Origin of the sequence: Aestuariivivens sediminicola, assembly GCF_022662015.1 — a bacterium.
Taxonomy (GTDB): domain Bacteria; phylum Bacteroidota; class Bacteroidia; order Flavobacteriales; family Flavobacteriaceae; genus Aestuariivivens; species Aestuariivivens sediminicola.
In genome coordinates, this window is sequence record NZ_JAKMCM010000004.1 from 346,030 (window position 1) to 401,589 (window position 55,560).

The following is a 55,560-nucleotide window of genomic DNA, read 5'->3' on the forward strand; positions in this document are numbered from 1 at the left end:
AAGGGAAATAAAGACATATTAAAAGATAAGTATGGGCGAGCGCATAACTACCTGCGCATTTCACTGACTGAACGCTGTAATTTACGATGCACCTATTGTATGCCGGAAAATGGTGTTCAACTTACACCTAAAGGTCATTTAATGACTTATGAGGAAATATACGAAATTGCCAGATTATTTGTTGAACACGGTGTAACAAAAATTCGATTAACCGGTGGAGAACCGTTGATTAGAAAGGATATACCTGTTATCTTAGAAAAACTGGCAAGTTTACCCGTAGAGTTAACCATGACCTCCAATGGGATAACTATTGATCGATTTATTCCTGATTTAAAAAATAACGGGATTCATAAGCTCAATATTAGTTTAGATTCTTTAGACGCTGAAAAATTCAAAGAAATTACACGTCGGGACCAATTTGGTAAGGTTTATGACAACCTGTTGCTCCTGATAAAAGAAGGATTTAATGTAAAACTCAATGTTGTGCTCATTAAGGGTTTTAACGATAATGAAATAATTGATTTTATTAAACTAACCCAGAAACTTCCTCTTACGGTACGTTTTATAGAATTTATGCCTTTTGATGGAAATAAATGGGACATTACTAAAATGGTATCCTACAACGAAGTGATGCATCGTATCTATGAAACCTATGATAAAAATACCGTGTTGAGAATTCAGGACGCACCCAATGACACCTCCAAAAACTATCATATAAAGGGTTACCAAGGCACCTTTGCAATAATAAGTTCGGTGACCAATCCTTTTTGCGATACCTGCAACAGACTACGTCTTACAGCCAATGGCCAACTAAAAAATTGTCTTTTCTCCTCGACAGAGTCGGATTTGCTCACCTCGTATCGACAGGGAAAGCCTATTGAACCCATCATACAAAAAGCAGTTCAATCCAAATTTAGTATGCGTGGTGGCATGGATACCTTAGAAAAACTTAGAGATCCTAATTTACACAACAATAACCGCAGCATGATCTCTATTGGTGGTTAATACATACCAATTATTATGACAACGACAATTAAAGATGACTCTATTACAATTCTCCATTAATAGTTTGAATTCTAAATCATAAGCATTTTAATTCCGTATTTCGGTACCAATGCTTTTATGATTGATTACCCTTCACTGTCTAGCGCCCTTTCTATAAGGTCAGATCCTCTTGCAGAGAACCGGAGTTGCAATGCGGCCTCCTGCCCCTTCTGAGACATTTTACGCCACGTCTTCTGCAGAATATCAATAACTTTGCTATCCGGATGTTTTGAGGCGAACTCTTCAAAATAATATTCGAGGAATACCAAGCAAATAATATCTTCCAGACATTGGCTTTCCTCATCTTTTTTGATCCCTTTTTTACTGATTAAGAACCCTATTCGTTTTTTTAGATCCTCTTCGACACCTACCCTTTCTAAAATTTGATTCGTTAAATCAACATGCATTCTCTTCAACGCCTCACGCCACTTCAAATACCCTATACGATTCATTGGGTATTCATTTCTTGGAATTTTCCACCTGCACAGGTGTTGGGCTCGAGCTGAAATCTGTAATGCCTCAGAGGCCAATGGATTAAATTGTAACAGTTTTCGCGACATGCGTTCCGAATACAATAATTCTTTCGAATATTGAATACCATATACCTCATATGTATTCGGATCCTCTCCATTCATCTTGTCAATTAAGGCCAATGCCGATTCAAATTGTGTTGGTTTCATTCTTAATTATTTCTAAAGGGCAGCTTCTACGGTTACGATTATACTTTTGGATGCCGGTGTTTTAGCGGTGTGTGCAAAACTGTCTAAAGGAACCAAAACATTAGTTTCAGGGAAATAAGTAGCACAACACTTTTTTGGTATATCATAACCCACCACCTTAAAATTATTTGCTTCCCTGACGGTTCCTTTATAATGCGATTTTATATGGACTATTTGTTGTTCTGCAAGTTGTCGTTCCACCATATCCTCAGGATTCATAAATATAATGCGCCTTTCATTGAAAACACCACGATACCGATCATTAAGCCCGTATATGGTGGTATTGAATTGATCATGGCTACGTACTGTCATCATAATTAGTTCTCGAGCTCCGAGTTTCCAGTTTGGTAATTTGTTCAAGGTAAAATTTGCTTTGCCCGTTTTGGTATTAAATTGTCTTACTCGAGCACCATTGGGTAAATAAAACCCTGTAGGGTTATTTACACGATTATTATAATCCTCAAACCCTGATACCACAGCTTCGATATCATCGCGAACGAGATTGTAATTGTCTTTGTATTGTAACCAATTGATTTTAGTTCGTTCTCCGAAAGTAGCATGTGCTACACCGCATACCACAGCCACTTCACTCATCAATTTGTCCGAACAGGGTTCTAATATCCCTTTAGTGGACGAGACAATACCCATGGAATTTTCTACACTCTGTATTTGTTCCCCTGATTTTTGATAATCCTTTTCAGTTCGACCTAGACATGGTAAGATTAGGGCTTCCTTGCCTGTAACCAGATGTGAACGATTAAGTTTTGTACTCACATGCACCGTTAAATCGCAATTTCTAATTGCCTGTCCAGAATATAGGGTGTCCGGTACTGCGGAAATAAAATTACCTCCCAACCCAAAAAATACCTTCACTTTATTTTCATACATGGCCTTAATAGCGTCAATTACAGAATAGCCATGGTTGCGTGACGGTTTAAACCCGTATTTTGACTCAATTCTGTCCAGAAAAGCTTGAGGAGCGGCCTCCCAAATGCCTACTGTTCTATCACCCTGAACATTAGAGTGCCCTCTTACAGGACATGTTCCTGCACCCTCCTTCCCTATACTTCCTTTTAACAGCAACAGATTGACCAATTCTCTGATGTTGTCAACCGCATTTTCATGTTGTGTCAAGCCCATGGCCCAACAAATGATAATTTTATCATTATTCGTAATCAAATGAAATACGGCATCAAACACCTCTTTTGAAACCCCTGATTGTTTCAGACAATCATTAAAATTATATGTTTTTAAATCTGAAACAAAGGCATCATACCCGTACGTGTAGGTCTCAATAAAAGCCTTATCAAATACATTTCCAAGCCTTTCCTCTTCTTCTAAAAGCTTTAACAACAATGCTTTAATGAAGGCCACATCACCATTTATGGTTATGGGTACAAAAACATCCGCTATCGCCGATCCTCCGGTTACCATTTTCATAGGATTCTGCGGATTGGTAAACTTAAGGAGTCCTGCTTCTGGAAGCGGATTTATTGCTATTATCTTTCCACCATTTCTTTTACACTTTTCCAGTGCCGAAAGCATTCTAGGATGATTCGTGCCTGGATTTTGGCCAATAACCATAACCACTTCGGCTTTATAAAAATCTTCCAATGTAACCGACCCTTTACCAATACCTAATGTTTCATTAAGTGCCTTACCACTCGCCTCGTGACACATATTAGAACAATCGGGTAAATTCGAGGTTCCAAATTCACGTACGAACAACTGATATAAAAACGCCGCCTCATTTGTAGTCCTGCCCGAAGTATAAAATACAGCTTCATCAGGATTGTTCAGCCCGTTTAAATGTCTGGCTACTTTTTCAAATGCATCATTCCAAGAAATCGGCTTATAATGCTTGGTTCCCTTTTCTAAAAACAATGGTTCAGCCAGACGGCCTGATTTTCCAAGTTTAAAATCGGACCAGTCTGCCAATTCATTAACTGAATATTTCGAAAAAAATTGATGCCCTATCGTTTTATTTTGAGCTTCCTCGGCAATGGCCTTGATGCCATTTTCACAATACTCTCCAAATACTGATCGTTCATCGTCCGGATCTGGCCAGGCACAACCAGGACAGTCAAATCCGCCTTTTTGATTTATTTTAAAAGAAAGTTTCAATGCTTTACTCCAATTCATATACCGCTGTGCATGGTTCAAAGCAGACGTAATTCCTTTTAAACCTGCACTATTAGTCGCCGGAGGTTTTGTTTTTAAATTCGAGAATACTTCCGGTGTTAAAAACTTTTTATTCTGGAGTTTACTCATATGGACTAACTATATCAATCAAATATCGCATTTTTTAGAGATAATTACATTTTCAATTTCATCAATTTTCAACATCAAAAGCAAAATTAGTTTACCTTAGACTAGAATTTCAGAAGGCATAAAATGAAAAAAAAAATTACCTTAAAAGACATTGCAACTACTTTTAACGTCTCGATTGCTACTGTTTCAAAAGCGCTTAATGATAGTTATGACATTAGTACTGCAACCAAACAAAAGATTCAAGATTATGCCAAGAAACATCAGTACAAACCCAATGTAACTGCACTTAATTTACTCAACAAAAAAACAAAAACCATAGGCGTAATCATTCCCAACATAATGAATAGCTTCTTCGCAAAAGCATTTGTGGGCATTGAAAATATGGCTTCTCAAAATGGGTATCATCTGGTCTCATGTATTTCAAATGAATCCTACGAAAAAGAGGTTAAGACTATCGATCTTTTAAAATACGGTGATTTAGACGGCCTCATTATTTCTCTGGCGGAGGAAACTCAGGTCAAGCAAAATTTTACACATCTTCAAAATACCATCAATGAGGGGATCCCAATCGTCATGTTTGATCGGGTCACTGATCGTATTGCTTGTGATAAAATCGTAGTTAATGATCTGGAAAGCGCCTATGCTGCAACGAGCCATTTATTAAAATCCGGTTGCCAACGTGTGGCCTTGATTTCCGTAATTGACAATTTAAGCGTTGGAAAATTACGGGTTGAAGGCTATAAGAAGGCCATTGCCGATTATAACATGCCTGTTGAGGAACATCTTATTGTCCGTATCGGGAATCATGAAGACTTCGATGCGATATTAAAAATAACGCTTTCTGATGAAGCCATTGATGGTCTCATCTGTTTGGAAGAGAATGCCGCTGTAAATGCTTTAAGAATTGTAAAACAGATGGGTTATAATATCCCGGAAGATATGTCTATAATTTGCTTCACAAACGGTAAACTTTTACAACACCTAAGCCCTTCTATATCAGCCATCAGTCAACATGGAAAGCATATCGGAGAGACCGCAGTAAAAATACTTATTGATCGCATTGAGAACTCAAGCCAGGACAAACCCTTTATGACTAAGATGGTTAAAACCAGTTTGATCCCAAGAGAAAGCACGAGACCTATTCAATTAAAATAGATCGGCCTACCCGGTAAAATAGGTTAGAACTGATACGACAACGAGGACTAGCAATACAGATAATAAAACGTCTATCTTGTCAAAACTGTCCTTACTGGCTTGCTTTTGCTCTTTAGAAAGGGTGCCAAAGGCCAATCCTTTAATAGCTTCGTAATTAGGTGCCTGTGAAACCAGGCTGACTACAGAACAAATAATAATTGAAAATATAAACATAAAAATAGCCATATGGGCAAAATTAATCGCAGCAAAAGCATAGGCTATACCGTGTAAGCTATCTATATTTATTTCTGCCGTAATTCGCAATGCCGCTACCAACAATCCTGCTATTAAAGTTACTATGGCTCCTTTTGCATTTACACGTCTCCAAACAATTCCAAGTACAAATACCGCAGCTATAGGCGGTGCTATGTATGATTGTACACTTTGCAGGTATTTGTAAAGCGTACCGCCCCCAATTTTTTCCATTATAGGAATCCATATAATACCCAAAAATACCACAATTGCTGTTGCTATTTGTCCGATTCTTACCAGGCGTTTTTCCGTCATTTGAGGTCGCAACTTTTTGTAAATATCAATGGTGAAAATGGTTGAACAAGAATTGAACACAGAAGCCAGGGAACTCATAAGTGCCGCCATTAGACCACCTGCTACCAAGCCTTTTAAGCCTACGGGAAGCAATGCTTTGACCATTACAGGAAACACCTGATCTGCCCGTTCATAGGATAAAACCCCTTTCTGCGACAAGGCAAAGGCAATAATACCAGGTATTAAAAATATAAATATGGGCAATATTTTTAGATAAGCTCCAAAAATAGCTCCTCTTCTGCCAATTTTTATATTATTGGCCGCCAATGTCCGCTGTACAATATACTGATCTGTACACCAGTACCACACTCCAACGACAGTACCTCCAAAAAGTAATCCTGTCCAGGGAAAATCAGGATCACTCATGGGACGCCACATATTAAAATGTTCAGATCCCACGGTACTTCTCAATTCAGCCCAGCCTCCTACTTCTTGTAATCCCAGATAGGTTATGATTACGGATCCTGCAATCAGGATAATGGTTTGCAATGTTTCGGTGTAAATAACAGCTTTCATCCCACCGATGATGGTATAGATACCAGTAAATACGACTATGCCTATAGCACCATACCAAAATGGAATTCCAAGTAATTCAGAGACCACAATACCACCCGCGTAAATGGTTACCGATACCTTTGTGACAACATAACCTGCAAGGGAAAAAACAGATAAAAACCAACGCGATCGGGCATCGAAGCGTTTTTCAAGAAATTCAGGCATAGTGAAGGCACCACTTCTAATATAGAATGGCAAAAACAACCATCCAAGAAGTAATACGATCCATGCATGCAGTTCGTAATGTGCCATTGGCATTCCAGATTCCGCTCCAGTGCCAGCTAAACCAACAACATGCTCTGAGCCAATATTCGAGGCAAAAATTGAGGCTCCAATAACAAACCAACCCACATTTCTACCAGCCAAAAAATAATCTTCGGTATTCCTGTTTTTTTGTAAAATAACCCAAACGGCCACTACCATTAAGGCTAAGAAATAACACCCCAAGACCACCCAGTCCAAGCCTTCCAATACTGAATTCATCTCATTATATGTATTGATTTATAATATTTTCAAATAATTCCTGTTTGCCACTTATTAATGGTAATTCGCCATTTTCATGCGCTATATTGTACAAATCTGAAAGAGAGAGTTTGCCTTCTTCAAAAGCTTTACCATTTCCGGAATCGAATGAACGGTAGCGTTCTTTTCTTAACTTATTATACGGAGAAGAAGTTATAATTTTATCGGCTGTCAATAAGGCACGTGCAAAGGTGTCTGCTCCACCGATATGAGCATGAAAAACATCATCAATATCAGTAGAGTTCCTTCTAATTTTCGCATCAAAGTTTACGCCTCCCCCCTGCAATCCGCCTGCTTTAAGAAATACGAGCATGGCCTCGGTCGTCTCCAGTATATTATTCGGAAACTGATCGGTATCCCATCCATTTTGGTAATCTCCCCTATTGGCATCTATACTTCCAAGCATTCCGGCCTTGGCTGCCACTTCCAATTCATGTTGGAAGGTATGCTGTGCCAATGTCGCGTGATTCACTTCTATATTTATTTTAAAATCCTTTTCTAATCCATATTCTTTTAAGAAACCAATGGCTGTTGCTGTATCAAAATCGTATTGATGCTTCGATGGTTCCATTGGTTTTGGTTCGATAAAAAAGGTCCCCTCAAAGCCTTGGCTTCGGGCATAATCTTTAGCAATAGTGAGAAATTGTGCCATGTGATCTAATTCACGACCCATATCGGTGTTCAATAAACTCATATAACCTTCACGTCCTCCCCAGAATACATAATTTTCGCCCTTTAACTTAATGGTCGCATCTAAGGCTAATTTTATCTGACCACCGGCCCTGGCAAGTACATTAAACTCAGGATTTGTTGCTGCTCCATTCATGTAACGCGGGTTGGAAAAGCAATTGGCTGTTCCCCAAAGCAACTTAATTCCTGAGGCTTGCTGTTTCACTTTAATATAATCGGTAATTATATCCAATCGCTTTTCTGACTCTGAAAACGTGGGTGCTTCTGCAATTAAATCGTAGTCGTGAAAACAGAAATAGTCAAACCCCATTTTACTTATAAATTCAAATGCTGCATCAGCCTTGTCTTTGGCTGCTTGTATCGGGTCTGGAGATGCATCCCATTCAAAAGTCTGAGTCCCCGGGCCAAAAGGATCGGCTCCCTGACCGCAGAACGTATGCCAATAGGCAATGGCAAATTTAAAATGTTCCCGCATGGTTTTCCCTGCAACAACCTGATCGGGATTGTAATATTTAAAAGCCAATGGATTATCGGATTCCTTTCCTTCATATTTTATCTGACCTATTCCTTTATAATATTCTCTTTCGCCTATTATCACCATAATATTGATAGATTTTAGTTATATTTTATTTAATATCAGTGTTAGTTCATTTTTCCATTTTTCATAGGCTTGTAAGTAAGACCCCTTGGCTTTAAAGGGTGTGTACGTCATGACATGGTCGTTCTCCATGATAGCTCTTCCAAAACCGTCAAAATCGCTTTTATACAAGCCCGCTGCTCGTGCCGCACCTATTGCACCCGTTGTGCTGTAAATTTCAATTTCCTGATCAATTAGAGTGGCTACCGTATGTGCAAATATGCCAGATTGGAATAAATTATCATTGCCAGCACGAATCACCCTTGGTTGTAAACCATCCGACCTCAATATTTCCATACCATATACAAATGAAAACGCGATGCCCTCCAATGCAGCTCTACACAAATGCCCTTTATGATGAATGTTCAAATTTAAGTTAACGATTCTCGTCCCTATTTCTTGGTTATTCAACATGCGCTCCGCCCCATTGCCAAAAGGAATAAGACAAACACCATCCGAACCAACAGGTATTTCTGAAGCCAAATTATTCATTTCTTCATACGAGTTAACAGCTAAATTGTTTAATAACCAGCGGTATTGAATACCTGCTCCATTGATACACAATAACTTACCAATTCGTGTTCTGCTGTCAGCGTCATAATTAACATGTGCAAAATTATTGACGCGTTCACTCTCTTTAACCGATAAGGTATCGGTTACTGCATAGAACACTCCCGAAGTGCCTCCTGTAGCAGCCACTTCACCCGGATTTAATACATTGAGGGAGAGCGCATTGTTTGGTTGGTCCCCTGCTCTGTAATATATGGGTGTTCCCGCCGCAATTCCACTTTCTGCCTCACCTTTTTTGTCGACTACAGACTGCAATCCAAAGGTTGGCACGATTTCCGGTATTAAAGCCTCATTAATACCATAATACTCCAGCAAGAACTGAGCTATATGCTTAGCCTTAAAGTTCCAAAAAATCCCTTCAGATAGACCTGATATTGTCGTATTAATGGTATTTGATAATTTATAAGCAATATAGTCACCGGGTAGCATGAACTTATGAATCTTCTCATAGGTTTCTGGCTCGTTATCTTTAACCCATTTTAATTTTGAAGCCGTGAAATTTGCCGGAGAATTTAACAATTGTGATACACATTTTCCTTTGCCTATTTCTTCGAATGCCCGGTTCCCAATTGATACGGACCGGCTATCGCACCAAATGATACTTTTTCTGAGGGGTTGTCCATTTTTATCGACTATGACCAGTCCATGCATTTGGTATGATATGCCTATACCACTGATTTGAAATGGAGAAATATTATTTTCATGTTTTAACCTTTTTATGGCTCGACAACAGTATTTCCACCAATCGTCAGGATTTTGTTCTGCCCAACCATTTTTTGGGGCATACATTCCCATTTCCTGCTCGGGCTCCTGGACAACAGCTAAACACTTTCCACTACTAATTTGGACCAATGCCGCCTTTATGCTGGAGCTACCGATATCTAATCCTAAATAATACAAGATGAAATTGATTTCTTCAAAATTAGCAAGAGTTAGGCCATATTCAATTGTTTAAAATGAATTGAAGTGAATCAATAAAAATCAACGCGCCTAATAAGTTACGCAACTATCTTTTTATCAGCTATTTACATTCAGTCAGTGCCTACTTAAAGGTTTTCGTAATTTTCCTTATTTTAAAGATTATCTCATTCAAAAAAAAGTGAATGTAAAGCTTTATAATCCTCCATTGTATCTAAATCTGTATTATTGAATTCAGGCTTTAAATACCATATGTCATGTTCATTTTTTGATATTAGTGTTTTTGCACCAAAATCAGAATTTAACCGTATTAGCTGTTTGAGATATGAAGCACTGAAAAGTACGGGGACACCATATTGGAATTTTTGATAGGATGTCGCAATGATCGGATGCTTAACCGATGAATAAGTAGAAATCATTTCATTCAGATATTCCCAATTTACAAGAGGTTGGTCTGCCAAGGTAATCAAAATACCATCCGGAAGTGTCGCCTTTCCCATTATATACCTAGATGCGAAGGCTATGGACTCCCCTAATCCTGAATGCCAATTCATATTGTTTAAAATAGTAACTGGAAAATGCTTAATTTTTTGATGTATAACATTAAAATTAGACCCTAACACAACGATGACTTCCATGGCCTCTGTTTTTAAGGCCTGAGTAATCACATGTACTATCAGGGTGTCCTTTCCCCAGGCTAGTAATTGTTTTGGGGTACCCATTCTTTTCGATGCACCCGCAGCCAGAATAACAAGAACTACATTTGATGTTTTATCTGTCACAACTATAGCCCGGTATTATGAATTTTACCCGTCTTTTTACTTAAGGAAATAGGTTTTTGCTGACGTGTAAACGCTAAAATCTCTGCAACAACTGATATGGCAATTTCCTCCGGGGTTTCAGATCCGATATTTAATCCGGCCGGACCGTGGATACATTCCAAAAAGGCATCATCAATTTCGGGACAATATTCAATAAACTGGTTTAATAAATCTTCCCTTCTTTTTGAAGGGCCTAAGAGGCCTATATAAGCTGGTTTAGTGTTTTTGAGTGCTACCAAATATCGCAAATCCTTGGCAAAATTATGTGTCATTAGCACAATTGCCGTTTGATTGTCTATTCCTTTAAAAGCAACCGTTTCGGGTGTCGTACTCACAAACGCAAAGGCCCCATTAAAATTTTCAATAGATTTTTGCTCTTTGGCACTGGCTATTATGGTAACTTCCCATCCTGCCAGTGCTCCAAAACTGCAAAATTTGACAGCATCGTGTTCTGCACCAACTATAACCAGTTTAAACGGCGGGGCCATAGATTGTTTAAATATGGGATGCGGATTAGCTTCATAACTGAAGGCAGGTGTGGAAATAGAAAATAAATTCTTTTCAATTTTTACAAAGGATCCTAGACCATTCGGCTGGCTTTCCTCCTTTTCATAGAAAGAATGAATTTCAAAAGGGGTTCGCTCTTTTAAACATCTAAAAAATTCTTCAAAAAAACCTTCTTCAGGATGGAACAATTCCAATAAAATATAAAGAACACCTTCACAACCGAGTCTATATCGCCCATCATAGGTCATTATCTTTGACACCCCGGTATCAAAAACAGTTTGTGCCTGCAAGCGTACTTCTTTCTCCACACATCCACCACTTACTGCACCTACCATGTCTCCATTCTCCAAAATAAGCATTCGTACACCGGGTCTGCGATAAGATGAACCATCCAGGGCTACTACTGATGCTAAAACCGATTTACTACCTTTCTGTTTTGTAAGAAGGGCCTTTTCAACTATATTCTTGAATTCGTGCGTCATGGGTTAACCCTTCTATCCAACCACTTTTTCCAACTGTAAATTATTCATAAATGGTTGCTTATAGAGGCGTTGTCCGGTAGCTTGATATATTGCATTGGCAAGAGCTCCAACTGCGGGTGGCAATCCCGGCTCACCCAATCCGGTCGGATCGATGGTACTATCGATAAAAAAGACTTCGATCTCCTCAGGTGCCTGAGCATGCCGTATCAACTGATAACGATCGAAATTCGTTTCAACAGGGGCACCACCCTCGAAAGTCAACTGACTATATAAGGCATGACCGATTCCATCGATAACCCCACCCTGAATCATATTTTTAGCAGCATCCGGATTAACCACGATTCCACAGTCTACGGCACACCATACTTTTTTTACCTTAGGCTTACCATTGTCCAATACCACATCCATAACTTCCGCTACATAAGACGAATGGCAAAAATAAGCTGCTACCCCACGATAAATGCCAGGTGTAGTCTCACCCCAGTTAGACTTCTCCTTAACTAATTTCAAAACCCCAGCATAACGTTCCGGATCGTAGTCATTGTTTTCTCCAACCGGATTATTCATCGCTCGGTCAAAGAGTTCCAAACGAAAATCGATTGGGTCTTTTCCGGCTAGTTCAGCAACCTCGTCTAAAAAAGCCTGTTCAGCTCCTGCTGTAAAATGTGATCTTGGAGCTCTCCACGCGCCCGTGGTAACATTAGTTTTGGCATCAATTTTCTGAGCAGCGTAATTTTCAACTGTACCTGCTGGAAAACGATTAGGAAATACAGGACCTTCAGGTAATCCAGCTCCTTTTACACTAAATGCTATCAAATTATTATTCTCATCAAGTCCTGCTTTATACACCGACTGATAGGCCGGTCTGTAGGTTCCTTGTGTCATATCGTCTTCCCTGCTGTATATCAATTTTACAGGTCCTCCAATTTTTTTCGAAATAGCGGCTGCTTCCACACCAAAATGCACATACAGTCTTCTACCGAATCCTCCACCGATACGGGTCATGTTCACCGTAATATCTTCAACCGGTAAGTCCAATAATTTTGAAACAGAATCTTCAAGAGCTTTCGGTGTCTGCGTTGGACCTATAAGTTCGGCACTAGTTTCTGTGACATTTGCAAAGAAGTTCATTGGTTCCATGCAATTATGTGGCAGGAAAGGGGAACTATAGGTACGTTCTATTACTTTAACTGCTTTCGAGAAAGCCATATCCGGGTCGCCGTCTATTCTTTTTGCTCCCGCCTCACCGGATACTAAAGCCTCTGCTAAGGCATCGGCATGGCCATCCGAATTTTCAGGTTCAGAAACCACCTCCCAATTTGCTTTTAAAGCCTTTTTCGCTTTCATTAACTGCCATGTTGACTTGCCAACAATAGCGATAAGTTCAAAAAATCCTTTTTCATCAGACCAACTCTTGTCCGTAACTGAAGTATCGATAATAAAAGCGTCTGTTATTCCCGGCATATTTTTTATTTCCTCTTCATTAAAGTCGGTAACCTTCATTCCAAAAGCCGGTGGGTGTTGTATCATCGCCAGCTGCATACCCTCCTTTTTGAAGTCCAATCCATAAACAGGTTTGCCGGTTACAATTTTCAACCCATCCACATTTTTTTTACTTGTTCCTATCAATTGGAAATCGGTAATATCTTTTAACTCTATTTCTTCAGGCACTTCGATGCCTACAGCCTTCGAAGCAATCTCACCATAGGAAATGGTACGTTCTCCATTAATCTCCTTAATAATTCCTTTTTCAACCTCTAAATCAGAAACTGCAACGCCCCATTCTTTGGCTGCTGCCTCCAATAACATTCTTCTGCCTGTTGCACCAGCCATGCGTAATGCATTCCAACTCAACTTTATTGAGAGGCTGCCTCCCGCAAACTGATTTTGGTAAAATCCAGTATTTAAAGGTGCCTGCTCGACCACTACATTGTCCCAATCAACATCCAATTCCTCAGCGACAATCATTGGCATAGAGGTCCTTACATTCTGTCCTATCTCAGGATTTGGTGAATAGATCGTCACCATTCCTGTATCCCCTATTTTTATATATCCATTTATTTCAAACCATTCATTGGGAATGGCAACTTTTTCCTTTATTTTTTTATCTGACGTACACCCGGTGAACCAACTAAATCCTATGAGCATACCACCGCCAGCAGCTGCAGAAATCTTCAAAAATGAGCGACGATTATAGCGTGTCTTTATCTTTGTCATGATGTTTTGATTTAAAGTTTAGATGCAGTTTTAATCGCCTCTTTTATTCTTACGTAAGTCCCACATCTACAGATGTTTCCGCTCATGGCCGCATCGATATCCTCATCGGACGGTTCCGGATTGTTTTTTAATAAGGCCGCTGCACTCATTATTTGTCCAGTTTGACAATAGCCGCATTGTGCCACATCATGTTCAAGCCATGCCTGTTGCACCGGATGATCACCTGTTTCAGAAAGGCCTTCAATAGTGGTTATTTTCATTCCTTCAGCCTGCGATACCTGAAGCAAACAGCTCCTGATCGCATTTCCGTTTACATGGATCGTACAGGTTCCGCATTGACCAATGCCGCAACCATATTTTGTACCCATTAAATCCAGATGATCCCTCAGCACCCACATCAAAGGAGTGTCCGCATTTGCTTCGACAGAATGTGTCTTATCATTAATTTTTAAGTTGAAAATAGGCATAGTTATAAGTTTTATTAAATTTATGAAAAAAACACAAGACGGATGTATCTTTTAAGGGATAATTTGTTATTCACATTATTACAGAACTTAGGCTGCATTTATTATAAAGAAAAATGTTATGAGAAAATCGAAAGTCATAGGGCTTATTCTCGGGCCATTACTCTATAGTTTAATACGGGTATTTTTTCTTCCTGAAGGCTTAACAGATGAAGCCAATGGTGTACTTGCTTCCACTTCGTGGATTGCAATTTGGTGGATAACTGAGGCGATCCCAATTGCGGTTACGGCCTTACTTCCCATTATTTTATTTCCGCTGTCCGGAAGTTTGGAAATTGGTGCTACAACTGCATCATTCGGGCATAAATATGTCTTTTTGTATCTCGGTGGATTTATTATAGCACTCACTATTGAAAAATGGAACTTGCACAAGCGCATCGCCCTTAATATAATTAATGTTATAGGGTCAAATATTCAAAACATCATTCTTGGTTTTATGGTAGCCACGGCATTTCTTTCCATGTGGATTTCAAATACGGCAACCTCAGTAATGATGCTACCTATTGGCATTGCCATTGTAAAGCAATTAAAGGACAATCCGAAAACCAGAGTTGATGAAAATTTAATATTTGGGAAAGCGCTAATGCTCGCGATTGCTTATAGCGCGTCTATAGGTGGTATATCGACTTTAATTGGCACCCCTCCCAATTTAGTTCTAGCCGGCGTGATTTCTGAAATTTATGGCTATGAAATTACATTCTCACAGTGGTTTGTATTTGGTTTTCCCATATCCCTAATTTTACTTTTTATTTGTTGGAAGTATTTGACTTCCTTTGCCTTTAGCTTTAAACAAAAAGAGTTTCCCGGGGGTAAAGCAGAAATAAAAAGGTTGTTAAAGGGCCTTGGAAAGATGACCTATGAGGAAAAAGCAGTTTCAATAGTATTCGCCACAACAGCGTTTTGTTGGATAACACGTTCCTTAATTCTTCAAAAACTAATACCAGGCCTGGATGACACCATCATAGCCATCCTTTTCGCTGTTCTTTTGTTTCTTATTCCATCCAAAACAAAACATAAAAAATTAATTTCGTGGAAGGATACCCGAGATTTACCCTGGGGTATTATTTTATTATTCGGTGGTGGAATGGCTTTAGCAAAAGGTTTTGAAACCAGTGGTCTGGCTTTATGGATAGGGTCACAAATGACATCACTGATTGACTTAACTACATTGGTAATAATATTACTTTTAATTGCATCAGTAAATTTCCTAACAGAAATAACATCCAATTTGGCTACGACAGCCATGTTATTACCTGTTTTGGCACCACTGGCACTGACCATTGACATTCATCCCTTTATTCTAATGGTCGGTGCCGCTGTTGCTGCGTCTTGCGCTTTTATGCTTCCTGTAGCAACACCTCCAAATGCCGTTGTTTTTGGTTCCGGTTATTTACGTATCCCTGATATGGTAATAAAAGGTTTTATCATGAATTTGATCTCTATACTCATTTTAACCATTTTCGTTTTCTTTTTGTTACCGGAGCTATGGGATATAACAATTGAGGGGTTTCCAGAAGCTTTTAAAAAGGAGTCTTTAACTGAATAAATTCGAGTGCTCTCTTTTCATTATAATAGAAATTCTTTCTGTAAATAAAACCTGAATGTCCTCCATATTTCGTCATTTCAAGATACAAATGCATATTGTTTTTTGCCTCTTTTACCGGATAACACTCCGGGGACAGGAATGAGTCATTTAAAGCATTGATGATTAATGCCGGGATTTTAATATAAGGTAGAAATTGTAAACAACTGCTCTTTTCATAATAATCAAGAGCATCCTTAAAACCATGTGCCCTGGCCGTATAAACATCATCAAAGTCTTTCAAGGTTTTTATACGATTCATCTCCTGTAAGCTTAAAGCTTGAGGAAATTGACGTCGTTTTTCCTTCAGCCGCTTTAAAAGATCCATTAAAAATCGGTCATGAAATAATTTATTCTTTATCTTATGAAGTTCCTGGCACGATCCCCATAAACTGCACGGGACTGAAACGGCAATACCTGCTTTTACTTGTGGCCACAGTTCGCGACCTTCGCCTAAATATTTTAAAATAACATTAGCGCCCAGACTAATGCCTTTCAAATATATTGCTTCATATTTTTTAACAACAATGGCATGCCTGATAACTTCATCTAAATCCGCTGTGGATCCTGAATGATAGCTGTAATACTTTAAATTTTGCTCACCGCTACAACCCCTGAAATTGACACAAAGTGCATCCACCCCATTTTCATTAAACAATTTGGCCGGACCTGTAATGTAAGGCCGTTGACCATGGCCTTCAAGCCCATGGAGTAGGATTATCAATTTTTTGGTTTCTGTTTGAGAATAGCTCCAGTCTAAATCCAAAAAATCACCGTCAGAAAGTGTAATTCGTTCACGTTCCTGATCCAGTTTTACCTTTCTTATGAGTCCTGAATATACTGTTGAAACAAATCCATTTTTAAAATAAAACGGAGGATTGTAGTTGGGTTCTATTAACGGCATTTGAATTGATCAGATCTTAATATATTTTAACAGCATGGGTTTGGAACCTTCAATCTACTTCGAGTGACGTAAACTTAAATTTATTTCCATCAAATAGGCCTTTATCACTTAATTTTAATGATGGAATTACCAATAGAGCCATAAATGAGAGCGTCATGAAAGGCGCATTCAATTTTGAACCCAATTGCTTTGCTTTCTTGTCTAATTGTGCATAGGTTTTCCCTACCGTTTTAGCGTCTTGATCGCTCATTATTCCCGCTACAGGTAGTGGCATAACCCATTTCTCATTTTCTGAAACTACCGCAATGCCACCCTTGTTTTCAATAAGTAAATTAACCGCCCTACATATAGATTCATCACTGGCTCCAACAGCAATAATATTATGTGAATCATGCCCCACAGAGGAAGCTATTGCACCTTCCTTTAGACCAAAATTCTTTATAAATGCTATCGCGGGTTTCTGGTCTCTATAGCGATTTACCACGGTCATTTTTAACACATCTTTTTCAATGTTAGACACTAAATTTCCTTTTTCAAAAGTGGCATCTTCAATTAATTGATTCGTTACCAACTGACCATCCAAAGCTTCTATGACACGTATGTTGCTAGCCGAAGACAAAACCTTAAAATCGCTTAAATTCTTTTTTAGACAACTAAAATTATTAGGTTTTCTTAACGGAACAGATTTAATTAAGGATTTACCATTTTTAAAAACCAATTCACCTTTAATATAGGTCTGAACGGTCTTAAAAGTCCTGAGATCTTCAACAATTATAAAGTCTGCATCATCTCCGGTTTGAAGTAATCCGACATCCAGGTTGTAATGTTTCACAGGGTTTATACAAGCGGCTTGTAATACCTTGAACATATCAATTCCTCTGTCAACAGAGCGCTGACAGAGTTCATTAATATGACCTAGCAACAAATCGTCTGGATGTTTATCATCACTACAGAACATCATATTTTCATAATGTTTTGGTAAGAGATCAACGAGCGCGTCAAAGTTTTTGGCTGCACTGCCTTCACGAATCAACACCTTCATTCCCTTTTCAAGTTTTTCTAATGCTTCATCATATGTAAAGCATTCATGGTCTGTGGAAATGCCCGCATCAATATATTTTGAAATAGCGTCTCCCTTTAAACCCGGCGCGTGTCCATCCACCGGTTTCTTGAAATACTTTGCCCAGGTGAGTTTTTTGAGAACTTCAACGTCATCAAGCAGGACACCGGGGTAATTCATCATTTCGGCTAAATATTTAACATCGGGATCACTTAAAAGTATCTTTATATCTTCTGAATCAATTACTGCACCAGCAGATTCGAATCCAGTGGCCGGCACACAGCTTGGTGCTCCGAAATTGAATTTGAATGGAACTTGCTTGCCATTTTCAATCATAAATTTAACACCATCTATACCCAGTACATTGGCAATTTCATGAGGATCCGAAACGGTGGCAACAGTGCCATGGGTAACCGCTATCCTTGCAAATTCACTGGGCACCAACATGGAACTTTCTATATGGATATGGGCATCAATAAATCCTGGCATGATATAGTTGCTGCTATCGTGTTGCTTTTCAACTATGGCTGTTATTTTACCATCGTTTATCTGCATCTCACCCTTGTAAATACGCCTACTGCTAATATCGACTATTTGTCCTTGTAATTTCATTTTGATTATTTATTCGGGACATCTCTGTTTCGAGATCAATTTTTTAAACTTATTTTTAAAATGTTTTGGGTGTTCTTACTTACTTTAAATCTATTATCCGCTCTTTTTCCTACTATCCATACAATGTCATTTTCAGAACACAACAACCATGTGTTTTCCTTTTCTATCAATGAGAATTTTTCATCTTTAAAGAATTTGCTTAATTTTTTTTTCCCATTCATTCCAAAAGGGTAAAAATAATCGCCTTCCCTACCTCGGCGTAAAACTAAGGGAAAACAGAGGCTGTCCTTATCAACAAAGATGGTATTGGAATCGGATTTTGAAATTTTATCAACAACTTCGAAAGATAATGTGCCAAACGGGGTATCAACCTCTTTTTCAACATCAGAAATAGCAATGGCCTGATAAGGTTTTGACTCTAATTTACTGAGCAGTAAATGCTCCCGATTCTTTAACAAACGATGTGTTTTTGAAAGCACATATTTTCCAGTTTCCGCATCCAGTAAATTGGTGACGTCATGCCACTCCGAAAATCCATAAGTTTTCAAGATCTCGAATAAATATACACTTGGATGAGATAACTTCTTAAATTCTGAAACTTTGTAAGCGATGACGTCTTTATCGACATAAGCTACCGCAGTCTCTAAAAAGTGATTAATATGATCTTGAACCAAGAAAGCGGCGTCATTCAAATTATTTAAGGTCATCTGAAAACTTTGCAACAGGCTCGGATTGACCTCCTTTAAAATAGGAATGACATCGTGTCGCAATTTGTTTCTTAAATACTTAACCGATCTATTACTGCTATCGTCACGCCATTTAATCTTATTATTGATTGCAAAATCTCGAAGAGCCGCTCTGGAAAAAGGCAATAGCGGTCTCACAAATACATCCTTAACTTCTGGGATTCCTGTTAATCCAGCCAACCCTGTTCCCCTAGTAAAATTGATTAGAAAGGTTTCTAAGTTATCGTCGGCATGATGAGCGGTAAGAATATAATCGAATTGCAATTGACTGGCCAATTCTTTAAACCAGTTATAACGTAATTCTCTGGCTGCCATTTGAATTGACCGCTTTTGTTTTTTGGCATAATCTATTGTGTCAAAACTTTCAACAAAAACTTCCAACTCCAGATCCTCTGCAAGGTCTAATACAAAGGATTCGTCTGCTTCACTTTCTTCGCCACGCAAGTTAAAATTGCAATGTGCCAAGGCGATGTTTAACCGAAGCTTATAACACAGATGCGTTAATACCACACTATCCATACCTCCTGAAATAGCAATAAGAATTTTGCTATTTCTTAAAAAAGGGAATCGATTTTCAATATGGTTTTTAAAACCCATTAACATGGATTCAAATATACAATATTTCCGATTTAAAAGACGTGATTCTATATGCAATGAAATGACAAATATCATATATAATTGGGATCTGTTTTGTAACTTTAAGGTATGACTTTAATACCCTTTAGATATGAGTACTTTAGATAAACTAAATGATAAGTCCACTGAAAAGAATTTCAATAAAAGAGTGTTTTCTGTTAGCCAACATTTAAGGGCTTATGTGAATCATAGACTTTACATTGCCGAATCGACAGGGATTATCCCTAAAAATATGTATAATTCAGCTGATTTAATCGACGAGGCCATCGCAAAATTTTACGAAAAAGGTTATAATATTGATGATGATTCTTTGGCAATCAAGCTCAAACTATTTAGAATTGTCGACGCCGAATTAGACAATCTCTTTGTAAAAGAAGCTTTTCACAAAGATACGCTAAGCACGAATGATATATTACACGAAGAATTAGACGGATTAATTGAAAAGTACACTGTTGATGAGGATTTTGATTTTATTATGAATGAAGAATTAAATGATATATCCTATAAGCAAAACAGTAAACACAAACATGTTTTTGTATACGATGATAACAATGCCTCGATTGCCCATGCATTCGATATTGAGAATATAAGCTCCTTATCGAAAAAGAATACACTTGGGAAATTCTACACGACAACACCTTTAAGTTTATCGGGTATTGTGGATCTATTTGTATTTGGCAGATTGAACTATAATGACATTGCCAAGGTTAAAAATATTGAATCTAAATATGTAGAACGCATTCTGGCAAGAGCCATGGAGTCTTTAAAAAGTCATCTGGATTAATTCTCAAGAACTGTCCGCATGGCTTTAGCCTTTATTAAGCACTCCTCATATTCTTTTAATGGATTGCTTTTTGATGTGATGGCACCACCAACTGAATAGGACACATATCTGTTCGTTGCGTTATATAGAATACTGCGGATAACGACATTAAAATCGAAATCCCCTTCCGGCGAAATATACCCAATTGCACCAGAGTAAACGCCACGTTTCGTTTCCTCAAGGGCTTCTATTATGCGCATGGCTGAAATTTTTGGAGCGCCGGTCATACTGCCCATTGGAAAGGTATTTTCAAGGATATCAACCGGATGGGTATCTGAATCGACCTTCGCCGTGACGGTTGAGATCATTTGATGGACTTGATTAAAGGTATAGATATTACAAAGCTCGTCAACCCTCACACTTCCTTTAATTGCAATTTTAGATAGATCATTTCGCACCAAATCGACAATCATTATATTTTCGCTACGTTCTTTGGAATCATTTGCTAAAGCCGTTTTATATAAGGAGTCTAAATGTAAATCCTGAGATCTTCTTGCTGTCCCCTTAATAGGTTGAGAAAGCACCCTTAAGCCTTCTTTCTTGAGGTAACGTTCGGGAGACGCACTAAGAACGTAATTATTGCCCGTTTTCATGAATGTTGCGAATGGGGGCTTTGAAATTTTATTGAGTTTAATGTAAGTTTCAAGTGGATCAATTCGTGTATTTTCAGCATAAAACTCCTGACAAAAATTCGCTTCATATATATCTCCTCTATGGATATGTGCGAGCATTTGTGTTACCTTTTCAAAATAAGCATCCTTATGAATACGAAGTTTTATTTTAATGTTTTTTTTAGCAGGATGGTTTTGGGGTTCAGTGTAGTCATAAATCTTCCTTAAATCTTCCTCGATGTCATTTTCAACACATTTAAGATACTTAATTTCAAGTCTATGATCTTTTATTAAAAATAATTTCTTAGGCTGAAAAAAATATAAGTCGGGAAATTTAAGTCCATCGAAATTAGTTGATGACAAATCTTCGACGGCATTCTTTAAATCATACGTCAAATAACCAAAAATCCAATCCTTGGTATTGCTCTGATAGGCCCTTAGTTTCTGAAATGCCTGATGGTAACTCGTTTTAATGTTCGAAAATGCATCAACTGCAAGAACAGCATCATAATTTGAGTAGTCTTGAATGTAACTGTTTGAATCCAGCCAAATGACATCATCAAATTGTTGGGACCAAAGCAGTAATTGATTTTTAAAATTCTCAACGGACTCTAATCGAATGGTTTTTACGCTTCTCAAATACATGTGGTTATGCCGTAAAGTTAAGGAGATTACTCAAAAAAAATAAGTATTTTGTAATGCTATCTAAACCAAAATTGATGTATTCTTTAAAAAACGACCTCCTTGAAATTAGCGTAAAAAGCATTGGTGCTGAACTTTGTAAAATTACATCTGTAAGATTTGGAACAGAATTTATGTGGAATGGCAATCCAGAAGTGTGGAGTGGATTTTCGCCTGTACTATTCCCCATAATTGGGGCTTTAAAAAATGGATCTTACATTTATGACAATAACATGTATAGCCTCCCTAAACATGGTTTTATAAGACATAATAAGGATATGGTAAAGCTCGCGCAAACCGACAGCAGCCTAACTTTTATCCTAAGACATGACAACAATCTTTTAAAATCATATCCTTTTAAATTTGAATTTAATATCGGGTATGAACTCATCGGAAATAGCATACAAATCACACATAAGATTAAAAACTGTGATCACAAAACCATGTACTTTTCAGTTGGCGGGCATCCTGCTTTCAAATGTCCTATTTTTCAAGATGAACGATATGAGGATTACTTACTCGAATTTGAATGTATTGAGACCGTTAATACCCATTTAATCAACATGGATAATGGACTAATTTCCCATCGAACACAACCCATGTTAATTCGGTCGAATACATTGCAACTATCTCATGATCTATTTAACAAGGATGCCCTGGTTTTTAAGGATTTGAAATCAAGAAAAGTAACTTTGAAAAGCCTCAAAAATGGTGATATAGTAACAGTTCGCTTTCCTGATTTCCCATTTTTGGGAATATGGGCCAAACCTGAGGGGGATTATGTTTGTATTGAGCCTTGGCTGGGTATTGCAGATAGCGAAGGCACAGATCAGAATCTTGAAACCAAAGTAGGCATTTTATCATTAGAGCCCAATAACACCTTCAACGCCGTTTATACCATAGAAATAAACAAGATGCACTTGGTGTAATAAATTAATGGTAGCTTTGCTGTTCAAATTGTGACTGTGACATTTTCTGATTTAAATTTAAATACACCTCTTTTAAATGCCTTAGAAGACTTAAGATTTTCAAGGCCTACTCCTATACAGGAAGCTGCATTTAATCCCGTCTCTTCCGGAAGAGATACCGTTGGAATTGCACAAACTGGAACTGGTAAAACCTTTGCCTATTTGCTCCCTGTTTTGAGACATTTAAAATTTTCGGAGCAGGACAACCCGCGCGTTTTGATTTTAGTACCAACCCGTGAACTTGTCTTACAAATAGTTGAAGAAACAGAAAAACTCTCAAAATACATCAATAATCGCGTTTTGGGGGTCTATGGCGGTACTAATATCAATACGCAAAAACAATCCGTTGCTGAAGGATTGGATATATTAGTCGCCACACCTGGGCGTTTGTATGATTTGGCCATGAGTCGGGTACTTCAATTAAAATCAATTCAGAAATTGGTGATTGACGAGGTGGATGTCATGCTTGATTTAGGATTTAGACATCAACTCCTCAATATCTTTGACATCCTGCCGAAACGTAGACAAAATATTATGTTTTCGGCTACAATGACCCATGATGTAGATACATTGATAAATGATTTCTTCAATGCACCTCAACGCATTTCAATAGCGGTATCGGGAACACCTCTAAAAAACATAACACAAAGTCGATACAATGTGTTGAACTTTCATACAAAGATCAATTTATTGGCCCACTTGTTAGAGGATTCTGAAATATTTAAAAAGGTTTTGATTTTTGTTTCACAAAAACGCCTGGCAGATCGTTTGTTTGAAAACATGGATCAATTGTTTCCAGATGATGTATGTGTTATCCATTCAAATAAATCTCAAAATTACCGGTTACAAAGTATTAAGGCCTTTGAAAGAGGAGAAAAACGCATTATTATAGCTACCGATATCATGGCTCGTGGCCTGGATATTGACGATATCTCACATGTTATTAATTTCGACACACCTGAATTTCCCGAAAATTATATGCACCGCATCGGAAGAACGGGACGTGCCAAAAGTAAAGGTGTATCAATTATATTATCTACAGAAAAAGAGCAAGAGGCATTGCAACGTATTGAAAATTTAATGAATATGAGAATCCCTTTATTGCAATTTCCATCAACCGTTGAAATTTCAACAGATCTAATTGAAGAGGAACGGCCGAAAGTAAAAGAACATCATAACCCTTTAAGATATACAGAGGACGATATACCTGGTCCGGCGTTTCATGAAAAAAAAGCAAAAAATAAAAAAGAGAATTTAGGCGGTAAATACCAAAGGGAAATTACTAAAAAGTATAAAAAGCCGAAAACACGAGGTGATAAAAATTTTAAAAGAAGATTTAAAAAGAAATAAGCCGTAAGAAAACCTACGTACACCTATTTTGAGCAATAATTCAGAATTCATTTTGAATTTTCTTTTTTTCAGCCCTTTACTAACTCCGAAATTACCTTACCGCAGCGTGGTACGATGACAGTAAATTAACTTCATGCAATTTTCAATTCATATCTTTTTTGGTTTTACGTTGACAATCTGAATACAGTAAACTACATTTGCCAGAATTAAAAAAATTGATTTCCTGATGAAAAACACAGTTTTAACCTCTACCCATGAAGCGCTTGGAGCGAAAATGATACCTTTTGCGGGATTTAATATGCCGGTTCAATATGAAGGGGTTAATGTAGAACATGAAACCGTACGTAATGCCGTTGGCGTATTCGATGTTTCCCATATGGGAGAATTTCTGATTGAAGGCGAACATGCATTGGAATTGATTCAAAAAGTATCCAGTAACGATGCATCCAAGCTCACTGTTGGTAAAGCCCAGTACAGTTGTCTACCAAATGAAACTGGAGGTATTGTTGATGATTTAATCATCTATCGTGTCAAAGAGGATTCTTATTTATTGGTTGTCAATGCAAGCAATATTGACAAGGATTGGAACTGGATTCAATCCAAGAATGATGTTAATGCTAAGATGAGAAATCTAAGTAATGCTTATTCTTTACTTGCCATTCAAGGCCCAAAAGCGATTGAAGCCATGCAAAGTTTAACTGGACAGGACTTGTCGGCAATAAAATTCTACAATTTCGTAATTGGTGATTTTGCAGGTATAAATGATGTGATCATATCAGCTACAGGCTATACCGGGAGCGGGGGATTTGAAATTTATTGTAAAAACAGTGAAGTAAAACAAATCTGGGACAAGGTTTTGAAGGCAGGCGCGAAATTTGGAATCAAACCCATTGGTTTGGCAGCACGTGATACATTACGCCTGGAAATGGGTTATTGCCTTTACGGAAACGACATTGACGATACGACCTCCCCAATTGAAGCTGGTTTGGGATGGATTACGAAATTCAATAAAGACTTTACGAACTCAGAAGCCTTAAAAAAAGAAAAAGAAAATGGACCAAATCGTAAACTTGTTGCTTTCGAATTGGACGAACGAGGCATACCGCGACAAGGATACGAAATTGTTGACCAAAACAATCAGATTATCGGTCGAGTAACCTCAGGCACAATGTCACCGTCCTTAGGAAAAGGCATTGGCTTGGGATATGTACCTTCCGATCAGGCTGCTTTAGGGAATAAAATAAAAATTAAAATTCGGAAAAACAGCGTACCGGCAACGCTAGTGAAGTTACCATTTTATAAATATTAGAAAAAGTATTCGTTTAAATGAAATCGCGGGAAATAGATGGGAAACATAAAATTTTAATATTGGGAGCCAGTGGTTTTTTGGGTAATGCCATTTACCGGGAACTTTGCTCCTACTTCAGAACCTTCGGAACCTATCGCATTTCCAATAGTACCTATGAAAAGAACCATCATTTTTTTCAGTATAATTTTGAAGAAGATGACATCTATGAAATTCTCGACATTGTAAACCCAACTATTATAATTTCAGCTCTTAGAGGTGATTTCTCCAAACAGGTATTACTGCATCAGCATCTTGCAGAATACGTATTCTCAAAAAAGGTAAAGCTCATTTTTCTGTCCTCAGCCAATGTATTTGATGCATACAGCAAATACCCGAGTTACGAAACCGACAAGACTTACAGTAAAAGTATATATGGTCATTTTAAAATTAAAATTGAAAATATGCTCTTACGTTTGCCCAAGGGCCTCGCGACGATTATACGATTACCCATGGTATTTGGAAGTCAATCACCTCGAGTACTTGAAATAATTCAGTGCATAAAGGATAATGAACCCATTGAGATATTTCCGAATCTCATAATGAACGTGACTTCCGATAACAAGTTAACCCAGCAAATACATTACATGATCAATAGAAACAAATCAGGTGTTTTTCACCTAGGAAGCTCTGATTTAGTCCATCATGATGACTTCATAAAGGAAATTGTTAAGACCAGGGAACCCGAAAATAAAGTGCTTTATAAACGCGTGTATACCACCAACGATGACAGATATTTAGCGGTATTACCAAAATATAATAAACTCCCAAAACATCTTCAGATTAATAGTCAGGACATTTTAAATACATTAAAAATATAATTGAATTTAAGACTTGAATTCAGTACATTGGATATTCAATTAATAAAGAAATAAATTATGAGCAAGCTTTCGGAACAAGACATTGAAAAGCGATTACTTCACTTCCCGGATTGGGAATATTACGATAGGGCTATTCATGCCGAATTTGAATTTGAAAATTTTAAGGATTGTTTTAGTGCAATGAGTCGCATTGCTTTTGAATGTGAGGCTCTGAATCACCATCCAAATTGGAGTAATGTATACAATGTATTGACCATATCGCTATCAACTCATGACGCAAATGGAGTTACCGATAAGGATTTTAAACTGGCCGAAGCTATTGAGTCGATAGTTGAAGTGGAAGAATAATTTTATTTTGTGATAAAAAAATCATTTTTATTTTCGCCATGGCGATATTTTCGTTATTGGATGAAATTTTAAATACTGAATTATGGGTAGAGCTTTCGAATTTAGAAAAGCAAGAAAATTAAAACGTTGGTCTGCTATGAGCAAGGCCTTTACGCGTATTGGCAAAGATATTGTAATGGCAGTAAAGGAAGGTGGACCAGATCCGGATAGTAATTCAAGATTAAGAGCGGTCATTCAGAATGCCAAATCGGTAAACATGCCTAAGGACAACATTGAACGGGCCATAAAACGGGCCACTGATAAAAGTCAAGGCGATTACAAAGAAGTCATTTTCGAGGGTTATGCACCTCATGGCATTGCAATTTTAGTGGAGACCGCCACCGATAACAATACAAGGACCGTTGCCAATGTCCGAAGCTATTTTAATAAATGTGACGGCAGTCTGGGTACATCAGGTTCTGTAGTATTTATGTTCGACCACACGTGTAATTTCAGAATTAATGGCGACGGATTAAATCCTGAAGAGTTGGAACTTGATTTTATCGATTACGGTGCAGAAGAAGTTTTCGTAGATGATGACGGTATTTTGATATATGCCCCATTTGAAAGTTTTGGTGCCATTCAGGCAGAACTGGAAAATCGCAATATCGAAATTCTATCTTCCGGGTTTGAAAGAATCCCTCAGGTCACTAAAAAATTATCTCCCGAACAGGCCGAAGATGTTGAAAAGTTGCTTGAAAAGCTTGAGGAAGACGACGATGTTCAGAACGTATACCATACCATGGAAGAAAATACGGAATAATTAGTTCAGTGACTCTAAAAACAGTTCCAACACCTCATTAAAAGCTTGAGGGCGATCAGCGAACACAGCATGTCCTGTATTATTAACAATATCGATTTGCATTTTTGGCCAACGTTGTCTTGCTTCATCAGCGAGATCAATTGCCCATGATTGCGATGATAATATATACTGTATTGGTCTGTTAAATTGATCTACTACAGGTCTTAAGTCCCGTTCTTCTAAATGCATAAGATTCGATAATAATGTAACAGCGCTATTAGTCGGTGTTTGCATTAAATTTTCCGTCAGCGTTTCGAAATAACTTTCCGGTTTTTCGTTCTGGTAAAAACGCCTTATCCAATTGTTAGTCCAATTTATCCTATCTTGCTGTATTCCTCTCATCCATGCACTCCAAAAAGGTTCGGAAGGATGCTGTACTCGAGCGGGTTCATCTAAACCGATATACATATCTACCAAAACTATAGCTTTTATGCGATCGAGATCATTTTCCTTAACGAGAGTCAAGGTTTCCAAGGCGCCCAACGACCATCCAATCACGACTACCTTTTTAGGATCTAAATGCTTGATTAATTCATGAATATCTAAGCTTCTTCTGAACAAATAATGCCCATCTGATGGTTTATCTGATTGTCCCTGCGAACGCGGATCTAAGGCCACAACATGATATTTATTCTGAAAATAATGAAGCTGATATTCCCAAATCATCGCTGGACATAAAAATCCAGGAATAAACAAAAGTGTCAGATCATTATCATTATTTGATTCCAGATAATGCAGCTTCACCTTATCACTTGTGAAAAAATAATGGTCTTCTATTGGGGATTGAGCAGGCAAAAGTTGAAAAATAATCCCTACAACACATGTTAAAAAGGTCCTATTGTTACAATTCATCCTGATTAGATATTTTGCTCAAATTACTAAAAATTTAAGCTTAACCATACTGTTTTAAAAAACACGCAAAACCTTTAACATTTTATTGAGATATGAATTAGAGCAATCTTTATATTTTAGCGTGATTTAAAAAAAATGTTTAAGAAAAAATTTGAAATAGAATGAAACGCCTTGTTCAACTTTGTTTAGTACTTCTAGCTGGGTTAATTTTGTTGCCTTTAAAGACTGATGCTCAGAACAAAAAGAAAAGAAGAAAAGGAGATGCTGTAGAAGCTACTGCTGCTGTTCCTGAAAAAAAATCTAAAGAGAAAACCATTGAGGAACTCACGAAATCCTCCAGACCTATTGATGGATTGTTTAAAATTTATCGAGATACGATTACCGGAGATGTACAAATGGTCATATCGGAGGATCAAATAGGTAAAGAATATATTCATTTCGCACAGATTGCGGATGGTGTCATGGACGCTGGAAGAATGAATCGTGGATCCTATAAAAGTTCAAAAATATTTAAAATAGAGAAGTTTTTCGATAAAATAGAGTTTAGTGTACAAAATACATCCTTTTATTTCGACCCAGAAAGTCCGCTTTCAAAATCAAAAGATGCGAATATCAGCGAAGGGCTTTTAGAAAGTTTGAAGATAGAAGCACATGACAAAGAGGAAGGGCTTTATTTGATAAAGGCCAATGATCTGTTTTTAAAGGAAACCCTTGAGCAAATTAAGCCAGCTTCAAGACCTGGTGGATCTCCAACAGATTTTAAATTGGGAGGACTGGATAAATCCAAAAGTAAGATTAGAACGATAAATAATTATCCTGAAAACACAAATATTGAAGTGGAATATGTGTATTCCAGCCCATCGGTATTAAATCGAGGTTCGAATGCACTGGCAGATGGTAGAAATGTAACCATAAAGGTATACCATGCCTTGATTGCCATGCCGGACAATGATTATGAGCCGAGATTTGATGATCCAAGAGTTGGTTATTTTACAACACAAGTAGATGATCAAACCTCGACTTCCGCGACACCTTACAGGGATTTAGTGCATCGTTGGAATTTGAAAAAGAAAGATCCCGATGCCGCACTTTCCGAGCCAGTTGAGCCTATTACATGGTGGATGGAAAATTCTACACCACATGAATGGCGTGAAACCATTAAAGAAGGTGTATTACAATGGAATAAAGCTTTTGAAAAGGCTGGTTTTAAAAATGCTATGGTTGTGAAACAGCAACCGGATGATGCCACTTGGGATGCCGGAGATATTCGGTACAATGTGTTGCGATGGACCTCTTCTCCCCGACCTCCATTTGGTGGCTATGGTCCTAGCTTTGTTAACCCCAGAACCGGTGAGATTTTAGGAGCAGATATCATGCTTGAGTTTGTTCATTTTACGAACAGGGTTTTTTATGATAAGGTATATGAGATGGCTTCATTGGAAGAACCTTTTAACAATAATGCTACTAATCATAACGATTTTAATAGTTATTGTTCATTTTCTGATGCCATGCATAAAGATATGATGTTTGGTAACTCTGTTTTAATGGCTTCGGGGGCATCAGATTTTGAAATGGAACGATTGAAAAGAGAAGCTATGTTGGCTTTGATAATGCATGAAGTCGGTCATACCTTAGGACTGAATCATAACATGAAAGCCAGTCAGTTATTTTCACCTGAGGAATTAGCGAATCCGGAATTTATTGAGGGTAAATGCTTAACGGCTTCTGTGATGGATTATGCAACCCTAAATATCACTAAAGATAGATCCAGGCAGGGGCAGTATGACGATGTCACTGTTGGTCCCTATGATATTTGGGCCATTCAGTTTGGATATTCCCCTTTTAAAACTGAAGAGGATAAAATAAAATTACTGAACAGATCTACAGAACCAGAGCTTATATTTGGAAATGATGCTGATGATATGCGCTCTCCCGGAAAAGCCATTGATCCTAGAGTCATGACCAACGACCAATCCAGTGATGCTATCACTTATGCTATTGATCGTATGGACCTGGCTGATGATTTGTTGAAAACAGCAAAAGAAAAATTTATAAAAGATGGTAAATCTTATCATGAGTTAAGGCGGGTTTATCTTCTTCTTAGCGGACAAAAAGCCGGAGCTGCCAATATCATTTCGAGATACATCGGTGGTGTATATGTCGATCGTGCTATGGCAGGACAAGACGGTGGCACTCAGCCCTACACTCCTGTTAGTTTAAACGATCAAAAACGTGCGATGCAAGCATTAGAGGATTATGTTTTTGCTCCAGATGCCTTTAAGGTGTCAGGAGATCTTTATAATTATTTAGCTATGCAACGAAGGGGTTTCAATTTTAGAAGTGAACCTGAAGATCCCAAAATTCATAAACAGGTTTTAACCTACCAGAAGAATGTTCTAAACCATATTCTGCACCCAAACACTTTACAGCGGATTTCAGACTCCCAACTTTATGGAAATGAATATTCCATATCTACTTTCATGACAGATTTAAACAATGCTATTTTCAAGGCCGATATTTATGGTAACGTCAATTCGTTTAGGCAAAATCTCCAAATTGAATATACCAATTACCTGATAAAAATGCTAACTGGAAAACAGAAAGACAATTATCCCAATAATGTGAAATCGATGGCACTTTATAACTTGAAGACGATTCGTTCCATGGCCTCCCCAACAGGTAATATTGTTTCAAAAGCTCACAAACACCATTTAAGAACTATAATCGACAACGCTTTGAAAGAATTGAAATAAACACAACATGAGCAATTAAAAAAAGCTACTTCATTATGAAGTAGCTTTTCTTTTTCTTTTTATAGTATATGTTTCTTTTTAGGGACAATAAATTGTTTACTTTATGTTTCATCTACTATGGTAAAGTAATAAAACAATATCCATGCCAACCCTCCCATTTTCTTAAGAAAATTTAGGTATTTTTCCCTGCACACCTTTGAAAAAATCGTACATATAATTAAAATCGGATTCCATATCCTCGGTGGGATAAAATGGTTCTGAAATTTTGTTCTGTTTATTCTTAAAATCCAGTGTAAACATAATTATTGGGACCTTGGCTTCCTTGGCTATATAATAAAATCCCGTACGCCATTTTGTCACCTTTTTCCGAGTCCCTTCAGGAGCCATTGCCATTCTAAATTCTTTCTTTTCTCCAAACAATTTGGCAATTGCATTTACCTTATTTTCCTTGGTGTGTCTATCTATTGGTGAACCTCCTAGCGATCTTAAGATCCATCCCAAAGGAAAAACAAAGAGTTCTTTTTTACCCACAAAATGCACTTTTATATTTAAGACCGTCCTCAACAGAATTCCAATATAAAAGTCATGCCAGCTGGTGTGCGGTACGCCAATGATAACAGCTTTTTTTATTGAATCTTTAGAGAAATTGGTGTTCCCAACAATTTTCCAACCCAATATTTTAAAATAAATAAATTTGGCCAGCCATTGCATATTACATTTTCAAATAAAGTTGTTTTAGCTGCTTCGAACTTATTTTCCTTCTCCAGTTCTTACCCAGTGCATTTTCCCATAGCGGTTCCAGACGCAGTGCCATATCTATCATCGCATCCATTTGTTCTTCATTTAAATCAGTGCAAACTCCCTTTGGCAATTGGATACCTTGTTTCTTTTTCATCGCCTTGAAAAGGGCAACACCTTTTGGGTAAAATTCTTCCAATTGATCAAAGACGATACAGTTACCAATACCATGCTTAATTCCTAAAACATAGGACAAACCATAGCTCATAGCATGAGCTATTCCAACTTGCGAATACACAATGCTCATGCCGCCGTGCCATGAAGCCATCATCAATTTGTCCTCGGCTTCTTCTTTACTCAAATCTGTATCATTTAGAAAAACCTCTTTACATAGGTCAAATGCCATTTCCCCATAACTCTTGCTAAAAGCATTTAAATACGTGCCTTGTAAGGACTCTACCGAATGTATAAAACAGTCCATTCCAGTATAAAACCATTGCTCCCTGGGGACACTTCTGGTTAATTCCGGATCTAAAAGAACTTGATCAAAAGGTGTATAATCTGAATTGATACCTAGTTTTTTTTCAGGACCTGTTAAAACCGTTGTTCTTGAGACTTCGGCACCGGTACCCGAAAGTGTCGGGATACCCACGTGATATAAACCCGGATTTTTAACCAGATCCCATCCTTGATACGATTTAGTTTCTCCTTCGTTGGTTAGCATAATAGCAACAGCCTTAGCTATATCTAGCATACTCCCTCCTCCAATTCCAATAATTCCTGATGGCCTTTCCTTTGTGCTTAGGATAATATCTTCAACCAAGTTGTCGACTTGCGTGGTTTTGGGTTCTTCTTCCGTGGAGATGTATATTATTCTATCATCATAAGACAACAAAATACGAGACGTAAGCCAAGAATTACTTTTAAATACATCATCCACCAAATAAATAAATGGTGCATCCATGCTTAATCGTTTTGGGGCAATGATTTCATTTAACTGATTGAAACTACCTCTGCCAAAAATCACTCTTGGCACCATTGGAAAGTTCTTGTAATTCATTTAATTTGTTTTCCTTCTACAAAAATGTAAAAATAATTTTTATATAATTTTTATTACAAAAAAGAGAACTGTTTTTTTCTATCTCTATTAAACATAATGATGTTAATCCAGCAAGTTTAAAAGTTCTCTTAAACTATTTAAAGTTTTGTATGCTTTACCGTTAGTTTCCTTTTCTGAAACTTGCTCATGGGCCCATGTGGTATGAAATGGAATGTGTATGGCATTTGCTTTTAAATTAACCAAAGGTAAAATATCTGATTTTAAAGAGTTACCTATCATTAAAAATTGGGATGGTTCAATATCGAGATGGTTTAACAACTTAGAATAATTGGCTTCTTTTTTGTCGCTCAATACCTCAATGTGATGGAAGTAATCCATTAATCCTGATTTTACAAGCTTACGCTCCTGGTCCAATAAATCACCTTTAGTAGCTAAGATTAATCTATATTTGGTTGACAATACCTTCAGGACCTCCTCCACACCATCTAACAGTTCAACTGGCTTATCAAGCATGGACTTACCAATATTTAAAATAGCTTCTATGGTTTTGGTATTGACATTATAATTGGATAACTGTAAAGCGCTTTCAACCATTGAGAGGACAAATGCTTTAATCCCATAGCCATAGAGTTCCAAATTATCAATCTCAATCTTAAACAGTTCCTGGTCTATTTTATTTGGTGTTTCATATTCGGACAGCAATTTCGCAAATTCAAGCTCAGCCTCTCTAAAATAGGTTTCATTCACCCATAGCGTATCGTCGGCATCGAATCCAATGACCTTTATATTTTCATATTCTTTATCCACAACTCTAATTTTTATTTTTTAAGTTTAAATACAAATTATTTCCACAGCCTATTGGCACGATCTAAATCTTCCGGCGTATCGATTTCAATACCCTCTACTGAAGTTTCCACCATTTTAATTCGTTTTCCATATTCTAAGTATCGGATGCATTCTATTTTTTCTGAAGCTTCAAGTGATCGCATGGGTAAGCGGTAAAAATCGAGAATGGCCTCTTTTCTAAATGCATAAACCCCTTTATGCTTATAATATTTTACACCGACATCAGGATCTCGAGGATAAGGTATCGGACTTCTGGAAAAATAAAGGGCGAAATTGTTCTGGTCTACAATGACTTTAACCGTGTTAGGATTATTAATCTCTGCTTTGTCTTCAATATGAACCATCAGTGAGGCCAAATCGACTTCTTTTCTAGAATCATTTTTGAATACATCAATTAACTTCCCCAGTGATTCCTTCTCAGTAAAAGGTTCATCCCCCTGAACGTTAATTACAATATCGATATTCATATCTTCAACGGCCTCTGCTATTCTATCACTGCCACAATCGTGTTCTTTTTTACTCATTATAGCCTTACCACCATGCGATGTTATTTCTTTATAAATAATATCACTATCCGTTACAACGAATACATCATCGAATAAATTAGTTGCAACGGTGGCCTCATAGGTTCTAACAATTACCGATTTACCACCAAGGTCCTGCATAAGTTTCCCCGGAAAGCGGGATGCTGCATATCGCGCTGGAATCATTGATATTATCTTCATGAATTTAATTTTGTTCGGATATGTTTATATTGTTTTATTTCAAAAAATATATGTGTTAATACTCAAAAAAACTTGATTAATCCAATTTTAATCTGAGATCAAACCTTTGTTTAAAAACAGAATTTCTATTTTATCTAAATTTCAAAAAAATCGTCTTTAAAACCAATAAGATACAATTTTTCTTTAGCCCTGGTCACAGCAGTATACAACCAACGCAAATACTCTTTATCTATCCCATTCGGTAAATAAGGTTGTTCTACAAATACCGTATCCCATTGTCCACCTTGCGATTTATGACACGTTATTGCATATGAAAACTTAACCTGAAGTGCATTGAAATGCTTGCTTCCTTTTATTTTTAAAAACTTTTTATAATTACTACTCTCATTCTCAAAATCTTTCATAACCTCCTGATACAATCTATTGGAATCCTCATAGGATAGTGAAGGCGTTTCGGCTTTAATGGTATCTAATAGAAGTACGGTCTCAAAAGGTCGCATTTTTGGATAATCAACCATTCTAATTTTAACTTCAGCAAATCTAAAACCATAGAGCGATTCCAATTTAAAAATTTCTAACACCTCAATAATATCTCCATTGGCTATAAATCCTGCCTCTGTTGTCGCTTTTATCCAAAAATAATTATTCTTTACAACCATTAAATAATCCCCAGGAGTAATCTCATTGTCATTAAATAGAATTCGATTTCGTATTTGTTCATTATATAAATTAGCTCGCTTGTTACTTCTGACAATTATTGTGGTTTCTTCGTTACCCAGATTGGTGTATGCGTCGTTTATGGCATCCATTATTTCATGTCCATCTAATAACCTAATAATATCGTTATAGCCATTGAGGTTAAATTTAAATCTATCGTAAAATGAACGGGATAACACTTCTCTTAATAGCGTTGCATTTTGAAGAATTCCTGAATTTTCTTCCTGTCTTACTACCTCATCAAGTTCTATTTTAACAATATCCTTATTGTAATTTAAGTGTAATGTGTCCTCATTTAATGCCGGACTTAAATCCAATTTAACCGGAGGCAATTGGGCCGTATCGCCAATCAAGAGCAGCTTGCACTGATGACCCGAGTAAACATATTGAAATAGATCATCCAACAAAGAACCATTTTCAAAAAGCTTAGACTCTCCCGGTGTATCAGAAATCATTGAGGCTTCATCAACAATAAAAATGGTGTTTTTATGCTTATTGGGTTGCAGAACAAATTTGACACCACCTCCTTTTTCCTTTCTTGGAAAATAGATTTTTCTATGAATAGTAAAGGCTTCCTTACCGGAGTAATTGGCTATTACCTTTGCCGCCCTTCCCGTAGGAGCCATTAAAATCGCACTTTTTTTAATCTTCCATAAATTGGTTACCATACTGCTGATTATGGTTGTTTTACCGGTTCCGGCATACCCCTTTAGCAGGTAAAGTCCATTAGGATTTTTACTAAAAATAAACTCTGATAACTGTTGTAAAGCAATGTCCTGTTTTAACGTAGGTAAGAAGGGAAAATGATTTTTTAAAAGAGAATAAAATTCAGTTGAGGTCATCTAAAACGGGCTACAGGTAATAAATATACCAAAGATAGAAATGATTTTTACTCGCAATGCCTTTTACGATTAAAAAAAAATTGTAGATTTGCTAAAACCGTAAATTTAAACTTAAAACTCCAGAGATGATTTTATACATTGTTCTTGCGATTCTTGTTACCATTGGATTAGTTTGGTTAATAGATAAGTATATACCCTCAAAACTTAGACCGGTTGTTATGATTGTCTTATGGGTAGTTATAGGATTTTTAGCCTATAATACGTTTATGTCTGTTTACAAACCGATTCAATTTAATCAGATTAAGAATAAGCGATATGCGCAGGTGATCAAAAATCTTATTGACATTAGAGATGCCCAACTAGCACATAAACAAGTGACCGGACAATTTGCTGATAATTTTGATAATTTGGTAAGTTTTATTGACACAGCTCAATTTACAATTACCCAAAGACGAGATACCAGTGTCTTAGATGTAGAAATGACCAGAAGATTTGGAGGTGTGGAAACTTTTAAAGATGAAGTGATAATCGATACCTTAGGTTTCGTATCTGTTAAAGATTCCTTGTTTGGGGATGATAGCCGTTATAAAACGATGATGAATGTACCTGCAGGAGAAGAAGGTGCGAAATTTGAATTAAAAGCTGGATTCCTGGATCAAAATGATATTAAAATTCCGGTATTTGAAGCGTCGGTTAAAAAAGCAGTGATTTTAATCGATCAGGATAAGGATCTCGTAAATCAGGAAAATCAAGTGGTCTCTGTTGAGGCCGTTAATGGTGATGCTATTAAAGTTGGTTCGATGGAGGAGGTGAACACAAATGGTAACTGGCCTAAAACATATGGTTCAGACTAGCAACACGGAACAGATTTCAAATAATTCTAAACTGTCCATTCAAATAAGTTTGAGTGGACTTTCTTTTTGTATCCTAGATGAACCTGATAATAACATCACCGAATTAAAGGAATATAAATTTGAAAAGAGGCTTAGTCCATTGGAAGTACTGGACCAATTAAAAGCGCTTTTTGAGAACGAGAATACATTGAATCAATCCTTCAGTTCGGTTTGTGTAATACATACAAACGAACTTTCAGCATTGGTTTCCAGTGAATTATTTGATGAAAATTGCCTGGCGGATTATCTGAAATTTAATGCAAAGATCTTAAAATCCGATTTTATCGCATACGATCATATAAACGAAATGGTAAATGTATATGTTCCCTATGTGAATATTAATAATTTTATCTATGATACGTTTGGGTCCTTCACTTATAAACATTATTCAACTGTTCTTTTAGAGAATATACTGATGATGGAAAAAAACAGTACTGAAATTAACGTATTTGTGCATGTTGGAATAAATCATTTTGAAATCATTGTAGTCGATAGTAGCAACCTAATACTTTATAACACCTTTGAGTTTCAAACAAAGGAAGATTTTATGTATTACATTTTATTTACTTACGAACAACTTGAACTTAATCCAGAAACACATGAATTAATATTGCTGGGTGCTGTATCCCGGGAAAGTGAATTATTTCAGATCTGTTACAAATACATAAGACATGTTGTTTTCGGATCCAGACCGAGTAAATATAAGTTTAATGTAACATCGGCCCATGACCATTCCGATTTTGTCATTTTAAATAGCTTTTAATGCGTATTATTTCCGGACTTTATAAAAGCAGAAAAATAATCCCACCAAAAAAATTGCCTGTAAGACCGACCACTGATATGGCAAAAGAGTCTTTATTTAATATTATAAATAATAGCTACTATTTCGATGAAGTCTCCGTGTTAGACCTGTTCGCCGGAACAGGCAATATAAGCTATGAGTTTGCTTCAAGAGGTACAGAAAACATCACCTGTGTCGATCAGGACTTTGGCTGTATAAAATTCATTAACCAAACAGCTGAGTCTTTCGATATGTCGATTAAAACCATAAAAAGCGATGTATTCAAATTTCTGGAAAAGACCTCTGCCAAAAATGATATTATATTTGCTGACCCGCCTTATGATTTAGAGATTGAACTTTTTTATAAAATTCCAGAACTCGTATTTAGCAACAATTTATTGCACACTGGTGGGGTATTAATAATTGAACACTCCAAACATAGTGATTTAACGCGTGCTTTACATTACAGAAACTCGAAAAGTTATGGTGGAAGTGTGTTTAGTTTTTTTATTGAAAATGCATCCTAACTAATTTTTTAAATTCCCTTTTTTTCAGTACCTTAGGAATCTCCTTACAATAGCATTCACACCCGAAGTCTATCCATTTTTGAAAATCATTTCAATTTGATATGTACATATTGAAACGGCGTCCTATTCTATTTGTGGTAAGCAAAATTATTAACTAAAACACCAACTAATGAAAAAACTATTTCTATTGATGCTGGCAGTAGCATTATTTATTGGCTGCCAGAATGCTCCACAACGCTATTTTGAAGAATCTCCGGAAATTGAAACCGTTAAAGCCGGTATCAAGGCCTATGAAGCGCAGGACTGGGAAACCTGGAAAGCCAATTTTGCGGATACTGCAAAAATCTATCACAATTCATCAAAAGGGTTTACGCCGGATGAAACCATGGGAAATTTCAAACAGATGCTTGCGAACATAGACTCTTATGGGTTCAGTGAAAATAATGCCGAAATTGAAATGATCGTTGATGACGAAGGAAAAACATGGGTCAATTATTGGAACCATTGGAGAGGGACGACCAAGGTAACCAATAAAGAAATAAATATACCTGTGCACCTTACATTACAATTCATTGATGGGAAAATCGTGAATGAATTTGCTTATTATGACACAGCTCCCATAGAAAATGCCTTTGCCGAAATTGAAAAAGTAAACAGCATGCCGTTAGAGGAAAAGGAAGCAAATGCCAAAATCGATGTATTTGTAAATGAGTTCCTAAACAAACAGAACGCTGCGGTATTGGACGATGTTGTGGCCGATGACTACATTCGATATATGAATGATGTGAAAGTTGCTGAGAATCCAGCAGAATTGGTTTCCGGTATGGAGGTGTTTTTTAAGGCGTTTCCTGATTTTAAGATAACCAATCCCCATAGGTCAAGCTTGGCAGGCAACAGCATTTTTGTACATTGGGAAATGACAGGAACTAATACGGGTGAATTTGATGGCATGCCTGCCACAGGTAAAAAGGTAAAAATATCGGGATTATCCCGAATACATTTTAATGGACAAGGTAAGGTGGATGAGGAAAATGTATTTTATGATCAATTAAGTTTGATGCAGCAACTCGGAAAATCATTAAACTAAAACCAACTGTAATTATGAAAACACTACGCAACATCAGTACATTTTTATTTGTCCTTTGCATAATTGTGTTCACAGCTCAAGCACAGCAATTATATCAAGTCCATCAGGACAATGTGAATCCCTCAATGATGGCGGAATACGAAAAAGTGGCAAAAGAATTTAATGAGGCCTGCAAAACCCACAATGTACAAACACAATGGTTAGCAACGAATATGGATGGTTTCCGATATTTGTATGTTACTCCAATTGAAAACTTTGCGCAACTTGATGAACGCCCTTTTGCAGACATGGCAAAGGCCATGGGTGATAAATTTGGAGATATCTTTGATCGATATGACAAATGTTATGATTCCCATGGTTCTTATATTATTGTCCTTGATGAAGATCTCACCTACATGCCGGAGGGTATAAGTCAAACTCAGGAGGGACAAGATTATCGAAATTATTATTTCATTCATTACACCCCGGAGAATGCCAAAGGTTTAAAAAGTGCAATGAAAGGTGTAAAGGATATGTTCGCATCAAAAGGATCAAAGAATTACTATAGGGTGTACAGAACAGCTTTCGGAAGCATGGATAGCTATTATTTAGTAGCCATGTCCAGTAAGGACGAGATCGATTCTGCACAAAAATCGAAAGCCAATCAGGAACTTCTCGGTCCCGAGCGGTTTGAGGTCTTTGATAAGGTATTAAAACATGCTTCGAAAATGCAGGAAGTTACCGGTCAAATAAGACGGGATTTGAGCTATTCGCCAAAAATGTAATTGGCATACTTTTATTACTTTAAAACACAAGTGCGGCAAATGCCGCACTTTGTTTTAACAGGCAAATCTGTAAGCCGAATTCTGTACCTCAAAGAGGTCCTTGTCATTTATCTGAGTGTAGTGTTACCAATACACTTTAGCTGCCTACCCTCCAACATCGAGCGTGCAACTCTTTAGCGTTGGTATACATGGCATTGCACCCCATAGAGTTTACCTGATTTCACTACAGCATGATCTGTACATTCTTTCTGTTGCACTTTTCCTAATCTTACGATCGGTGGCTATTAACCACTATGGCGCACTGCGGTGTTCGGACTTTCCTCCCTCATGCAAAATGTAATTTGCAGAAGAGCGACAAGGCGAATTGCCGAAATACAAAATTAATCAAATTGTTAATAACTCCTCTTAAAATCTGAATTCTGAATTCTAAATTTTGAATTGAATTTTTAACTTTGTTTATATCTGACAATCTACGTCAATAAAATTCTCAAATAGTGGAACATTTTGTGGTATCGGCTCGCAAGTACAGACCCCAATCGTTTAAGGACGTGGTTGGGCAACAGGCGATTACGAATACCCTGCTAAATGCAATTAAACATAATCATTTGGCACAAGCCTTACTATTTACAGGACCTCGTGGAGTGGGTAAAACAACCTGTGCACGAATTTTAGCCAAAATGATAAATAGCGACGGTAATGAAAATTCTGATGAAGATTTTGCATTTAATATTTTTGAATTAGATGCTGCGTCGAATAACTCTGTTGATGATATAAGAAATCTTACGGATCAGGTTCGTATTCCTCCGCAAGTCGGGAAATATAAGGTGTATATTATTGATGAGGTTCACATGCTTTCCCAGGCGGCATTTAATGCCTTTCTAAAAACTTTGGAAGAACCCCCAAAACACTGCATTTTCATATTGGCCACAACCGAAAAGCATAAAATTATTCCAACGATTTTATCGCGATGTCAAATATTTGATTTTAAACGTATTACTGTTAAAGATGCAAAGGAATATTTAAAGTACATTGCCGAACAACAAGATGTAAATGCGGAAGACGATGCCTTACACATCATCGCTCAAAAGGCAGACGGCGCCATGCGCGATGCATTATCCATTTTTGATCGTGTTGTGAGTTTTTCAGGAAAAAAATTGACACGTCAGGCAGTTACTGAAAATCTAAATGTGCTCGATTATGAAACCTATTTTACGAGTACGGATTTAATTCTTGAAAATAAGATCCCTGATTTACTGCTTCAGTTTAACCAGACCCTTTCCCAAGGATTTGATGGCCACCATTATATTGCCGGACTGGCGTCGCACTTTAGGGATTTATTGGTGTGTAAAACGCCTAGCACGGTTGAACTGTTGGAAGTAGGTGAACAAACTAAAGCAAAGTATTTAGAACAGGCTCAGAAAGCATCCCAGGACATTCTTTTAAAATGCATAACCTTGGCAAATGAATGCGACCTTAAATTTAAAAGCAGTAAAAACCAACGTTTACTGGTAGAGTTGTGCTTAATGCAATTGGCCTCTATCACCTTTGAGGGTGAAAAAAAAAAATCTAGTCACTTTATAATTCCTCCCTCATACTTTCATAAGATTGGTGTTCAACCTGTACCAGTAAAGAATGCTAAAGGAGTGGAAAACAGTGCTCCTAGCATAACCGATAAACGCGATGCCGAAATCTTGGAAAACGAGGTTTCAGTTACAACAAATTCTCCCAATACGTCTATTGTAGAACGCCCTAAAATAGTTATAAATAGAGAGAAAAAAACAGCTTCAGGGCTTTCCTTGAGAAGTATAAAAGCCAAAAAAGAACATCAAATTAAACAGATTGATGTCATCATAGACGAAGAGTCACTTCCAAAAAACCCATTTTCTGAAAATGATTTAATCCGAGTTTGGAAATCATACACCAAAGAATTAAAAAATAAAGGTAAACATAATTTGGCCTCCATTCTTTCAATTGATACTCCTAAGGTAAATGGAACTGCAATTAGCCTGGAATTTCCAAACGAAACGAATAAGAAGGAATTGCTGTCCAATCAATATGATATTTTATCCTATGTTAGAAAAGCATTAAAAAATTATGATATCACTTTGGATGTATCGGTCAACGAGGAATTGGAAAAACAGTATGCTTATACTACACTTGAAAAGTTTAATAAATTAAAAGAGAAAAACCCGAATATTGAATTGTTAAAGAAAACATTTGGATTAGATATCTGAATCACGTCAATTATATATTGTGGCCCAAAAGCGCTTTTTTCACAGAATCCATGATTCAATGCAATAACTAAAGATTATAAATTATGCTTGGTTTAAAGTTACCTACAGATCCCCGATGGGTTAATATTGTCGAAAAAAATATAGAAGAAATATTAACCGACCATGCCTTTTGTGAACAAAAAGCGACCAGTACGGCCATTTCTTTAATCGTTAGTTTTCCAGAATATACGGAATTGGTGCAGGAAATGATTGCTCTTGTCAAAGAGGAAATAAGTCATTTCAAAATGGTTCATGATAAGATTTTGGAACGAGGATGGGTTTTAGGTCGTGACAGAAAAGACGCCTATGTGGTTGAACTCGTTAAATTCTTTCCTAAAGGTGGCAGTAGAACCACCCAATTAATTCACCGCCTGCTGTATGCTGCTTTAATAGAAGCCAGAAGCTGTGAGCGCTTCAGACTATTATCTCAAGAATTGGAAGACAAGGAACTGGCAGAATTTTACAAAAAATTAATGGTAAGTGAGGCCAATCATTATACCATGTTTTTGAGCTTTGCCAGACAATATGGCGATAAAAAAGAAGTTGATGCAAAATGGCAGCAACTTCTCGATTATGAAGCTCAGATTATGGCTAATTTAGGTACCTCCGAAGCCATACATGGTTAGAATTTATAACCAAATCCAAATTGGATATTTGTGTTTTTGGCCTCCAAGGACATCCTATCTTCCATGACATTGGTAAACCCGTAAGTATATCTTGCATCTAAGAATAAGGTATGAGATAATTTAAATTCAATCCCTCCTACGCCGGAATACACAAAATTTTTAACACCGTCCTCATGCTCGTATACCTTTACACCGGCCTGAGGACCAATTCCTAAATGAAATTTTTCACTTAATCTGAATTTAAAAAGTGCAGGCAGTTGAATAAAATCCAATCTAAAGGCCTCTGCCTTGGACCCTTCTGAAGAAAATTGCAATTCAGGAGCCAAAGCCACTGATTTCGATAGACCGAATTCACCAAAGAACCCGATCATAAGTCCGTTTCTATGCTGGTTATTGAATGTCGCATCCGGATCAAAGTCCATGTTAGAAATATTCAGTCCAGCTCGAACACCGTATTTTGTGCCTTGAGAAAATCCGTAAAATGCTGAAAAACTGACCAGTAGAACAAAAAGTAGTGCTTTTTTCATAATTAATAAATTTGGGTTAATGTTAATAGCAAACAACTAAAGAACGAATATATATGATTTTGTCAAGAAATATATATTTTAAAGGTGAATTGCAAAATTTTACTGTGTATTACTCGAAACAGTATCATAATATATGCTTTTAATGATACCATCAGCCAATCCTATTTTAGGCACATAAATGTACTTTGCACCACTCCATTTCATTGCAGATAAATAAATTCGCAGGGCCGGAATAATCACGTCTGCCCTATCCTGGTTTAGGTCCAATTCGGTAATCCGTTCTTCGTACGAATAGGTTTGTAAGGTCTTATAATAAGAACTCAAATAAAAATAATTGAGCGGTTTACCAAGAGCCTTCCCTGAAATTTTGAATATTTTGTTAATGTTTCCTCCGGATCCAATCACAGCAATTTTATCATAATTTTTTACGTGTTCTTTTATCCATTGCTCTAATTCTACCCAGGATTCCTTGATGACCATATCATTAAGCAATCTCACCGTACCAATTTTGAACGATTTGGAATTAACCGGTTCTCCCTTGTCAAATACCGTAAATTCTGTACTTCCTCCACCAACATCAACATAGAGATAGGTTTTATTGGGGTCTATGTACTTATGCAAATCGGTAGCCGCAATTATCGCTGCTTCCTCTTCTCCATCAATAATATCAATGTTTATACCCGATTCATTTAAGATCCTTTCAACAACCTGCCTTCCATTTTTTGATTCACGCATGGCTGATGTTGCACATGCCTTATATTTCACCACTTTATGTGATTGCATTAATAATTTAAATGCCAGCATCGTATCCAACATCCTGTTAATATTTTCCTTAGAAATCCTTTGCTTCATAAATACATCAGCACCCAATCTAATAGGCACACGAACCAGTGAGTTCTTTTTAAATTGAACAGGTCTCCCTTTTTGTTCTATGATATTGGCAATGAGAAGTCTAACAGCGTTGGATCCTATATCAATAGCAGCGTATTTTTTAATTGAGAGCATATTATTCTTCTAATTTCTTTAAATAATAATCATAGATTGCAAATTGAGATCGCACTCTTTTTTTATTGTTTTTCCTGTAGCTGTTATCCTGGGAAAGATCAAGTATTCTCGCCTTTACATTATCACTCCAGCTGATCTCGAAATGATCTATGATCTCTTTTTTAATGTCCTCATCATAAATAGGGCAGCTCACCTCAACCCGATTTTCAATATTTCTGGTCATCCAGTCGGCAGAAGAAATATAAACCTTGGGGTCGCCACCATTGCCAAAAATGAACAGTCTGGAATGTTCTAAAAATTTATCAACAACACTAATGACCTCAATATTTTCGCTCATTCCTTTAATTCCGGGAATTAGGCAACACAAGCCTCTGACGATCATTTGTATTTTAACACCGGCACGGCTCGCTTCATAGAGTTTATCGACCATGACATAACTTGAAATACTATTCAGTTTTAATCTAATAAAACCGTTATTAAAATCTTTGGCCTGTTTTATTTCATTATCAATCAATTTAAAGAGTGCACTTCTGGTGTAATGGGGTGAGGTTATGATGTGCTTGTATTTATAGATTCTGTAATTGATATCGAAGAAATTAAATACTTTATTAATGTCCTTTAAAATACGCTGATTAGCAGTAAACAAGGTATGATCTGTATATATTTTTGCAGTCGATTCATTAAAATTTCCAGTACTTATAAATCCGTAGCGTTTCATTTTTTTACCCTCTTCACGCTCTATTACGCACATTTTGCTGTGCACTTTCAAACCTTCTACACCGAATATTAAGTTCACACCCTCATCCTTCATTTGCTGTGCGTATTCGATATTTGCTTCTTCATCAAATCGCGCACGTAACTCGATGGAGACGGTTACAATTTTACCATTAATTGCTGCATTTATCAGGGCACTCGCAACATGCGAAATCTGAGCCAGCCTGTAAATGGTAATTTTTATCGTTTTGACTTTTGGATCCAATGCCGCTTCCCGTAGAAATTTTACAACATAGGAAAAGGTATGATAAGGTGCATATAGTAAATAGTCTTTTTTGGCAATGGCCTCAAAAATACTGGATTCCAAATTCAGGCCTTTAATGGGTAGGGGTTCAATTTTCTCATAGAGCAGGTCATTTCTACCCAAACTAGGAAAATTCATGTAATCACGCCTGTTATGGTATCGCCCGCCGGGAATAATACTGTCATGGTCATCGATACCCATTTTAGACATTAAATACTCCAGTGTTTCGGTATCTATGGTTTTGTCATATACAAACCTAACAGGTTCCCCAATCTGCCGGTGTTTGACACTTTCAGAAATTTTTTCCACGAAACTTTTACTTAAATCACTGTCAAAATCCAATTCACCGTCCCTTGTAATTTTAATCATATGGGCTGAAATGCTCTTATAGTGGAAAATACTGAAGATATCCGCTAAAAAGTGTCTTAGCAAATCATCTATCATTATGATATAATGCTTTTTTCCCCGCTTGGGTAATACCACGAAGCGGTTCATATTTTTAGGAATTTCGATTAGGGCAAACTGCCTGCTGTCATCATCTATTACCATTCTAACCGCTAAATAGGCGGCACTATCCTTTAAGTTTGGAATAGAAACCGAGTCATTCAAAATTATCGTCACCAAAGCCTGACTTACCTTTTTAATGAAATAATCACGCAAAAATTCGTGCTGATCCGAGTCAATTTGATTTTCGTCAATAATATAGATGCCTTCTTTCTCTAAATCCTGAGTGATGGTTTCAAGGATACCCAGACTTTCACTCTGCTGATCAATGACAATTTTTGTAATAATTTCGAGCAATTCTTTGGCCCTAATGCCTCCCAATTCACTTTTTCCACCCTTACCGGCTTCCACGATGCGCTTTACGGTAGCATAACGCACCTTGAAGAACTCATCCAAATTGTTTGAAAAGATGCCTAAAAACCGTAAGCGTTCAATCAATGGGACGGTGACATCCGAGGCCTCCTGCAGCACACGCGCATTAAACTGTAACCAACTAATTTCTCTGTTAATATATCTATTTTCAATCGTAGTGGTAGGGATCATGTAAAACTTATTGAATAAGAACAAATATATTGTATTTGGAGCTAAATACTTAAAGAAAATAGGATGTAAATGTAAATATTAACTTGGTTTGATTTTAAAATTTTATGCATTTCATCGGATTTTTTTAGCAGTTCAAAGATTTTAAATTATATTAGTGCACAAATTGAAATGAATATTAATAAACCAAACTTTTAATAACCAATATTTTACATAAGGTAAATTAGTCCCCAAATCTAAATTTCGCCTAATGAACATTAAACCTACGCTACTCTACTTGGTTGTGTTATTCATGGCCAATCCGGTGTATAGTCAGACGATAGCCTGTGAAGATTCGTCATGTACAGCCAATGATTATACCATCGACTATTTCTACCTCGGTGATGCGAATGGAGTGGCCTATGGTCCGGGTTATTGTGATTTAGGTGTTAGCTTAAACACGCACATATGGACTACCTTTTTAACCAACAGCGCTGCCGACAGATACTCACTTTACATCCATTTTAATGTCTACATTAATGGTGTCTTTGTGGAAACCGTTGATGCCTGCTATTATGAGTATGAAAGCGTTCCTGCCGATGTTTTAACCGATCTCTACAGTTTTAATTGGGGTTGCGGGGACGACATCGTAGTCAAAGATTTTTACATGTCATGGCAACCCAACAATTCTAAAGGATGCGGATGTAACGGTGCAAAATGCTATATGGAAGAGGAAATTGATGTTCGTGGTCCTCTTATTGCCAATTTTGAATTCTTCGAAAATTGTTCGACACCTTATACCATTGATTTTAATTCGACTACAAAGGGAGGTCTTCCTCCTTATAATTATACCTATTTATGGGATTTTGGTGATGGCACCACGAGTACGCTAAAAAACCCAACACATACCTTTGCATCTAGCGGTCCATATCAAATCACCTTAACTGTGTATGACACAAAGGATACCGTTTCATACAGCTATCAAATTGATACGATTGAATCTAATATTCCACCAATAGTAACAACTCCTGATGACATGAGCTTGGAAGGTTGTGGCACTTTGAATATTCCAAACCTACCCTTTAGTTCAGGAGAAACTGTTATTACGGAGGGCAGTTTTAATGCTTACGGCGGTGGTTTAGAGCTGACAAATAATCTCATTTCACTTACTTATCAAGATACGATTTCCAGTGAAACCTGCCCCTTAACCATCACGCGTACTTTTACGGCAATAGATGATTGTAATAATTCTGGAACTGCTATACAGGTCATTACTGTAAATGATACAATACTCCCCGTGGCAAATAGTCCTGAACCCATAACCATACAATGTATTGCAGATCTTCCCGATCCCGATACTGATGTCATAAAAGATGCTACGGATAACTGCGTAAACCTGACCATTAGCTGGCTTTCAGATGCATCAGATAATAATACCTGCCCCGAAACCATTACAAGAACATATCGTGTTTCAGATGACTGCGGAAATTCAGTCAATGTGACACAATCCATCATAATCCATGATGATATTGCCCCTACGGCTACTGCTCCTCCCGAAATGAAGGTCGAATGTATCGAGCTTGTTCCGGACCCCGATCCTGAAATTATTAACGATGCATCTGATAATTGTTCGATTCCCGTGGTAGCTTTCGTTTCCGAGATATCAAATAATCAAGATTGTTCTGAAATCATTACCAGAACTTATAGTATCACTGATGACTGTAACAATGTAACTTTATTGACCCATACGATTACCATTATTGACACTATAGCACCAGAATTGGTTTCTGAAGCCCAAGATAAAACGGTAACCTGTGATGGAAACGGAAATGCAACCGAGCTTAATGAGTGGTTGTTATCTCATGGCGGAGCCTTTGCAACTGACAATTGTGGAAATGTGACCTGGTCTGATGATTTTTCATCCTTAGGTGATCTTTGCGGTGCAACCGGGAGCGTTACAGTTAGTTTTACTGCTTCGGATGATTGCGGGAATACATCAACTACATTTGCAACATTTAGAATTGAAGACACGGTGCTTCCAACAGCTGATGATCTTTCTCCCATAAATGTGGAATGTCATGAAGATGTGCCAGCTCCTGATATTTCCCTAATATCCGGAATTACGGATAACTGCTCGACACCTACAGTTTCTTTTATTTCAGATGTTAGCGATGGTCGCTCATGTCCGGAAACCATCACAAGAACCTATCGTGTTGCAGATGATTGCAATAATAGTGTTGATGTCATTCAAATGATAACTATTAATGACATCACACCCCCTACGGCAACGAATCCGGTATCAATTTATTTAAATTTCAATGACACAATTCCTAATCAGGATATCACTATAGTAACGGATGAAGCGGATAATTGCGGTGTCCCGACGGTTTCTTTTGTAGCAGAATCAAAAATTCAAGACCATTGTACTGAGACCATAACAAGAATGTATAGCGTAACCGATGCTTGTGGAAATTCTATTAACGTTACGCATGACATCATTATAACAGATAATGCACCTCCTATGGCTACCCAACTCAATGTGATGAATTTATATGGTTGTAATGATGCTATACCGGAACCGGATATCAGCTTGATATCTGATGCGACGGATGATTATTCAAATCCAACAGTCTCTTTCTTTTCTGATGTCATTATAGAATCATCATGTCCAAAAACGATTCTGAGAACCTATCGTGTCACGGATGAATGTGGGAATTTCACCAATGTTGAACAAGTTATAACCATAGAGGACAATATACCCCCTACTGCCAGTAATCCCGATAAAATTACAGTATTGGCAAGTACAAACAGTATTCCTCCACCAGATATATCCGTGGTTGTCGATGAAGCTGATAACTGTAGTATACCAACAGTTACATATATCTCAGAAGCATCGAACAACGACCCATGTAATGAGATCATTAACAGAATCTATCGCGTTACGGATCAGTGTGGAAATTATATAGATGTCAATCACGAAATTGAAATAATTGATGATATTCCTCCTTCATCCAGTGTCCCGGAGGATATCGTCGTCAGCTGTATTAACGATATACCACCGGCAGACGCGAGTGTTATATCAGAAACAACCGATAATAATGGAACACCCTCAGCAAAATTTTTATCTGAGATAAGCAATACAAAAAATTGCAATGATGTCATTACCAGGACCTATCGTATTACCGATGCCTGCGGTAATTACGTAGATGTGAACCATAATATTTTTATAATAGACGATATAACACCTTTCATGGATGTTAATTTGGAGAAGGAACTGACATTACACTGTGAAATCGAACCTAAAATCCCAGATGTCACATTTTCAGACAATTGCACAAATGAAGTGGACGTCAGCTTTCAAGAACAGCACATACCATTGGATTCCGATAATTATGATTTAATACGAACCTGGACGGCTATAGACGATTGTAATAATGCAACCGTATTTAGTCAGACAATCCATATGAAATCCTACAATGAAACAACTATGAATTCCTTGGATGTTTGTATTAGTGATTCCTCGTTTGACATAAATGACTTAGTCGATATAAATGAAAAAGGGGTATGGAGTGGTTCGGATATGACCGTTTTAAATGGCACCATTTTCACTCCGGAATTGATTGCAGAAGGGATTTATTCGTATACCTACAGTGTTATTACGAATACCTGCAGTCAAATCAATCAGTTTGAAATCAATTTAAATGATAATTGCATCGTATACAGCTGCATAAGTTCTGAACTTGATGTTAATATATCCAAAATCATAACCCCTAATAACGATAATCATAATGAAACATTTACCGTTACCTATAATTTGAATGAAAAGATTGACGACTTAAGTACCTGTAACATTGCGATACATTTACAACTGTTCAACCGTTGGGGGACCAAAGTTTTTGAATCCAATGATTACGAGAACAATTGGACAGGCGATGCTCCCATTGGATCTGTAGGCGATGCAGAAAAATTGCCGACCGGAACCTATTATTATATAGTCGACTTGAAAAATAGCGGTTTACAACCCATCCAGGGGTATATCTATTTGGGAACGAAATAAGAAGTTATGCATAAAGGACACAACATATATTACTTATTCTTACTCATTTTTATACCAATTTTTGGGTTTGCACAACAATTACCGCAGTTTGGTCAGTATATGTTTAATACAATTTCCATAAACCCTGCATATGCCGGGACCAGAGAGGCAATGGTTTTTACACTTTTAAGCAGGAATCAGTGGGTTGGTGTTAAAGGCGCCCCTATTACACAAACCGGGTCCGTGGATACGCCAATTCCGGGAAGTAATTTAAGTTTGGGGCTTTCCTTTATAAACGACCAGTTGGGGTATGAAAATACAACTTATGTCTATGCAGATGTGGCCTATGAAATCATTTTAAATGATTTTTATCGGTTTTCTTTCGGTATTAAGGGAGGTATGAGCCGATATGGACTTGATTCAGAATTGTTAATGGATCCATCGGTTATTGGTGACCAATATTTGGAAAGAATATTTAATGAATGGAAACCAAATATTGGTTTGGGTTTTTATTTAAGATCGGATGAATTATTTATAAGTTTATCTTCACCCAGATTGGTGAGTTATGCCAACGACACTGAGATCGCCTATGAATCCATAGAAAGAGCAAGCTATTATTTGGCCGGAGGCTATTTATTGGAATTTAATCCACAACTAAAATTCAAACCGACAGCTTTGTTAAAATATACCAATGGTTCGCCTCTTTCCCTGGATTTAACCGCTAATTTTTTAATCAGTGAAACCCTTTGGCTAGGTCTGGCTCACAGGTTTAACGATGCCATGGGAGGGTATTTTAGTATCAGAGCATCAGAAGCTTTAAGCTTTGGTTATTCATATGAATTCAATACTTCAAATTTAAGACCCTACAGTTCAGGATCGCATGAGATTTTCATCAGCTATCAGATTAAATTACCAAAACCGAGATGCAACTGTCCTAATGTATTTTAGATCAAAATGATTTAAGACTTTAGATGTTTTGGAAAAATAACCTCTCGAGTGATTCCCTGCTTCAGGCTTTTCCAATTCGGAATAGCAAAATCTATGATCACAACACCACAGGTCGGCACATTATCAATGTATTTACTGCCATAGGTGTTGACGAAAGCGGTAATAGCATGATTATGCCCAAAGACCATCAATTGATTAATAGCATCAGGACAATTCTTGATAACCTTAGTTAAGTTATATCCAGAAAAATCATACAGATCATGACTGTATTCAACCTTATCCATTGAAATGGGCAATGCCTGGATAAAGGCATCAGCGGTTAAACGCGTTCTGGTGGCATCGCTAACCAGTACCAAATCCGGCCTTAAATTTAGCTCAGCAACATACTCCGAAACCAACTTCGAATCCTTATAGCCGCGTTTGTTTAAGGGCCGTTCATGGTCAATAACATCAAATTCCCATGAAGATTTGGCATGTCTGATTAAGATTAATGTTTTCATACGACTCGATAAAATGTATAGTTCACTCGATAAAATGTTATTTTTATCGATAAAAAGTTGTTTTTCTCGACAAAATGATCTTTATTTGCTATTTAGATGATTAAAATTATGAACTTTTATCAAATAAACTAAAACTATGAACGGATTAAATTAATAGCAAAAAAATGACCATTGAAACGACAGTTGTATATGCATTCAATTCTGAAGATTTTAAATTTTGAACATACGGTATGTCGATTTTTTAGGTGGTTTAACATATTTTTTTGAATTAATAAAAACATATATATTGCTTTGTAACGCTATTAACTGAAAAACGATGTCCCCAAATCTGATTTCACATTTAAAGTTATTAATGTGGTATGTCAACCACATTTTACCCTCATTACTTTTTAAGGATAATAAAGCGTGTATGTACGAGCAATGGTTTGTACATACATTTTTATTTATAACAGCTGCTAAAGTCAATACAAATCTACTAACTTATGAAAACAAGTACTTATAAGGTAATCCATAAAGCTATAATCCTATTCTTGTATGTCGGATTATACAATGTGTATTCCCAAGAAGGAGACCCGAACGATTGTATACAATTTACCAATTGTCCGCAAAGTGATATTACTATTTGTGCAGACACGTACAATCCAGATAATCCAAGTGAATGGGGTGCTATTCTGGAAACCTGGACGGTACCTAACGCATCCGAAACCTGTTCTCTCGGCTCTGGTGGGAATTCCTTTTTTATGGATTTTACACTTAATGAAGCCTTGTTGGGTAAAGATTGCTGGGATTTTAACTATGTGCAACGCGTGGGAACCGGTGGTGGATATCTTAAATTGTTTTCAAGTCAGACCGGACCCATCTCCTATATCATAACACCTTATCTCTATCTCGAGACAACAGATACGGCGTCCATTCAAGTAACTTACACTGGAGGAAATTATAGATTAAATGTGTATTACATCGATCAGGATGGTAATCAATCTCCAATTCAAGATACTTTTAATTTCAATGGTCAACCAATCGATGTTTATGATTTAACTATGAATCTCAATATACCCATTGATGACTCTTATCGTGTAAAATATGAATTCGTTTATACGGGTGCCAAACCAAGTGCAACCAATATCGCGGATAAAATTGGTATCGATGGTGTTGTAATTGAAGGTTCCTGTACTGGTGGCGTTGAATTTACGGTTTCCGGTCCTGAGCCGCCTGAGTTTCTGCCTGTTGGAGTTCATCAATTATGCTATGTAGCGACCTATACAGATCCTAATGGTACAGTATATACTGAAGAATGTTGTTTAACTGTTCACGTTGTGGATACGCCTCCGATCATTACCTGTCCTGAGCCTATCACTCAGGATGCCGATCCAAGTACCTGTACGGCGAATGTCACTATTCCAACCCCAACAGCTACTGATGAGGACTGTGCGGGAACAAATCTTACAGCCAATTTAACCATTACTTCTACGCGTAGTGATGGTTTGGCGTTAACAGACTCCTATCCTGTAGGTGTTACAACAATTACACATACCGCCACTGACGATAATGGGGCTTCCGTGGATTGTGAACAAACCGTAACCATTTCAGGTGGTACGAATCCGGTATTTGATTCTACCCCTACACCAATTGCAGATATCAATTGTAATGATAGTTTACCGGTTCAGGAAACATTAACTGCTTCGAACTGTAACGGTCCTGTTACAGTTGTGCCGAGTGTTGATGCCTATACTGTAGATGTTTGTAACGGATACGATATCACCTATAGATGGACGGCCGGGACAACCGAAATAACAGAAACTTTTTCAGTGCTTCCTGATACCGCAGCACCTAGTATAGATACACCTGCAAGTGACAGCACTGTAGAGTGCAGTAGCTCCAATGGTACTGAGTTTGCCGATTGGTTAAATAACAATGGAGGTGCTGTAGCTTCTGATTTATGTGGATCCGTCACCTGGTCTAAAGTGGGAGATACCATTTCAGATGAATGTGGTACTACCGGTGCAGCCGTTGTTACCTTTAGAGCGACTGACGATTGTGGTAATTTCAGTGAAACCACTGCTACCTTTACGATCCAAGATACAACACCGCCAACAATAGATACCCCAGCAAGTGATAGTACTGTTGAATGCAGTAGTTCAAATGGTACTGAGTTTGCTGATTGGTTGAATAACAATGGAGGTGCCGTGGCTTCGGATTTATGCGGATCCATTACCTGGACTAAGGTGGGAGATTCCATTTCAGATGAATGTGGCACCACTGGTGCTGCTATTGTTACCTTTAGAGCAACAGACGATTGCGGCAATTTCAGCGAGACCACTGCTTCCTTTACTATTCAGGATACAACACCGCCGACAATAGATACCCCAGCAAGTGATAGTACTGTTGAATGCAGCAGTTCAAATGGTACCGAGTTTGCTGATTGGCTCAATAACAATGGAGGTGCTGTTGCTTCGGATTTATGCGGGTCCGTTACCTGGACTAAGGTGGGAGATACCATTTCGGATGAATGTGGTACCACTGGCGCAGCCGTTGTTACCTTTAGAGCAACTGACGATTGTGGCAATTTTAGTGAGACCACTGCTACCTTTACCATAGAAGATACAACTGCCCCTGATATCACTGCTCCAGTTGATATTACTCTTGAATGTGGAGATGATACTTCTGAAACCAATACGGGAACACCAACTGGAATTTTTGATAGTTGTTCTTCTATTAGTGTTGGTTATACTGATACTTCAGTATCTGGTTGTGGTTTAACTGAAATCATAACCAGAACTTGGACTGCTACTGATGAATGTGGTAATTCGACTTCTGTAGATCAAACCATAACAGTGGTAGACACCACTCCGCCTTCTATCACAGCGCCTGCTGACGTCACCATTGAGTGTACGGATGATGAGTCCAGTGCCAGTAACGGAGTAGCCACAGGATCTGATACATGTGGTGATGTGACCATCACCGAAAGTGATGTCGTTACCGATCAGTGTGGTAATACTAAAACAATCGTAAGAACTTGGACTGCTACTGATGAATGTGGTAACGCTGCCTCTGCAGACCAAACCATAACAGTGGTAGACACAACTCCGCCTTCTATCACAGCGCCTGCCGACGTCACCATTGAGTGTACGGATGATGAGTCCAGTGCCAGTAACGGCGTAGCCACAGGATCTGATACATGTGGTGATGTGACCATCACCGAAAGTGATGTCGTTACCGATCAGTGTGGTAATACTAAAACCATCGTAAGAACTTGGACTGCTACTGATGAATGTGGTAACGCTGCCTCTGCAGACCAAACCATAACAGTGGTAGACACAACTCCGCCTTCTATCACAGCGCCTGCTGATGTCACCATTGAGTGTACGGATGATGAGTCCAGTGCCAGTAACGGCGTAGCCACAGGATCTGATACATGTGGTGATGTGACCATCACCGAAAGTGATGTCGTTACCGATCAGTGTGGTAATACTA

The 55,560-nt window shown here is 37.5% G+C and carries 44 protein-coding genes and 1 other RNA gene (1 of these 45 only partly in view); 21 read left to right on the plus strand and 24 right to left on the minus strand.

Features of this window, described 5'->3' with window-relative positions; genetic code table 11:
- Positions 1 to 1,005: the 3' portion of a GTP 3',8-cyclase MoaA gene (moaA, locus tag MR041_RS11355; RefSeq protein WP_242093991.1), read on the plus strand. 3 nt of this gene lie to the left of the window's left edge; only the last 1,005 of its 1,008 coding nucleotides appear in the window; its start codon lies beyond the left edge, outside the window; its stop codon occupies positions 1,003 to 1,005.
- A gap of 125 nt (positions 1,006 to 1,130) precedes the next feature.
- Here moaA and MR041_RS11360 read toward each other — a convergent pair whose 3' ends face one another.
- The gene (locus MR041_RS11360; RefSeq protein WP_242093993.1) at positions 1,131 to 1,724 is read right to left on the minus strand and encodes a DUF4202 domain-containing protein; all 594 of its coding nucleotides are present in this window, start codon (positions 1,722 to 1,724) and stop codon (positions 1,131 to 1,133) included.
- A 12-nt stretch (positions 1,725 to 1,736) separates the two neighbouring features.
- Positions 1,737 to 4,034, minus strand: coding sequence for an FdhF/YdeP family oxidoreductase (locus tag MR041_RS11365; protein WP_242093995.1), 2,298 nt, complete (start codon positions 4,032 to 4,034; stop codon positions 1,737 to 1,739).
- Between the two features lie 123 nt (positions 4,035 to 4,157).
- On the opposite strand from MR041_RS11365, the gene MR041_RS11370 reads away from it, so the two are divergent.
- Positions 4,158 to 5,189 carry a LacI family DNA-binding transcriptional regulator gene (locus MR041_RS11370; RefSeq protein WP_242093996.1) on the plus strand — a complete coding sequence of 344 codons (1,032 nt, stop codon included), beginning with the start codon at positions 4,158 to 4,160 and terminating at the stop codon, positions 5,187 to 5,189.
- Between the two features lie 6 nt (positions 5,190 to 5,195).
- Here MR041_RS11370 and MR041_RS11375 read toward each other — a convergent pair whose 3' ends face one another.
- From MR041_RS11375 to MR041_RS11405, 7 genes are all read right to left on the minus strand, one after another.
- The gene (locus MR041_RS11375) at positions 5,196 to 6,812 is read right to left on the minus strand and encodes a sodium:solute symporter (protein WP_242093998.1); all 1,617 of its coding nucleotides are present in this window, start codon (positions 6,810 to 6,812) and stop codon (positions 5,196 to 5,198) included.
- Between the two features lie 4 nt (positions 6,813 to 6,816).
- On the minus strand, positions 6,817 to 8,142 hold the full coding sequence (gene xylA, locus MR041_RS11380) for a xylose isomerase (protein WP_242094000.1): 1,326 nt from the start codon (positions 8,140 to 8,142) through the stop codon (positions 6,817 to 6,819).
- Between the two features lie 18 nt (positions 8,143 to 8,160).
- Entirely contained in the window at positions 8,161 to 9,648 is a 1,488-nt protein-coding gene (locus MR041_RS11385) for a xylulokinase (protein WP_242094002.1), read from the minus strand.
- A gap of 185 nt (positions 9,649 to 9,833) precedes the next feature.
- Positions 9,834 to 10,448: a nucleotidyltransferase family protein gene (locus tag MR041_RS11390; protein ID WP_242094004.1), complete on the minus strand. Its 615-nt coding sequence runs from the start codon at positions 10,446 to 10,448 to the stop codon at positions 9,834 to 9,836.
- 2 nt (positions 10,449 to 10,450) lie between these two features.
- Positions 10,451 to 11,476, minus strand: a complete 1,026-nt coding sequence (locus MR041_RS11395; protein WP_242094006.1) for an XdhC family protein — start codon at positions 11,474 to 11,476, stop codon at positions 10,451 to 10,453.
- 12 nt (positions 11,477 to 11,488) lie between these two features.
- On the minus strand, positions 11,489 to 13,693 hold the full coding sequence (locus MR041_RS11400; RefSeq protein WP_242094008.1) for a molybdopterin cofactor-binding domain-containing protein: 2,205 nt from the start codon (positions 13,691 to 13,693) through the stop codon (positions 11,489 to 11,491).
- Between the two features lie 11 nt (positions 13,694 to 13,704).
- A complete protein-coding gene (locus MR041_RS11405) occupies positions 13,705 to 14,160 on the minus strand; it encodes a (2Fe-2S)-binding protein (RefSeq protein WP_277926354.1) in 456 nt (151 codons plus the stop codon).
- A gap of 118 nt (positions 14,161 to 14,278) precedes the next feature.
- Here MR041_RS11405 and MR041_RS11410 point away from each other — a divergent pair, with 118 nt between their 5' ends.
- On the plus strand, positions 14,279 to 15,763 hold the full coding sequence (locus MR041_RS11410) for an SLC13 family permease (RefSeq protein ID WP_242094010.1): 1,485 nt from the start codon (positions 14,279 to 14,281) through the stop codon (positions 15,761 to 15,763).
- Here the strand turns inward: MR041_RS11410 and MR041_RS11415 are convergent.
- The 3 genes from MR041_RS11415 to tilS are packed head-to-tail and all read right to left on the minus strand — an operon-like array spanning position 15,738 to position 19,718.
- Positions 15,738 to 16,703: a YheT family hydrolase gene (locus MR041_RS11415; protein ID WP_242094012.1), complete on the minus strand. Its 966-nt coding sequence runs from the start codon at positions 16,701 to 16,703 to the stop codon at positions 15,738 to 15,740. The genes MR041_RS11410 and MR041_RS11415 overlap by 26 nt on opposite strands.
- Before the next feature lie 49 nt (positions 16,704 to 16,752).
- Positions 16,753 to 18,375, minus strand: coding sequence for an adenine deaminase (gene ade / locus MR041_RS11420; protein ID WP_242094014.1), 1,623 nt, complete (start codon positions 18,373 to 18,375; stop codon positions 16,753 to 16,755).
- A gap of 35 nt (positions 18,376 to 18,410) precedes the next feature.
- The gene (tilS, locus tag MR041_RS11425) at positions 18,411 to 19,718 is read right to left on the minus strand and encodes a tRNA lysidine(34) synthetase TilS (RefSeq protein ID WP_339328756.1); all 1,308 of its coding nucleotides are present in this window, start codon (positions 19,716 to 19,718) and stop codon (positions 18,411 to 18,413) included.
- A gap of 130 nt (positions 19,719 to 19,848) precedes the next feature.
- Between tilS and MR041_RS11430 the strand changes: the two genes are divergently transcribed.
- Positions 19,849 to 20,541, plus strand: a complete 693-nt coding sequence (locus MR041_RS11430; protein ID WP_242094018.1) for a hypothetical protein — start codon at positions 19,849 to 19,851, stop codon at positions 20,539 to 20,541.
- Here MR041_RS11430 and pabB read toward each other — a convergent pair.
- The gene (pabB, locus tag MR041_RS11435; RefSeq protein WP_242094020.1) at positions 20,538 to 21,836 is read right to left on the minus strand and encodes an aminodeoxychorismate synthase component I; all 1,299 of its coding nucleotides are present in this window, start codon (positions 21,834 to 21,836) and stop codon (positions 20,538 to 20,540) included. The two genes, MR041_RS11430 and pabB, sit on opposite strands and share 4 nt — an antisense overlap.
- A gap of 74 nt (positions 21,837 to 21,910) precedes the next feature.
- On the opposite strand from pabB, the gene MR041_RS11440 reads away from it, so the two are divergent.
- From MR041_RS11440 to MR041_RS11465, 6 genes are all read left to right on the plus strand, one after another.
- Positions 21,911 to 22,801, plus strand: a complete 891-nt coding sequence (locus MR041_RS11440; RefSeq protein ID WP_242094021.1) for an aldose 1-epimerase family protein — start codon at positions 21,911 to 21,913, stop codon at positions 22,799 to 22,801.
- Positions 22,802 to 22,837: 36 nt separating this feature from the next.
- Positions 22,838 to 24,190 (plus strand): DEAD/DEAH box helicase, encoded by a 1,353-nt coding sequence (locus MR041_RS11445; protein ID WP_242094086.1) that lies wholly within the window; start codon positions 22,838 to 22,840, stop codon positions 24,188 to 24,190.
- 226 nt (positions 24,191 to 24,416) lie between these two features.
- Positions 24,417 to 25,499 carry a glycine cleavage system aminomethyltransferase GcvT gene (gcvT, locus tag MR041_RS11450; RefSeq protein ID WP_242094023.1) on the plus strand — a complete coding sequence of 361 codons (1,083 nt, stop codon included), beginning with the start codon at positions 24,417 to 24,419 and terminating at the stop codon, positions 25,497 to 25,499.
- A 17-nt stretch (positions 25,500 to 25,516) separates the two neighbouring features.
- The gene (locus MR041_RS11455) at positions 25,517 to 26,356 is read left to right on the plus strand and encodes a sugar nucleotide-binding protein (RefSeq protein WP_242094026.1); all 840 of its coding nucleotides are present in this window, start codon (positions 25,517 to 25,519) and stop codon (positions 26,354 to 26,356) included.
- 57 nt (positions 26,357 to 26,413) lie between these two features.
- On the plus strand, positions 26,414 to 26,704 hold the full coding sequence (locus MR041_RS11460) for a 4a-hydroxytetrahydrobiopterin dehydratase (protein WP_242094027.1): 291 nt from the start codon (positions 26,414 to 26,416) through the stop codon (positions 26,702 to 26,704).
- Positions 26,705 to 26,786: 82 nt separating this feature from the next.
- On the plus strand, positions 26,787 to 27,506 hold the full coding sequence (locus tag MR041_RS11465; RefSeq protein WP_242094029.1) for a YebC/PmpR family DNA-binding transcriptional regulator: 720 nt from the start codon (positions 26,787 to 26,789) through the stop codon (positions 27,504 to 27,506).
- Here the strand turns inward: MR041_RS11465 and MR041_RS11470 are convergent, their stop codons facing one another.
- Positions 27,507 to 28,397: an alpha/beta fold hydrolase gene (locus MR041_RS11470; RefSeq protein ID WP_242094031.1), complete on the minus strand. Its 891-nt coding sequence runs from the start codon at positions 28,395 to 28,397 to the stop codon at positions 27,507 to 27,509.
- 161 nt (positions 28,398 to 28,558) lie between these two features.
- Between MR041_RS11470 and MR041_RS11475 the strand changes: the two genes are divergently transcribed.
- Positions 28,559 to 31,150, plus strand: a complete 2,592-nt coding sequence (locus MR041_RS11475; protein ID WP_242094033.1) for a zinc-dependent metalloprotease — start codon at positions 28,559 to 28,561, stop codon at positions 31,148 to 31,150.
- Positions 31,151 to 31,312: 162 nt separating this feature from the next.
- Here the strand turns inward: MR041_RS11475 and MR041_RS11480 are convergent, their stop codons facing one another.
- From MR041_RS11480 to MR041_RS11500, 5 genes are all read right to left on the minus strand, one after another.
- Complete coding sequence (locus MR041_RS11480) at positions 31,313 to 31,861, minus strand: 1-acyl-sn-glycerol-3-phosphate acyltransferase (RefSeq protein WP_242094035.1); 549 nt, start codon at positions 31,859 to 31,861, stop codon at positions 31,313 to 31,315.
- Position 31,862: 1 nt separating this feature from the next.
- Positions 31,863 to 32,948: an iron-containing alcohol dehydrogenase family protein gene (locus MR041_RS11485; protein ID WP_242094037.1), complete on the minus strand. Its 1,086-nt coding sequence runs from the start codon at positions 32,946 to 32,948 to the stop codon at positions 31,863 to 31,865.
- A gap of 102 nt (positions 32,949 to 33,050) precedes the next feature.
- Positions 33,051 to 33,755 (minus strand): HAD family hydrolase, encoded by a 705-nt coding sequence (locus MR041_RS11490; RefSeq protein WP_242094039.1) that lies wholly within the window; start codon positions 33,753 to 33,755, stop codon positions 33,051 to 33,053.
- A gap of 35 nt (positions 33,756 to 33,790) precedes the next feature.
- Positions 33,791 to 34,519 carry a 3-deoxy-manno-octulosonate cytidylyltransferase gene (gene kdsB, locus MR041_RS11495; protein WP_242094040.1) on the minus strand — a complete coding sequence of 243 codons (729 nt, stop codon included), beginning with the start codon at positions 34,517 to 34,519 and terminating at the stop codon, positions 33,791 to 33,793.
- Positions 34,520 to 34,653: 134 nt separating this feature from the next.
- Positions 34,654 to 36,078: an ATP-dependent DNA helicase gene (locus tag MR041_RS11500; protein ID WP_242094042.1), complete on the minus strand. Its 1,425-nt coding sequence runs from the start codon at positions 36,076 to 36,078 to the stop codon at positions 34,654 to 34,656.
- Between the two features lie 125 nt (positions 36,079 to 36,203).
- On the opposite strand from MR041_RS11500, the gene MR041_RS11505 reads away from it, so the two are divergent.
- The 5 genes from MR041_RS11505 to MR041_RS11525 all read left to right on the plus strand — a co-directional run bounded on the left by MR041_RS11505 (position 36,204) and on the right by MR041_RS11525 (position 40,130).
- Complete coding sequence (locus tag MR041_RS11505; protein ID WP_242094044.1) at positions 36,204 to 36,932, plus strand: hypothetical protein; 729 nt, start codon at positions 36,204 to 36,206, stop codon at positions 36,930 to 36,932.
- Positions 36,919 to 37,734: a DUF3822 family protein gene (locus tag MR041_RS11510; protein ID WP_242094046.1), complete on the plus strand. Its 816-nt coding sequence runs from the start codon at positions 36,919 to 36,921 to the stop codon at positions 37,732 to 37,734. Before MR041_RS11505 ends, MR041_RS11510 begins: the two co-directional genes overlap by 14 nt.
- Positions 37,734 to 38,279 carry an RsmD family RNA methyltransferase gene (locus MR041_RS11515; RefSeq protein WP_242094047.1) on the plus strand — a complete coding sequence of 182 codons (546 nt, stop codon included), beginning with the start codon at positions 37,734 to 37,736 and terminating at the stop codon, positions 38,277 to 38,279. The genes MR041_RS11510 and MR041_RS11515 overlap by 1 nt, the downstream gene beginning before the upstream one ends.
- A 169-nt stretch (positions 38,280 to 38,448) precedes the next feature.
- Positions 38,449 to 39,366, plus strand: a complete 918-nt coding sequence (locus MR041_RS11520) for a nuclear transport factor 2 family protein (protein WP_242094049.1) — start codon at positions 38,449 to 38,451, stop codon at positions 39,364 to 39,366.
- Positions 39,367 to 39,380: 14 nt separating this feature from the next.
- A complete protein-coding gene (locus MR041_RS11525) occupies positions 39,381 to 40,130 on the plus strand; it encodes a hypothetical protein (RefSeq protein WP_242094052.1) in 750 nt (249 codons plus the stop codon).
- 54 nt (positions 40,131 to 40,184) lie between these two features.
- Here MR041_RS11525 and rnpB read toward each other — a convergent pair.
- Positions 40,185 to 40,501: RNase P RNA component class A (gene rnpB, locus MR041_RS11530), an RNA gene on the minus strand.
- 123 nt (positions 40,502 to 40,624) lie between these two features.
- Here rnpB and MR041_RS11535 point away from each other — a divergent pair.
- Together MR041_RS11535 and MR041_RS11540 are read left to right on the plus strand one after the other, a co-directional pair.
- The gene (locus MR041_RS11535) at positions 40,625 to 42,364 is read left to right on the plus strand and encodes a DNA polymerase III subunit gamma/tau (protein ID WP_242094054.1); all 1,740 of its coding nucleotides are present in this window, start codon (positions 40,625 to 40,627) and stop codon (positions 42,362 to 42,364) included.
- An 83-nt stretch (positions 42,365 to 42,447) separates the two neighbouring features.
- Positions 42,448 to 43,029: a MiaE family protein gene (locus tag MR041_RS11540; protein WP_242094056.1), complete on the plus strand. Its 582-nt coding sequence runs from the start codon at positions 42,448 to 42,450 to the stop codon at positions 43,027 to 43,029.
- Here MR041_RS11540 and MR041_RS11545 read toward each other — a convergent pair.
- The 3 genes from MR041_RS11545 to ppk1 all read right to left on the minus strand — a co-directional run bounded on the left by MR041_RS11545 (position 43,026) and on the right by ppk1 (position 46,626).
- Positions 43,026 to 43,556 carry a porin family protein gene (locus MR041_RS11545; RefSeq protein ID WP_242094058.1) on the minus strand — a complete coding sequence of 177 codons (531 nt, stop codon included), beginning with the start codon at positions 43,554 to 43,556 and terminating at the stop codon, positions 43,026 to 43,028. The genes MR041_RS11540 and MR041_RS11545 overlap by 4 nt on opposite strands.
- 99 nt (positions 43,557 to 43,655) lie before the next feature.
- Positions 43,656 to 44,561: a Ppx/GppA phosphatase family protein gene (locus tag MR041_RS11550; protein ID WP_242094060.1), complete on the minus strand. Its 906-nt coding sequence runs from the start codon at positions 44,559 to 44,561 to the stop codon at positions 43,656 to 43,658.
- Position 44,562: 1 nt separating this feature from the next.
- Positions 44,563 to 46,626: a polyphosphate kinase 1 gene (gene ppk1 / locus MR041_RS11555; RefSeq protein ID WP_242094061.1), complete on the minus strand. Its 2,064-nt coding sequence runs from the start codon at positions 46,624 to 46,626 to the stop codon at positions 44,563 to 44,565.
- 247 nt (positions 46,627 to 46,873) lie between these two features.
- Between ppk1 and MR041_RS11560 the strand changes: the two genes are divergently transcribed.
- Positions 46,874 to 50,659, plus strand: a complete 3,786-nt coding sequence (locus MR041_RS11560) for an HYR-like domain-containing protein (RefSeq protein WP_242094063.1) — start codon at positions 46,874 to 46,876, stop codon at positions 50,657 to 50,659.
- Positions 50,660 to 50,665: 6 nt separating this feature from the next.
- Positions 50,666 to 51,586: a PorP/SprF family type IX secretion system membrane protein gene (locus tag MR041_RS11565; RefSeq protein WP_242094065.1), complete on the plus strand. Its 921-nt coding sequence runs from the start codon at positions 50,666 to 50,668 to the stop codon at positions 51,584 to 51,586.
- Positions 51,587 to 51,597: 11 nt separating this feature from the next.
- On the opposite strand, the gene MR041_RS11570 is transcribed toward MR041_RS11565, so the two are convergent.
- Positions 51,598 to 52,086 carry a SixA phosphatase family protein gene (locus tag MR041_RS11570; protein ID WP_242094067.1) on the minus strand — a complete coding sequence of 163 codons (489 nt, stop codon included), beginning with the start codon at positions 52,084 to 52,086 and terminating at the stop codon, positions 51,598 to 51,600.
- A 482-nt stretch (positions 52,087 to 52,568) separates the two neighbouring features.
- On the opposite strand from MR041_RS11570, the gene MR041_RS11575 reads away from it, so the two are divergent.
- Positions 52,569 to 55,560, plus strand: a 2,992-nt coding sequence (locus tag MR041_RS11575; RefSeq protein ID WP_242094069.1) for an HYR domain-containing protein, incomplete at its 3' end; no start/stop codon positions are given.

Bases quoted from the DNA above. Each gene is read 5' to 3' on its own strand.
- MR041_RS11465 (WP_242094029.1), top strand. From the start codon at position 26,787: ATGGGTAGAGCTTTCGAATTTAGAAAAGCAAGAAAATTAAAACGTTGG.
- MR041_RS11375 (WP_242093998.1), bottom strand. From the start codon at position 6,812: ATGAATTCAGTATTGGAAGGCTTGGACTGGGTGGTCTTGGGGTGTTAT.
- MR041_RS11480 (WP_242094035.1), bottom strand. From the start codon at position 31,861: ATGCAATGGCTGGCCAAATTTATTTATTTTAAAATATTGGGTTGGAAA.
- kdsB (WP_242094040.1), bottom strand. From the start codon at position 34,519: ATGAAGATAATATCAATGATTCCAGCGCGATATGCAGCATCCCGCTTT.
- gcvT (WP_242094023.1), top strand. From the start codon at position 24,417: ATGAAAAACACAGTTTTAACCTCTACCCATGAAGCGCTTGGAGCGAAA.
- MR041_RS11455 (WP_242094026.1), top strand. From the start codon at position 25,517: ATGAAATCGCGGGAAATAGATGGGAAACATAAAATTTTAATATTGGGA.
- MR041_RS11525 (WP_242094052.1), top strand. From the start codon at position 39,381: ATGAAAACACTACGCAACATCAGTACATTTTTATTTGTCCTTTGCATA.
- ade (WP_242094014.1), bottom strand. From the start codon at position 18,375: ATGAAATTACAAGGACAAATAGTCGATATTAGCAGTAGGCGTATTTAC.
- MR041_RS11440 (WP_242094021.1), top strand. From the start codon at position 21,911: ATGTATTCTTTAAAAAACGACCTCCTTGAAATTAGCGTAAAAAGCATT.
- tilS (WP_339328756.1), bottom strand. From the start codon at position 19,718: ATGGGTTTTAAAAACCATATTGAAAATCGATTCCCTTTTTTAAGAAAT.
- pabB (WP_242094020.1), bottom strand. From the start codon at position 21,836: ATGTATTTGAGAAGCGTAAAAACCATTCGATTAGAGTCCGTTGAGAAT.
- MR041_RS11395 (WP_242094006.1), bottom strand. From the start codon at position 11,476: ATGACGCACGAATTCAAGAATATAGTTGAAAAGGCCCTTCTTACAAAA.
- MR041_RS11565 (WP_242094065.1), top strand. From the start codon at position 50,666: ATGCATAAAGGACACAACATATATTACTTATTCTTACTCATTTTTATA.
- xylA (WP_242094000.1), bottom strand. From the start codon at position 8,142: ATGGTGATAATAGGCGAAAGAGAATATTATAAAGGAATAGGTCAGATA.
- MR041_RS11545 (WP_242094058.1), bottom strand. From the start codon at position 43,556: ATGAAAAAAGCACTACTTTTTGTTCTACTGGTCAGTTTTTCAGCATTT.
- MR041_RS11400 (WP_242094008.1), bottom strand. From the start codon at position 13,693: ATGACAAAGATAAAGACACGCTATAATCGTCGCTCATTTTTGAAGATT.
- MR041_RS11570 (WP_242094067.1), bottom strand. From the start codon at position 52,086: ATGAAAACATTAATCTTAATCAGACATGCCAAATCTTCATGGGAATTT.
- MR041_RS11550 (WP_242094060.1), bottom strand. From the start codon at position 44,561: ATGCTCTCAATTAAAAAATACGCTGCTATTGATATAGGATCCAACGCT.
- MR041_RS11415 (WP_242094012.1), bottom strand. From the start codon at position 16,703: ATGCCGTTAATAGAACCCAACTACAATCCTCCGTTTTATTTTAAAAAT.
- MR041_RS11410 (WP_242094010.1), top strand. From the start codon at position 14,279: ATGAGAAAATCGAAAGTCATAGGGCTTATTCTCGGGCCATTACTCTAT.
- MR041_RS11500 (WP_242094042.1), bottom strand. From the start codon at position 36,078: ATGACCTCAACTGAATTTTATTCTCTTTTAAAAAATCATTTTCCCTTC.
- MR041_RS11485 (WP_242094037.1), bottom strand. From the start codon at position 32,948: ATGAATTACAAGAACTTTCCAATGGTGCCAAGAGTGATTTTTGGCAGA.
- MR041_RS11560 (WP_242094063.1), top strand. From the start codon at position 46,874: ATGAACATTAAACCTACGCTACTCTACTTGGTTGTGTTATTCATGGCC.
- MR041_RS11460 (WP_242094027.1), top strand. From the start codon at position 26,414: ATGAGCAAGCTTTCGGAACAAGACATTGAAAAGCGATTACTTCACTTC.
- MR041_RS11365 (WP_242093995.1), bottom strand. From the start codon at position 4,034: ATGAGTAAACTCCAGAATAAAAAGTTTTTAACACCGGAAGTATTCTCG.
- MR041_RS11515 (WP_242094047.1), top strand. From the start codon at position 37,734: ATGCGTATTATTTCCGGACTTTATAAAAGCAGAAAAATAATCCCACCA.
- MR041_RS11470 (WP_242094031.1), bottom strand. From the start codon at position 28,397: ATGAATTGTAACAATAGGACCTTTTTAACATGTGTTGTAGGGATTATT.
- ppk1 (WP_242094061.1), bottom strand. From the start codon at position 46,626: ATGATCCCTACCACTACGATTGAAAATAGATATATTAACAGAGAAATT.
- MR041_RS11370 (WP_242093996.1), top strand. From the start codon at position 4,158: ATGAAAAAAAAAATTACCTTAAAAGACATTGCAACTACTTTTAACGTC.
- MR041_RS11540 (WP_242094056.1), top strand. From the start codon at position 42,448: ATGCTTGGTTTAAAGTTACCTACAGATCCCCGATGGGTTAATATTGTC.
- MR041_RS11430 (WP_242094018.1), top strand. From the start codon at position 19,849: ATGAGTACTTTAGATAAACTAAATGATAAGTCCACTGAAAAGAATTTC.
- MR041_RS11475 (WP_242094033.1), top strand. From the start codon at position 28,559: ATGAAACGCCTTGTTCAACTTTGTTTAGTACTTCTAGCTGGGTTAATT.
- MR041_RS11510 (WP_242094046.1), top strand. From the start codon at position 36,919: ATGGTTCAGACTAGCAACACGGAACAGATTTCAAATAATTCTAAACTG.
- MR041_RS11360 (WP_242093993.1), bottom strand. From the start codon at position 1,724: ATGAAACCAACACAATTTGAATCGGCATTGGCCTTAATTGACAAGATG.
- MR041_RS11520 (WP_242094049.1), top strand. From the start codon at position 38,449: ATGAAAAAACTATTTCTATTGATGCTGGCAGTAGCATTATTTATTGGC.
- MR041_RS11505 (WP_242094044.1), top strand. From the start codon at position 36,204: ATGATTTTATACATTGTTCTTGCGATTCTTGTTACCATTGGATTAGTT.
- MR041_RS11405 (WP_277926354.1), bottom strand. From the start codon at position 14,160: ATGCCTATTTTCAACTTAAAAATTAATGATAAGACACATTCTGTCGAA.